Annotated in this window: 50 protein-coding genes and 1 pseudogene (1 of these 51 running past the window's edge); 44 read left to right on the top strand and 7 right to left on the bottom strand. The window is 36.9% G+C overall.

Annotated features, from left to right (window positions below; genetic code table 11):
* The 14 genes from ACHSBP_RS21085 to ACHSBP_RS21150 all read left to right on the top strand — a co-directional run.
* Positions 1 to 1,118 (top strand): polysaccharide pyruvyl transferase family protein (locus tag ACHSBP_RS21085; RefSeq protein WP_395390338.1); only part of this gene is annotated, 1,118 nt, incomplete at its 5' end.
* Positions 1,119 to 1,179: 61 nt separating this feature from the next.
* The gene (gspG, locus tag ACHSBP_RS21090) at positions 1,180 to 1,575 is read left to right on the top strand and encodes a type II secretion system major pseudopilin GspG (protein WP_010561155.1); all 396 of its coding nucleotides are present in this window, start codon (positions 1,180 to 1,182) and stop codon (positions 1,573 to 1,575) included.
* Positions 1,575 to 3,230: a GspE/PulE family protein gene (locus ACHSBP_RS21095; protein ID WP_395390416.1), complete on the top strand. Its 1,656-nt coding sequence runs from the start codon at positions 1,575 to 1,577 to the stop codon at positions 3,228 to 3,230. Before gspG ends, ACHSBP_RS21095 begins: the two co-directional genes overlap by 1 nt.
* Entirely contained in the window at positions 3,230 to 4,429 is a 1,200-nt protein-coding gene (locus tag ACHSBP_RS21100) for a type II secretion system F family protein (RefSeq protein ID WP_010561153.1), read from the top strand. The genes ACHSBP_RS21095 and ACHSBP_RS21100 overlap by 1 nt, the downstream gene beginning before the upstream one ends.
* Positions 4,416 to 4,826, top strand: a complete 411-nt coding sequence (locus ACHSBP_RS21105; protein WP_100912547.1) for a type II secretion system protein — start codon at positions 4,416 to 4,418, stop codon at positions 4,824 to 4,826. Before ACHSBP_RS21100 ends, ACHSBP_RS21105 begins: the two co-directional genes overlap by 14 nt.
* Positions 4,813 to 5,220, top strand: coding sequence for a prepilin-type N-terminal cleavage/methylation domain-containing protein (locus tag ACHSBP_RS21110; RefSeq protein WP_395390339.1), 408 nt, complete (start codon positions 4,813 to 4,815; stop codon positions 5,218 to 5,220). Before ACHSBP_RS21105 ends, ACHSBP_RS21110 begins: the two co-directional genes overlap by 14 nt.
* Positions 5,214 to 5,927: a PilW family protein gene (locus tag ACHSBP_RS21115; protein WP_010561150.1), complete on the top strand. Its 714-nt coding sequence runs from the start codon at positions 5,214 to 5,216 to the stop codon at positions 5,925 to 5,927. Before ACHSBP_RS21110 ends, ACHSBP_RS21115 begins: the two co-directional genes overlap by 7 nt.
* Entirely contained in the window at positions 5,927 to 6,817 is an 891-nt protein-coding gene (locus ACHSBP_RS21120) for a type II secretion system protein GspK (RefSeq protein ID WP_010561149.1), read from the top strand. The genes ACHSBP_RS21115 and ACHSBP_RS21120 overlap by 1 nt, the downstream gene beginning before the upstream one ends.
* Entirely contained in the window at positions 6,814 to 7,899 is a 1,086-nt protein-coding gene (locus ACHSBP_RS21125) for a hypothetical protein (RefSeq protein ID WP_010561148.1), read from the top strand. The genes ACHSBP_RS21120 and ACHSBP_RS21125 overlap by 4 nt, the downstream gene beginning before the upstream one ends.
* A gap of 1 nt (position 7,900) precedes the next feature.
* Complete coding sequence (locus tag ACHSBP_RS21130; RefSeq protein ID WP_010561147.1) at positions 7,901 to 8,458, top strand: hypothetical protein; 558 nt, start codon at positions 7,901 to 7,903, stop codon at positions 8,456 to 8,458.
* Positions 8,455 to 8,943, top strand: coding sequence for a hypothetical protein (locus ACHSBP_RS21135; protein WP_395390340.1), 489 nt, complete (start codon positions 8,455 to 8,457; stop codon positions 8,941 to 8,943). Before ACHSBP_RS21130 ends, ACHSBP_RS21135 begins: the two co-directional genes overlap by 4 nt.
* Entirely contained in the window at positions 8,940 to 11,003 is a 2,064-nt protein-coding gene (locus ACHSBP_RS21140) for a secretin N-terminal domain-containing protein (RefSeq protein WP_010561145.1), read from the top strand. Before ACHSBP_RS21135 ends, ACHSBP_RS21140 begins: the two co-directional genes overlap by 4 nt.
* A 384-nt stretch (positions 11,004 to 11,387) precedes the next feature.
* A complete protein-coding gene (locus ACHSBP_RS21145) occupies positions 11,388 to 12,896 on the top strand; it encodes a hypothetical protein (protein WP_395390341.1) in 1,509 nt (502 codons plus the stop codon).
* Between the two features lie 63 nt (positions 12,897 to 12,959).
* Positions 12,960 to 13,502: a hypothetical protein gene (locus ACHSBP_RS21150; RefSeq protein WP_010561143.1), complete on the top strand. Its 543-nt coding sequence runs from the start codon at positions 12,960 to 12,962 to the stop codon at positions 13,500 to 13,502.
* A 36-nt stretch (positions 13,503 to 13,538) separates the two neighbouring features.
* On the opposite strand, the gene ACHSBP_RS21155 is transcribed toward ACHSBP_RS21150, so the two are convergent.
* The 4 genes from ACHSBP_RS21155 to ACHSBP_RS21170 are packed head-to-tail and all read right to left on the bottom strand — an operon-like array spanning position 13,539 to position 18,583.
* On the bottom strand, positions 13,539 to 15,413 hold the full coding sequence (locus ACHSBP_RS21155) for a tetratricopeptide repeat protein (RefSeq protein ID WP_395390342.1): 1,875 nt from the start codon (positions 15,411 to 15,413) through the stop codon (positions 13,539 to 13,541).
* A gap of 2 nt (positions 15,414 to 15,415) precedes the next feature.
* Positions 15,416 to 16,300, bottom strand: a complete 885-nt coding sequence (locus tag ACHSBP_RS21160; protein WP_395390343.1) for a hypothetical protein — start codon at positions 16,298 to 16,300, stop codon at positions 15,416 to 15,418.
* The gene (locus tag ACHSBP_RS21165) at positions 16,293 to 17,612 is read right to left on the bottom strand and encodes a flippase (protein ID WP_395390344.1); all 1,320 of its coding nucleotides are present in this window, start codon (positions 17,610 to 17,612) and stop codon (positions 16,293 to 16,295) included. The genes ACHSBP_RS21160 and ACHSBP_RS21165 overlap by 8 nt, the downstream gene beginning before the upstream one ends.
* Positions 17,612 to 18,583: a hypothetical protein gene (locus tag ACHSBP_RS21170; protein ID WP_395390345.1), complete on the bottom strand. Its 972-nt coding sequence runs from the start codon at positions 18,581 to 18,583 to the stop codon at positions 17,612 to 17,614. The genes ACHSBP_RS21165 and ACHSBP_RS21170 overlap by 1 nt, the downstream gene beginning before the upstream one ends.
* Positions 18,584 to 18,783: 200 nt before the next feature.
* On the opposite strand from ACHSBP_RS21170, the gene ACHSBP_RS21175 reads away from it, so the two are divergent.
* Genes ACHSBP_RS21175 through ACHSBP_RS21235 form a run of 13 tightly spaced genes read left to right on the top strand, consistent with a single transcriptional unit; the run spans position 18,784 to position 35,562 of the window.
* Positions 18,784 to 19,815 carry a DUF354 domain-containing protein gene (locus ACHSBP_RS21175; protein WP_395390346.1) on the top strand — a complete coding sequence of 344 codons (1,032 nt, stop codon included), beginning with the start codon at positions 18,784 to 18,786 and terminating at the stop codon, positions 19,813 to 19,815.
* A 1-nt stretch (position 19,816) separates the two neighbouring features.
* Entirely contained in the window at positions 19,817 to 20,422 is a 606-nt protein-coding gene (locus ACHSBP_RS21180) for an acyltransferase (RefSeq protein WP_010561137.1), read from the top strand.
* 28 nt (positions 20,423 to 20,450) lie between these two features.
* On the top strand, positions 20,451 to 21,545 hold the full coding sequence (locus ACHSBP_RS21185; protein ID WP_395390347.1) for a DegT/DnrJ/EryC1/StrS family aminotransferase: 1,095 nt from the start codon (positions 20,451 to 20,453) through the stop codon (positions 21,543 to 21,545).
* Between the two features lie 4 nt (positions 21,546 to 21,549).
* A complete protein-coding gene (locus ACHSBP_RS21190) occupies positions 21,550 to 22,521 on the top strand; it encodes a Gfo/Idh/MocA family protein (protein ID WP_010561135.1) in 972 nt (323 codons plus the stop codon).
* The gene (locus ACHSBP_RS21195; RefSeq protein WP_010561134.1) at positions 22,509 to 23,099 is read left to right on the top strand and encodes a sugar transferase; all 591 of its coding nucleotides are present in this window, start codon (positions 22,509 to 22,511) and stop codon (positions 23,097 to 23,099) included. The genes ACHSBP_RS21190 and ACHSBP_RS21195 overlap by 13 nt, the downstream gene beginning before the upstream one ends.
* 2 nt (positions 23,100 to 23,101) lie before the next feature.
* Positions 23,102 to 24,139, top strand: a complete 1,038-nt coding sequence (locus ACHSBP_RS21200; protein ID WP_010561133.1) for a glycosyltransferase family 4 protein — start codon at positions 23,102 to 23,104, stop codon at positions 24,137 to 24,139.
* A complete protein-coding gene (locus ACHSBP_RS21205; protein WP_395390348.1) occupies positions 24,136 to 26,190 on the top strand; it encodes a glycosyltransferase in 2,055 nt (684 codons plus the stop codon). The genes ACHSBP_RS21200 and ACHSBP_RS21205 overlap by 4 nt, the downstream gene beginning before the upstream one ends.
* A 2-nt stretch (positions 26,191 to 26,192) precedes the next feature.
* The gene (locus ACHSBP_RS21210; RefSeq protein ID WP_010561131.1) at positions 26,193 to 27,476 is read left to right on the top strand and encodes an O-antigen ligase family protein; all 1,284 of its coding nucleotides are present in this window, start codon (positions 26,193 to 26,195) and stop codon (positions 27,474 to 27,476) included.
* Position 27,477: 1 nt separating this feature from the next.
* Positions 27,478 to 28,365 (top strand): lipopolysaccharide biosynthesis protein, encoded by an 888-nt coding sequence (locus ACHSBP_RS21215; protein ID WP_010561130.1) that lies wholly within the window; start codon positions 27,478 to 27,480, stop codon positions 28,363 to 28,365.
* Positions 28,362 to 29,054, top strand: a complete 693-nt coding sequence (locus ACHSBP_RS21220; protein WP_010561129.1) for a hypothetical protein — start codon at positions 28,362 to 28,364, stop codon at positions 29,052 to 29,054. Before ACHSBP_RS21215 ends, ACHSBP_RS21220 begins: the two co-directional genes overlap by 4 nt.
* A gap of 17 nt (positions 29,055 to 29,071) precedes the next feature.
* A complete protein-coding gene (locus ACHSBP_RS21225; RefSeq protein WP_395390349.1) occupies positions 29,072 to 31,462 on the top strand; it encodes a heparinase II/III family protein in 2,391 nt (796 codons plus the stop codon).
* A 17-nt stretch (positions 31,463 to 31,479) separates the two neighbouring features.
* Positions 31,480 to 33,408 carry an acyltransferase family protein gene (locus tag ACHSBP_RS21230; RefSeq protein WP_395390350.1) on the top strand — a complete coding sequence of 643 codons (1,929 nt, stop codon included), beginning with the start codon at positions 31,480 to 31,482 and terminating at the stop codon, positions 33,406 to 33,408.
* 36 nt (positions 33,409 to 33,444) lie between these two features.
* The gene (locus ACHSBP_RS21235) at positions 33,445 to 35,562 is read left to right on the top strand and encodes an Ig-like domain-containing protein (RefSeq protein WP_010561126.1); all 2,118 of its coding nucleotides are present in this window, start codon (positions 33,445 to 33,447) and stop codon (positions 35,560 to 35,562) included.
* Between the two features lie 70 nt (positions 35,563 to 35,632).
* On the opposite strand, the gene ACHSBP_RS21240 is transcribed toward ACHSBP_RS21235, so the two are convergent.
* Positions 35,633 to 38,095: a hypothetical protein gene (locus ACHSBP_RS21240; RefSeq protein ID WP_148665220.1), complete on the bottom strand. Its 2,463-nt coding sequence runs from the start codon at positions 38,093 to 38,095 to the stop codon at positions 35,633 to 35,635.
* A gap of 152 nt (positions 38,096 to 38,247) precedes the next feature.
* Between ACHSBP_RS21240 and wecC the strand changes: the two genes are divergently transcribed.
* The 3 genes from wecC to ACHSBP_RS21255 all read left to right on the top strand — a co-directional run bounded on the left by wecC (position 38,248) and on the right by ACHSBP_RS21255 (position 42,445).
* Positions 38,248 to 39,486 carry a UDP-N-acetyl-D-mannosamine dehydrogenase gene (gene wecC / locus ACHSBP_RS21245; protein WP_395390351.1) on the top strand — a complete coding sequence of 413 codons (1,239 nt, stop codon included), beginning with the start codon at positions 38,248 to 38,250 and terminating at the stop codon, positions 39,484 to 39,486.
* A 9-nt stretch (positions 39,487 to 39,495) separates the two neighbouring features.
* Positions 39,496 to 40,608 (top strand): non-hydrolyzing UDP-N-acetylglucosamine 2-epimerase, encoded by a 1,113-nt coding sequence (wecB, locus tag ACHSBP_RS21250; RefSeq protein ID WP_395390352.1) that lies wholly within the window; start codon positions 39,496 to 39,498, stop codon positions 40,606 to 40,608.
* Positions 40,609 to 40,714: 106 nt separating this feature from the next.
* Positions 40,715 to 42,445, top strand: coding sequence for a hypothetical protein (locus ACHSBP_RS21255; protein ID WP_395390353.1), 1,731 nt, complete (start codon positions 40,715 to 40,717; stop codon positions 42,443 to 42,445).
* 38 nt (positions 42,446 to 42,483) lie between these two features.
* Here ACHSBP_RS21255 and ACHSBP_RS21260 read toward each other — a convergent pair.
* Both ACHSBP_RS21260 and ACHSBP_RS21265 read right to left on the bottom strand, forming a co-directional pair.
* Positions 42,484 to 43,885: pseudogene (locus tag ACHSBP_RS21260) on the bottom strand (phosphomannomutase).
* Between the two features lies 1 nt (position 43,886).
* A complete protein-coding gene (locus tag ACHSBP_RS21265; RefSeq protein ID WP_395390417.1) occupies positions 43,887 to 45,305 on the bottom strand; it encodes a mannose-1-phosphate guanylyltransferase/mannose-6-phosphate isomerase in 1,419 nt (472 codons plus the stop codon).
* Positions 45,306 to 45,596: 291 nt separating this feature from the next.
* Between ACHSBP_RS21265 and rfbB the strand changes: the two genes are divergently transcribed.
* The 14 genes in view from rfbB to ACHSBP_RS21335 are tightly spaced (at most 27 nt apart) and all read left to right on the top strand, a layout consistent with a single transcriptional unit that may run on beyond the window.
* Positions 45,597 to 46,664, top strand: a complete 1,068-nt coding sequence (rfbB, locus tag ACHSBP_RS21270; protein WP_395390354.1) for a dTDP-glucose 4,6-dehydratase — start codon at positions 45,597 to 45,599, stop codon at positions 46,662 to 46,664.
* The gene (gene rfbA, locus ACHSBP_RS21275) at positions 46,654 to 47,538 is read left to right on the top strand and encodes a glucose-1-phosphate thymidylyltransferase RfbA (RefSeq protein ID WP_395390355.1); all 885 of its coding nucleotides are present in this window, start codon (positions 46,654 to 46,656) and stop codon (positions 47,536 to 47,538) included. The genes rfbB and rfbA overlap by 11 nt, the downstream gene beginning before the upstream one ends.
* 2 nt (positions 47,539 to 47,540) lie before the next feature.
* Positions 47,541 to 48,089, top strand: a complete 549-nt coding sequence (gene rfbC, locus ACHSBP_RS21280) for a dTDP-4-dehydrorhamnose 3,5-epimerase (protein WP_395390356.1) — start codon at positions 47,541 to 47,543, stop codon at positions 48,087 to 48,089.
* Positions 48,086 to 48,985 carry a dTDP-4-dehydrorhamnose reductase gene (rfbD, locus tag ACHSBP_RS21285; RefSeq protein ID WP_395390357.1) on the top strand — a complete coding sequence of 300 codons (900 nt, stop codon included), beginning with the start codon at positions 48,086 to 48,088 and terminating at the stop codon, positions 48,983 to 48,985. Before rfbC ends, rfbD begins: the two co-directional genes overlap by 4 nt.
* On the top strand, positions 48,960 to 50,090 hold the full coding sequence (locus ACHSBP_RS21290) for a DegT/DnrJ/EryC1/StrS family aminotransferase (RefSeq protein WP_395390358.1): 1,131 nt from the start codon (positions 48,960 to 48,962) through the stop codon (positions 50,088 to 50,090). The genes rfbD and ACHSBP_RS21290 overlap by 26 nt, the downstream gene beginning before the upstream one ends.
* Positions 50,083 to 50,883, top strand: coding sequence for an ABC transporter permease (locus ACHSBP_RS21295; protein WP_395390359.1), 801 nt, complete (start codon positions 50,083 to 50,085; stop codon positions 50,881 to 50,883). The genes ACHSBP_RS21290 and ACHSBP_RS21295 overlap by 8 nt, the downstream gene beginning before the upstream one ends.
* Positions 50,880 to 51,617: an ABC transporter ATP-binding protein gene (locus ACHSBP_RS21300; protein ID WP_395390360.1), complete on the top strand. Its 738-nt coding sequence runs from the start codon at positions 50,880 to 50,882 to the stop codon at positions 51,615 to 51,617. Before ACHSBP_RS21295 ends, ACHSBP_RS21300 begins: the two co-directional genes overlap by 4 nt.
* Before the next feature lie 27 nt (positions 51,618 to 51,644).
* Positions 51,645 to 53,381, top strand: coding sequence for a hypothetical protein (locus ACHSBP_RS21305; protein ID WP_395390361.1), 1,737 nt, complete (start codon positions 51,645 to 51,647; stop codon positions 53,379 to 53,381).
* Positions 53,382 to 53,404: 23 nt separating this feature from the next.
* Complete coding sequence (locus tag ACHSBP_RS21310; protein ID WP_395390362.1) at positions 53,405 to 54,484, top strand: beta-ketoacyl-ACP synthase 3; 1,080 nt, start codon at positions 53,405 to 53,407, stop codon at positions 54,482 to 54,484.
* A gap of 2 nt (positions 54,485 to 54,486) precedes the next feature.
* Positions 54,487 to 54,711 (top strand): hypothetical protein, encoded by a 225-nt coding sequence (locus ACHSBP_RS21315; RefSeq protein ID WP_395390363.1) that lies wholly within the window; start codon positions 54,487 to 54,489, stop codon positions 54,709 to 54,711.
* 7 nt (positions 54,712 to 54,718) lie between these two features.
* Complete coding sequence (locus tag ACHSBP_RS21320; RefSeq protein ID WP_395390364.1) at positions 54,719 to 55,462, top strand: SDR family NAD(P)-dependent oxidoreductase; 744 nt, start codon at positions 54,719 to 54,721, stop codon at positions 55,460 to 55,462.
* On the top strand, positions 55,459 to 55,746 hold the full coding sequence (locus ACHSBP_RS21325) for a hypothetical protein (protein WP_395390365.1): 288 nt from the start codon (positions 55,459 to 55,461) through the stop codon (positions 55,744 to 55,746). The genes ACHSBP_RS21320 and ACHSBP_RS21325 overlap by 4 nt, the downstream gene beginning before the upstream one ends.
* 10 nt (positions 55,747 to 55,756) lie before the next feature.
* Positions 55,757 to 56,461: an SDR family NAD(P)-dependent oxidoreductase gene (locus tag ACHSBP_RS21330; protein WP_395390366.1), complete on the top strand. Its 705-nt coding sequence runs from the start codon at positions 55,757 to 55,759 to the stop codon at positions 56,459 to 56,461.
* Positions 56,461 to 57,671 carry the 5' portion of a class I adenylate-forming enzyme family protein gene (locus tag ACHSBP_RS21335; RefSeq protein ID WP_395390367.1) on the top strand. It continues 157 nt past the right edge of the window, so 1,211 of the gene's 1,368 nt are visible here — the first part of the coding sequence; its start codon is at positions 56,461 to 56,463; its stop codon lies beyond the right edge, outside the window. Before ACHSBP_RS21330 ends, ACHSBP_RS21335 begins: the two co-directional genes overlap by 1 nt.

The raw sequence follows: 57,671 nt of genomic DNA on the forward strand, positions 1-57,671 counted from the left end.
CTAATAAAGGTGCTGAATTAATGTTAGAGGCAATATTACAGCAGCTCGATGTTCATCTTGGCGACTACCATCTAACACTTTCGCCAGGTCGTAATTTGCCGTACGTTAAACGAGCCAAGTTAGGGGCGTGGCAAAAGCTTAGCTTTCGACGTGGCAATTTAGATTTGACAGGTATTCTTGCAAAGTTACCAACAAAAATTCGTAATTTTCTGAAGCGCTATGGCATCGTAACAGAGGCCGATGTGGATGTTATTCTTAATGCCAGTGGTTTTGCCTATGGCGATCAGTGGCCAATGGCAGATCTGCGAAATACTGCTAAAGAAATTAAACGATTTAAAGCACTTGGCAAGCCTTATATTATATTACCTCAAGCATTAGGGCCTTTTCAGCGTGACGAGTTAAAAGAATTTGCTGAGGTGCTGATCAATGATACTGCCCTTACTTTTGCAAGAGACGATACTTCTTTTTCTGAATGTGAAAAATTAAATAAAAGCAATAAGTTGTTTCAAAGCCCTGACTTTACAGCACTACTTGAAGTGCAACAATTTAATACAACAGAGCAGAAGACCGTTTGTTTAATTCCTAACAATAAAGTGGTATCTAAATTTAATCATGCGAATGCCGAACAGCAAAAGAATGCGTATTATGATTTTTGGATTGATACCTCAAATTTTTTTATCGATAACGGTTTTTTTGTCAAAGTACTAAACCATGAAGGCAAAGAAGATAAAGATATTTGCAACGCAATATTAGAAGCTGTCAACAATGAACAAATAGCTTTGATAGACGGTTTAAACTCAACCGAAATTAAAGGCCTAATAGGAAGTTGTGATGCTGTCGTAAGTAGTCGGTTTCATGGCTGTGTAAGCGCTCTTTGTCAGGGTGTTCCATGCTTGGCTACTAGTTGGAGTCATAAATACGAAATGCTGTATGGGGAATATGGGCTATCTGAAAATGTCATTGACTTCGGACTTGAAAGACAAGAGTTAACAAATAAACTGAACCACTTTTTAAATGATTTGACTAATCAAACAAGTGTTTGTTTATTGCATGCAGAGCAAGTGAAAGAACAGAATAAAAAAATGTGGCAACAAGTTGTTGCAATCATCAAATCGTGATTTATCGACATAGGCTATGTGCCTTGATAAACTGCCAAGTCGAATTTATGGGAGTATTGAAATGAAAAAAATGCGTGGTTTTAGCTTGATGGAGCTAATGATTGTTTTGATTATTTTGGGTTTACTAGGCTCTTTAGTTGCTCCAAAGTTATTTTCTAAAGTGGGCTCATCAAAGAAGAAAGCAGCTGTAGCTCAGATGCAAATGTTTGAGGCCGCAATAGATACTTATCGTTTAGATGTCGGTTCAATTCCTGCAAATTTAGAAGAATTACGTGCAAGTGCAAAAAGAGGATGGGACGGCCCTTATTTACCTAAAGCAATCCCAATGGACCCTTGGGGTAATCCTTATGTATATGATGTACCAGGCTCAAATGGTAATCCCTATAGTATTAAAAGTTATGGTTTAGATGGGCAAGAAGGTGGAACTGACGAAAATGAGGATGTTATTCACCAATGATGAACTCAGTGGAAATTTTAATTGAGGATTTTTCAATTAGTTCGTCTGACATTGAAAAGGCGAAGTCCTTCCAAAAGCGTTATCCAGGAAGACTAGAGCAAATTCTTGTTAGTATGGGAAGTTTAACAGAAGATGATTTATGTCCTTTTTATGCAAAACTTCTAAACTATCAGAAATTTGACGAGACGATTTGGGGTGATTGGACAATTCCGGATATTGAATTTTCGATACATGAGAAATTAAAAGAGCTTGATTGTGTATTGTTGTCGACACTTGAGAATAACTGGACCGTTGCCTGTAAAGATCCACTATCTTTATCCCTAATTAGCTTATTAAATGATTCGGCGAAAGAGGTTGAACTATTTGTAGCAACCGAAGCGCAGTTACAAAGATTCTTTTTCGAAATTCAAAATGCGTCAAACATTTCGCAAGAAGAGGAAGAGCTTAGTGGTGATGAAGAAGCGCGTCTTAGGGAGCTTGCATCTGAAGCGCCTACCGTTAATTTACTAAATTCACTTATTACAAAAGCCCTTGCTCGAAATGCCTCAGATATGCATTTAGAGCCTCATAAAGGTCGCTTGAGAGTAAGATACCGTATAGATGGTGTATTGCATGAAGTTGAGTCACTGGCGCCAAAAATGCAACTACCGATCACGACACGTTTAAAAATCCTTTCGGGTATGGATATCGCGGAAAAGCGCCGTCCACAAGATGGTAAGATTGAGATGCGCGTTGCGAATCAAGAGCTTGATATACGCGTATCTGCTCTTCCTCTAAATGAAGGGGAAAGTGTTGTACTTCGTTTTCTACGTAAAGACTCTATTCGGTACGATATGTCAGTTTTAGGGTTGTCAGCGGACACGCAGAAGTTGATTGGACAAGATTTGAAAAAGACGACAGGTGTAATTTTACTTACCGGTCCTACAGGTTCAGGTAAAACCACAACCTTGTATACGTTTTTAAATGAACTTAACAATGAAGATGTTAAAATTATAACTTTAGAAGACCCTGTTGAATATCAACTCGAGGGGGTAAACCAAGTTCAGGTGAATAGCGAAATTGGTTTTGATTTTGCTGCAGGGTTGCGCTCAATTGTTCGTCAAGACCCTGACATAATAATGGTTGGTGAAATTCGAGATAAAGAGACTGCGCAAATAGCACTTCAATCAGCATTGACTGGTCACCTTGTTTTTAGCACTGTACATACTAATGATGCTGCAAGTGCGTACACGCGCTTATTAGACCTCGGAGTAGAAGAGTTTTTATTAAATGCAGCGCTTGTTTCAGTCGTTGCACAACGTCTGGCAAGACGACTGTGCCCGCATTGTGCTGCACCTGATGATAATCAAACAGAACTAATGGAAAATTACCCTTTAGCTCAAGTAGCCTCAAATGCTGGCATTACAGAGCTAAACATTAAAAAGGCGATTGGATGCGAGCATTGTAACAATACTGGATACAAAGGCCGTATTGCAATTAATGAATACCTTCGCTGTGATGATGAAATTAAAGCAATTTCGAAAGATGAGCAGTTTATACCTAAAGCACAGGCTCATAACTCTCACTTGAAACGTAGGAATTTGCTTGAAGATGGTTTTTACAAAGTAGTGACTGGTGTGACGACAATTGACGAAGTCTTAAGGGTTGCAGGTTAATGGAGTTTGATTACAGCGCGATAGATAAATCGGGAAGTCGTCACCAAGGTGTTATTAGTGCAACGTCAAAGTTAGAAGCTCAAAAAAAATTAGCAAAAGATGGCCTTACACCAATTTCTATCAAAGAGGTCTCTGAAGGCTTATCAATAGAGTCTCTTTTCGGTAACAAAGTATCTTTGGATCAACTTGAGTTTTTTACAAGTGAATTATCTTTGTTATTGGAAAGTGGTGTACGAGTGGACAAAGGGATCGATATTATACGTCAATCTAATGTTCACCCAGCGCTTACTCGGCTATTGAATCAAATTGCTACATCACTCAAAAAAGGTACTTCTTTAAGTGAAGCGTTTGCTCAGCATGAGGAATTGTTTGGTCCACTGTATGTTTCTTTAATTCGCATTGGTGAGTCATCAGGCAACTTGGCTCAGGTTTTAGCAAGACTATCAGCTGATTTAAAATTTCAAAAAGATCTTCGCTCTCAAATTGTGACTGCTCTCACGTATCCAAGCGTTATCTTCTTTGTCTGTATAATGGCTGTTTATTTTGTGCTGACGTTTATTGTTCCAAAAATGTCAGGGATTTTCACAGATCTTGAGCAGGCACCTTGGTATACCCAAATGATCATTAACGTTAGTAACTTTTTTATTGATTATCAGCTTTTTATCGTAGGCGGAGTTGTAGCAAGTTTGATTGCTCTTGTTTACGGACTAAAAAAACCAGAAGTGAAAGAGTGGTTTTATTTAACGGGTAGTAAAATTCCTGGAGTGAAAAGCATAATTCTAACATCCGAGCGAATTCGTTTTTCTCAGTCTATGGCTATGATGTTGGAAGCAGGACTTCAACTGGATGCTACATTATCTCTTTCGACTGGAACGCTTAAACATCCCGAATTAATTAGGGATGCACGGCTAGCGAGTAAGCAATTAAAATCAGGAAAACAGTTAAGCCAAGTGCTAGCTAAGACACGTATATTTTCAGACTTCTTTTTATCCATTATAAAAGTTGGTGAAGAAACGGGCAGGCTACCACGGGTTTTTTCAGAGGTCGCTAGTCGTTCACGTCAAGATTTGGAACAAGCCATTAAAAAGTTTACGACTTTGCTTGAGCCTTTGATGCTGATGTTCATGGGGGGCTTCGTTGGAGGGATAGTAATAACGATGTTAATGAGCATGGTATCAATAAACGATGTGGCATTTTAGTTTGCACAAAGGCTTCTCATTAATCGAGTTAATGGTGGTAATGGCAATTGTGGCAACACTATTGGCATTAACTGGCGGTCTGGTGGTTAAAAATGTAGATCAACAAGAGCGCTTAGTTGAAACTCAAAAAGTTAGACAAGTTTTTAAGTCGTTAAGCTATCAGGCGTACTATCGAGGCCAACCAATTACTATTCATGCATTGGACAAGCAATTGAAAATCTTAAGCAATGACAGCACAAAAGTGATCAATTTTGAGCAGCTTTCATTTGTGAAACAAAATTACCAAGTCAGTACAACGGCGATCATTACACCGAATAACGTTTTGCTAGAAGGTGAGCGTGGGAATATTTTATTAACATCTTTATTTGAGACGTTCAATACTGATGAAATGCGTTAAGGGTTTTACGCTCATAGAGGTACTGATAGCGGCAATTATACTATTTACTTCATTGGCGATAATTGCGGATATATTTAAAGGCTCAACATTACTTGCAAACAAAGCTTCTGAAACAGCTCGAATGTACCAAGTTCATCCTACTGCAATAAGTGCCATCAAGAGTCAGTTAAAAGATAAGGTTAAGGTAACTAAAGCTGCTGATGCAAATGGCCAAATTATTATTTTTGGGGTTGAGTACAACTGGCTAGCACAGCGAGTTGTATTTAATAGCCCGCCACCAGACTCTATTTCTGGCGTAGAATATCCAAATGTTTATGGGATATACGATGTAACAGTTGAAGCAAAGCTTGGGGATAAAATCCAAGACTTCACATTTAAGGCTGCAACATGGTGAAGCACAACAAAGGGTTTACATTAATTGAGTTAATGATAGCGAGTAGCTTACTGATGCTTGTTATGTACTCGGGGTATTTTGGTTATAGTTTGTATACTTCTAGTTGGCAAAAACGAACAGACTTATTTTGGCAGCAAACTCAAAAAGGCTTAGCATTTAATTCACTAGCACGTATGCTTGAGTCGATAAGTCCTTACGTGATCGAAAGCGACAATAATCAGCCTGCAATTTATTTTCACGCACAACGTGACTTTGCGATGTTTGTCACTGAATCTCCTATTTTTTCGGATACAAAATCGGTCGTAATGCTTTCATTTGAAACAATAAACGGGGTGCTCGCATTAACGTACAGAGAGAAAAATTTAGCTAACCAATTATTGTTAAAACAGTCCGATACTATGGATTGGCAACATAGGGTAATTCTTTTAGACAATTTAAAAAGTGGTCAATTTAAATACTTTGGTTTTGATTTACTTAGCAAAGCGGCAGGCTACTATGATGACCCACTAGCTGATGCAACAAATTTAGAAAACACAAAAGTATCACCCGAATGGTATGAATCTCACAAACTAGAAGTTGTTCGTACACTTCCTTTAAAGCTAGCAGTCATCATTGAACATGACGAAGGTGTACTTTCGAATTTTGAGATTGCTTTGCCTGAACACGCTCATCGTAAATTGTTTAGGTATTTGCGAGAGGATGCATGATGAGACGGAATTGCGGAATCGCGTTAGTTCAAGTGCTAATAATTTCAGTTATTTTAATTATGCTCAGCGTGTTTATTGGACAAACACTTAAGTCACAAATTAATGTTGCAAGAGATGTTCAAAAAGTACATCAGCTGAGACTAAAATTAGAGACGGCAGAAGCTTTGGTTTTTAACGCGTTGTTATCTAACTTTAACTATCAAAACAAGAAAAGTGACAATGACGTTGCAAGAATATGGAATTTTTATTTTGAGCCGTTTGAAGTTGAGGATATAACTATTCAAATTCAAGATTTAAGCGGTTTATATAGTCTAAATACATTTGACAGAAATCATTTAAAAAAACTATTTCAAGAGTTTGGAGTTGCTGAAAATAGAATAAATATATTTATTGACAGCCTGTTAGATTGGACAGATAAAGATGATAGCCTCAAGCCTTATGGCGCTGAAAAAGAATACTATCAAGGCTTATCAAAAGTAGGCCCTAGGAATGGTTACCTGCAATCAATTAATGAACTTCAGCATGTTAGAGAGAGTGATATTTTAACTGTTGAACAGTGGAATAAGTATTTTACCGTGGAACCAACGCCTTTTTTTAACCCAATGAATTCTCCCGAAGCCATTATTAAAGCGATTGCTTATGACGAAAGTGGAGCCAACCGAATTATTAAACAAAGGCGAGAAGGAAATTTAAGTAGGCGACAATTTGAGGAAATGTCTGGGATAGAGCAAGAGGGTTTTGTTTCATTCGCGAATGGATTTAAATTCAAAGTTGCGTTAACGGCAAGTGAAAATGGAATTATGTTACAAAAAAGCTTTATAATCGAACTCAAACGTCGTGATATTAATAACCCCGTAACGATTACCGATTTAGTGTGGAATAAGTTGTGAATATAGGTGCAGTGATTAAATCAGAGGCTATTAAAAAGCGCCTTGTTAAATCGATAGGTTACTATGCGGGTAGTATAGCGCCTTTATCTGATCAAGTTGATTTAAATAGTTTTAAACCAAAGCTGGTTATTGTTAGCAATAAGTACTGTGATGTTAAAACGATTACTTACCCAGCGATAGGTAAGAAAGAGTTGCTTGATATTTTAAAGTTAGATCGTGAAAGTTCCGCGCATGCAGTTACTCATGTCGTAATGAAAAACAGTGAGCAGGAAGGCTTTGATGTGCGCCGGACTGAGATTAGGGTAATTGACAGCGAAGTTCAAAACTCCGCATTGTGTTTAATTCCCGAATCTGAAATATTGGCAAACGCGGATACAAAAGGTTTGTTCAACTTAGCCACGCCTGTTGGTGAGATGTTTTTCTTGAATGTAGACCGTCCATTTTATTCTTATAAAACGAGATTAATGTCTACACCTGAATTATTTTGTTTGAGTGTTGGCGTAAATAATGAGGATGTACAAACAAACATTGCAGGTTGTGACTACTTAAAGTTCATATTTGATACATTACTTACAATACCATTCGATAAATTAGTAAAAGTATGTCACTTCGAAGTTAAAAAACATATACCCCTTACACAATTACATTCGTTGTATATAGCACCATTGGCAGCAGTTACGCTGTTGTATAGTGTAATTTACGGCTACACCCTGTTTAAAGTTGACCAGTTAGAGCAACACGTTAAAAGTTATGGTGACGATGTTTCTTCATTACTAAACCGAAAAGCAGTTATTGACTTTAACAGCGAATTTATTGATGTAGTCAACAAGCGCATTGTTTCTGCTCCGTTAGTTCATTCTGACTGGAATTTAGTGCATGAAGCAATTAATGCAGGAATGGATTTACAGCAATTTTCAAAGAGAGATGGCATTGTTACGCTGCGTGGTATGTCTGATAATGCTTCGAATGTATTAAAGCATGTGAGCAGTTTAGAGTATGTTGAAAGCGCAGAGTTTTTTGGTACTGTACGTAAGTCGCGTCAACGAGATTATAGTGTGATTCATGTTAGGTTAAAAAGCTAAAATGCAAGAAGTATTAAAAAAATATAAACATTATCTCATTATTTTGGTTGCGCTACTTGTTGCAAATGAAATTACAGTTCCATTGTATGAAGCGATAACAGTTGAGCAACAGAAATTATTTCTTACAACTAAGCGCGTAGCAAAAACAGAGGCTGTGATTGCTCAAACGAATGCAATCGAGATGAATGAAGTTAAGGTGATGGTAGCAAAGAAAAAGGCCGATTCGCTTTTCTTTAAAGCTGAATCAGAATCGCAATTAAAGCTGTTGGCACAGGAAAAAATTGAATCAATACTAGCGCAATCTGGATGTGAGTTTAGTGCCATTACCTGGAAAGGTAATCAACCACTGAATGAAGAGATTAGTGAATGGCGAATTGAAGTACGATACAACGCTAATCCGAGTTGTATCATTAGTGCTACCAGAAATATTGAAGCAGCTACACCTGTTATTCGTATTGGTGATTATATCTACGGCGGTAAAAAAATAAACTCGCGACCAAATGAACAGTTAAGAGGTACTCTAGAATTGAAACTGTGGCAGTCAAAGGTAGTTTTATGAAGATCTTTATTCTGATAGTGACTCTTGTATCTTGTTATATCGCAATTAATGATATTTTGCCTGAAGATGCTGCTAAAGAAGAAGTAAGGGAGGTGTCGATAGACACTGAACTTGCTAAGTTAGCATCTTTGCCAGAAGAGTTAGCGCTAGAAAGGTCTTGGAAAGAGGCTAAAAAAAAGTTCGATAAAGAGCTTGAAGAAAGAAGAAACCCCAAACCGCAAGCTAAACCAACAGTCAGTAAGCCTAAAACCAAGGTGCCGACTTTAAATATAAATGGTATTGAATATAGTTTACTTGCGGTGGTAAATGCAGGTATGACTCCTTATATACTACTAAAATCTCCGAGTCATCCACTTAAAAAGGTTGAAATTAATATGGATATTGCACCAAGTGTAAAATTAAAAGAAGTGCATAATGACCGTATTTTTGTTGCAGTGGGAGAGAGTGTGAAAGAATTTAAATTATTTGAGCGTAAAAAATCATGAATCCAGTTTCAGTCAAAAAAAGCTTAGTATCACTAGCTGTGTTATTTGCATTGTCAGGGTGTGCATTAACCAATCCTAATGCAGGGTTACAGCAGCAGAAAACAGAAATTGGAAAATCGTATCTAGCGTCAAACGATACTGAAAATACAGAAGCAGTCATTACAACAGAGCCTACTGAGCGAACAGGTGGTACTGAGGTGCTTTATAGACTAAGCGACAATGATAAAGATGTTACGCTTGGTGTTGATTTGGCAGCTCGGTTTGGCAATAAAAAACAATTTCATATTTCGGCAAATGCACTACCTGTGAACGACTTTATAAACTATGTTTTTGGCGAAACATTAAACGTCTCTTATTTAGTTGATCCACAGGTGAAAGTTCTAACTTCACCCGTCACATTAAATTTAAATGAACAAGTTACCGGTGCAAAACTGTTCTCCTTGGCACAGCAGGTGTTATCGCAAAATAAAATAGATGTTTCATTTAGTGATGGTATTTATTACTTACATATGTTGACCGATGGTGCGCAAAGTAGTATCGCTTTTGGTTTTGGTAGAACGCAAAGTAGTGTTCCTAATGTATCAGGCCAAGTCATGCAGTTAGCTAAGTTAGATTTTGATTTGAGCACGTCGTTACGAAGGGTGATTCAAGATTTGACAGGAGTTGAAGTGGGACATGACCGAGGTCAGTCACTGGTTACGTTAAAAGGTGATAAAGAGAAAGTACAGCGTGCGCTATCCTTGTTGGTTATGTTTGATAGTTCTATGATCTACAATAAGTCTTCGGCGTTATTGACATTTCAATACATTGACAGCAGAACGTTCATTGAACAAGCGAAAGCGATTTTATCTGAAGAAGGTATAGTTGTTGGTGAGGGGTTGCGAGCAAGCAAAAATGTAGCGTTTATCCCGATAGAGCATCTAGGCAAAGTTGCTGTATTTGCAAATTCTGACGAGATTATTGATAGAGTTGCTTATTGGAGAAATACCTTAGACAAACCCGCAACAGGAACTGATCAGAGCTTCTTTATCTATCATCCTAAGTTTGCGCGAGCGATGGATTTGGGTGCCAGTTTAGCCCCCTTAATCGGTGGCTCTGCACCGGCGGGCGCTGCAAGAGAGGAAAGGACATCTGCGAGCGACAGAAGTCAAGGTACCTCTTCAAACAAGGCAAAGGCAGCGAGTAAAACCACATCAATAGAAGGTGATAATATCCGCTTGGTAGTTGATGATAGAACGAATTCCTTAATTTTTTATGGTGAAGGCCGCTTTTATCAAGAGTTGCAACCAATCATCAAACAGCTAGATATCATGCCAAAGCAAGTAATGCTTGAAGTAATTATTGCTGAGGTAAAGTTAACAGGGAGCTTTTCAAAAGGCGTTGAGTATGCCATTAAAAATGGTTCTTCCGGTAATAAAACAAACACAGTTTCCTTTAGTGGAGAAAGCGGTTTTTCCTATTCAATAGTTGGCTTAAACGGTAACTTTTCTGTTAACCTCAATCAAAAAGATGGGTTAGTTAATGTTTTATCTCGTCCAACATTGTTAGTTCGTGACGGAGTATCAGCAAATATTAGTGTTGGTGACAATATTCCGACTATTGGCAGTACTACTAGTGACCCGATTAGTGGTGATAGAGAAACAACACAAATAGAATATAGAAAAACAGGTGTCGATTTAACGGTAGTACCAACGGTAAATGCGCAAGGTACGATTATTATGGAGATTCAGCAAGATATCTCGAATGAGTCACCTGATGGTTCAAGTATAAACGGAAGCCCTTCTATTTTTGAACGAACTATTTCAACAGAGGTTGTGGCTGGTGACGGTCAAACCGTGATACTTGGTGGCTTAATTAGCGAGAATAACTCCACGAATTCGAATTCAGTCCCTTTACTGGGTAGTATTCCTGTTTTAGGGCACTTATTTAGAACGGACTCAGACAATCAAGATAAAACAGAGTTGGTTGTTTTAGTTACACCTAAAATCGTGCATAACCTAGAAGATTGGAATCGCGTAAAGTCATCTTTCTTGAGTGGTTTAGAGAATGTTAGCTTTTAACAAAAAATCTACATAAATACTTGAAAAAGTATCAATCTCGGGTTAACTTTTGCTGGCTTACTAGTTTATTAAATTTTCGTGATTGTGCTTGGTTAACAAACTTGTCATAATCGCGGTATAAAATGGAATTAAAGTTGTAATAAGCTATTTTTCTAAAAATAACAAGATGTAAGTACAGTAAGTCGTTAGAAATGATGAGATGTTATTTATTTTGTGTAAAAATAATACGTTAAATCATTAAAATAATAACTCTATGACTTGACAATATGGGTTTGAGCCCTTAAATTGCAAGGATTCGGTAAACTCCTTGCCGAATCCTTAAAGTTCTTGGTTTAGAGCAACTCCGCTTTAGACCAGTTTCATGAAACTTGGAGAATGGAAATAATGAAATTTTACAAAAAGGCGTTACTAGCTACTGCTATCGCTACTTCATTCGGCGCTAGCGCTGCATCAATCAGCACTTCTAACGTGCTAAAACTTTCTAAAGAAGGTATTGCTGCTGGTGTTGATGCTGGTAACCAACAGTTATCTTTCGACGTTATCGTTGATAAAAACCACCCTGCGGCTTCACGTATTACGTTAACTTTTGATGACGCTGTACGTTTAGGTGATCTGTCAGCTTGTACTGGTGATGTTGTAACAGACCCAGCTTCAGGTAATGGTGTATGTGGTGCAGCAGCTCCGGCGACTTCTGTAGATGATGCGGTTGTTACTTTCGACTACGGTACAGGTTCATTTACGTTTGATAACGTATCTGTTACTAAGTATGATGAGAAAAAAGGCACTGTAGACTCTATCTCTTTCGACGTTAACTTAGGTAACCCGTTAATCGCTGACTCTGCATTCCGCGTTATCATCGGTTCAAACGACGACAAAACAACTCCTCCGTCAACTGGTAGCTCACTTGCTGTTGTTCTTGGCGAAACTTACGTAAACTACTCTTCAGTGCAAGCTGACCTTGAAACGCCAATCGAAACTGGTATGGGTAAAATTGCAGAAGAAACTACTCAGTTTGGTTTTGAAGTAAGCACTAAGTTCGACGGTATTATCGACCGTGATGACCTTACTACTTTCGTAGACGGTTCAACTGATAAGTCAGTATGGACGTTCACTAACGATGAAACTCTTGGTGCAGCTCTTCTTGTTACTGATGCAGATATCGTTTACTCAGGTAACTTTAAAACAGTTGTAAACTCTGAGCTAACAGCGTCTACTCTTAAAATTAATACTGGTACTCCTGCTTCTGCTCCTGCAACAGTTGTAATGAGCACAGGTACTACTCCAGTAGCTGTTGGCGTTAAGCACGACTTATTTGGTGCGCTTGTTGCCGGTAAAACATCTTACACAGGTACAATCGACTTTACACGTGTTGCTGCTTCTACAGACGCAATTCCTGTAACTACTCCAACTGAAGTTTCTGTTACTATCGATGCTTCTAACTACAAAGTTAAAGCAGCTGACTTCCAAGACGTTATCTTCTCAGAAGTTGCAGGTGGTGAGTGGAAGATTGATGCAACTATCATCAACGTTCCTTACTACGTAGTTAACCACGCGGATACTCAGTCAAACATCCACATGGCTAACGAAGCTGACGAAGTTGCAGATGTTATCATCTCAGCTATCGATGACATGGGTAACGAGTACGGTCCAGTTGACCTAGGTATCGACCTAGCTGGTAACACTGTAACTAAAGTTAAGCCTAAGCAAATCAAAGAAGCACTAGGTATCGACGACACTACAGTTCTTAAGTTAAGCGTTACTTTCAACATTGATGCATACGCTCAAGACGTTGCTGCATACGCGTTCTCGCAAAACAGCCAAGGTCGTTCTGAAGTTTCTAACTCTCAGTACAAAGTTGACGGTAAAATCGTTAAGACTAAATCAGCACTTTAATTTCTAATTAATATTGCTAATATAAACCCGGCCTAGTGCCGGGTTTATTTTTTAGGAGATAAAATGAAAAAAATACTAGCTACCACAATTGGTGCCTTATTTTCCTTTAATGTGTTAGCGAATGCATGTTTAGTTAATGTTGAGTTTGTTAATCCCCCCCAAGTTAAGCATGAGAACCATAAAGTAAACGAAAATGTGTCTCTTGATATGTCTCAGCAATTAGATATTCAAACGTTTGGTAATATAAATGTAGCAACTAATGTAACTTGCCAAAAACTTAATGGCGCACAGTATAGCGGCAGTGAACAAGAGTGGAATAACTTTATCGGCACAGCTAGAAAAGGGTTGTTAGCAACGGGGCATAAAGATTTAAAGATTACATTGTTTCCAAATGATAATGCCTTATTTAACGATAAGCACCAATCTCTGGAATATCGTTTTTCTGGTGAAAGGTCTGGAAATAAACAGATAATTTATAATTTGGCTGTACTAAATAAAACTCAAAATACCCTCTATGTTTTTGCTGTTAGCGGCCATGAAAACGCAAAAAAAGAAATAGAAGAAGAGTTTTTAAGATTAAAATCAACCATTCAATTTCCGCTATAAACAATGGGCAAGCAGCCCATTATTTATAGCCTGTTGTTATCGATAGCTTTCAAATAAACTAATGTGCATCTCTGTTAATGTTAGGAGCGCATCGAGTTGTATTTTTGGAAGTTGACTGTCGTTGAGTAAGTCTTTTACCTTTTTCCAATGGATTAGGTTAGCGGTACGCACTTGTGAAATAAGTTGATCCACCAGATCATTAACCTGCGTAGTATTAAATTCAACCCCTTCTATGTTTACGTGTTTTTGGAATATATGTGTTAATACTCGGATAAGTGAGTTTTTGTTTTTGTATTCAGGAAAAATTATGCGCGAGATGGCTAAGCTATTTTCATTTTTTTCAATGTATTCGGGATAAAGCGCTTTCAAATCTTTTATATTTTCATCTACTAGATTGTTGGACTTAACATTTGGAGCATTATCTATAAAAACAGCTAATCCGTTCGACAGCGTAGCATTGAGTGGTATAGATAAAGCTTTCATCGACGAACTATCTATGTACCCGTAAACAAAGTAGCTGGTAAGGGGATCGTTATGATTATATTTCACACATAGTTGATTGTTGTTATCTGTATAGCTGTTAACCTGAATTGCTTGTTCTTTATATGCTGGCTTATAACCGGGAGCGCTTGAGTGATGATTGAGTAAATCTATAATCCCCAGCAGTCCTCTAACATCTCCATTTGCCGGAATTTTGGCTTGTTTAAGGTGTTTTTGTTCATAATTAAACTTCCTTGAGTCTAAAAATGTTTTCAGGATGAGTTCATCACTTTCTAGCTCTATCAACTTGGTAAAAGAGTGGCTCTTACTAATAGAAAGTGTAAGTTGTTTTAACGCGGGATGACTTAAATCAAGGTTAGCTATTGGGTTAACCTTTCTCCAGAAACTTATTTTATTTGTTAGATTGTAAAGTGAAATGAAAAGTCGCATTAACTCATTCGCGCTAGGATTTACTTGTTGCTCTTTTGGCGATGCTAACAATGTATTCTTATCTAACGAAATATTATAGTCAGATAATAATGGAGCCGCTTTTAAGGGAACAGATATTGCGACCTCATCAGATGACGCTGCATCGGAGTTAGTTAACTTAACACTTAATTCACCATTTTTCTCAATAAGCGATACTCCCTCAATAAACTTACCACCTAAAGCAATCGTTTTTTTACATATCTCAGTTAACACATGGTGCACGTCGGATGATGAGGTCTCAATATGCGGAAAAGCATAGCCTGAAGAGGTGTTTTTCGTGATATTTTTTGGTTTCTTAAGCTTTTCTACCCAATCTTGACTCCCAAAAGCTTTTTCTATGATTGAAATGTGTTTTTCGTATGCACAGGGTGTTAATTTTTGTTCGACTAGCTGTGTGATTATTATGAGTTTTTCGATAGCGTATTGCGATATGTTTTGATGCATCCTTGTCAATGTTTCCAGTGCATCACTATTTTTCTCCAAGCAAAGTTGTGCGATTGCTACAAAGCAGTATGCGTCTGAGTCATATCCAGAGACCGTTTTTAGTTTATCAGCATGAGTCTGCAAATGCTCAAACTCTTTTAGATTATAATAACACTTTATTAGGTTAGCTCTAGCTTCAAACGAGTGTGTGTTGGAGCCCAATGCAACTATTTGCTCTAAGTACTTAGCTGCTAATTTCCACTCTTTTACCTTAAGGTATGTAGAGGCTAAATTATTAATTGCATTTGTTTTTTCCGTTTTGTTTGAAGCTAGTGATAAACTTTGTTCAAACTTAATTGCAGCAAGCTTAAACTGCTTTTGCTCAGCTAAGCATACAGCTTCCAACTCAAGTGATGTATAAGTGGGGTTTGAAGTGTTTATTTTTTTTAGTATTGATTGGCTTTTAGCAAACTTTTTATTCTGAAAAAGTTGTATCGCTTTTTGTAATTTATTATCCATATTTACTCTTTCACATAGTTGTAATTTTCCATTTCAAATTGACACAAACTATCAAGTTTATTTTCGACTTTTGAAGATGAGAAATAATCTTCAAGTCTCATCTTTATTGAGGATTGTTCTTTTGTCAGGTTTGAATCTGTTTGATTACGTTTTTTAATGTCAAGCTTGACATTATATTGTTCAAGACAAGCTTGTTTAAACTTGTATAACTCTTCCAGTATGCCCACAACTTTAAATTGGTCAATATTTTCCCTAAAAAGTACTTGCTGAGACGCTGCGTCGTGTTCATCTTTAGGAAAGTAACCGGTTATGTATGATGTCTGCATATTGGCCATTTGCCAGCCTCTACGTCCAAACACTATTTCATTTGCTTCAGTGATTACATCTTGCGTTGAATTAGCATATGGAGGCATTGCAGATAAATTATTAGTCATTTTGTTGAATATGTAATTAGATTTAAAGCGCGCTTTTGGGTTGCGCAGCACAGTTATAAAGTCATACTTTTTTGAATAGTGTTTTAACAATTTGCTATTCACTGCAAGGTGGCCACTCACATAATTCCAATCTTGATTTAAATGGTAAAGTAATGCATCTTGTAGTGTATCTATGTGCAACTCGCTAAAATCGCAAGCATCAGTTAAGTTAGAGATTGAACGTTCAAACTTATATAAGCTTGTTGCAATTAAAGGTGAGCGGATAATTTTTCTTTCACCAGATTGTGCGAATTGTGAACGCATAGCGTTGTCTATAGAGATACCTCCACACTTGGCAAGGTGAATAAATGCAATGCGATTTTGCTGCTGTGATTTAGTAATTCTACTTATTTTGAGTTCGTACCCAGCGCTGTGTGCGACTTTTAAAATGCTGCTTTTTAATAAATTACGCATAAGGTTTGTTTTTTATTGAGAGTAATGAAATGCAATTAGGCACGCAGTGTATCATTGCTGCTGTCATCAAGTAAGCAAATGGGCGTGTTTGCCTAAATATGAATAATGAAATGAATCCTGCAAACGTGTAGCTCGCAACACTTGCGATCGCCGCTCCGATACCACCAAAGATTGGGATAAGCAGCAGATTCAATAAGATGTTTATGGTTGCACCTAAAAAGTGTGTCCAGAGGCTATATTTATAATTATTGGATAAGATTAACCACTTACTAAATATTGCTCTTTGGAATACGAAAATACAAGCCCAGATATGAATCGTTAATATTGATGCGCTTTGTTTGTAACTTGCACCAAACAAAAACTCAATGAGTGGTTCCGCAACTAAAGCCGTGGTTGATGCGATGACAATAGCACTTAAAAATAGTGCTGAAAGCAGCAATTTGCAATGTTTGTCATAGGTAGCTCTTTGCTTTGTGTAGTTATTTGTCAGTAAAGGGTTAAATGCATTGGCAAGTAATACGGGGAAAATATACCAAAACTCAGACAGTTTAGCTGCAACTGCATATTGAGCTGTTTGCTCCATACCAATCATTTGACTGAGCATTACTTGGTCTATCTTTAAGTATAAGATCATTGCAAATGAACTTAAAAACAACCACTTTGATTTATGAAAAAATCGTTTGATTGTTGGCGTATACGTTGTTCTGAAGTTTTGTTCTTGGTCTATGTTGTTGTTTGTGTAAATGAGCCAGTATGCTAACGCTATAAGTAGGTATTCACTACCTAAAATAAAGATAAGTGATGTTAAACTGCACTTATAAATAAGCGCGATTAAAAACATAAACTTAATAGTTATCCTAATAGTCACTCGATATGGCATTGTTTTCCATACCTGCTGTTGTGACATGAATAAATATTCGACAAGGTTAAAGATGTTGAACATCTGGAAAAACAATAAAATTGAGACCAATTTAAGCTCATAGGATGCCCCATAGACAAAAAAGCCAAGCACGATACCAACAAGTGCTGCGAATATGGCACCAAAAAGCCGTATCCGTAATGCAGCACAAAAATAAAAGTGTTTAGAATTCGGGTACTTTATAAAGTATTTTGAAGCTAAATTGTTCAACCCTAACGTGGTGAAGGGTAATAAAAGGCTTGCGAAGGCAAGGACAGATGAATATGTACCTACCAGTTTTATATCTAAATAACGCGTTAACAAAATAACTGTTATAAAATTTAAGGCCAGTAAGAGCCACTTTTCACAAAAAAGCAATATTGTATTAGTTATACTTTTTTTGAGGTCACTCATTAATCAAACTCAACATATTTGTTGTTAGAATAAATAGCTTTCTTCTCCATACCTTTTAATGCTGAGCAATAACCTGCCATTGTTGAATTGTAACTGCTTAACACTTCGGGTGTTATTGATATTCTTTTTATACTTTCTATATTTCTAACGAGATCGAATTGACCTGCTTGGCTTTGTTCCTTTCCGGATATAGACGTCATTAGATTGAACTCTACTTCGTTGCTAAACTTCAGATCTAACGTGTCAAATATACGTTTAAACTGATTTAATGGAGATGCTAAAAGTTCTTCATATATAATAGCCTTCCCCAATGCTAATTCATGAAATTTTCTTTCTATGAACCCTTGTAAAAAACCAATTTGGTAGAAAAAATCCTGTTTGACTAAGTCGGGCTCTAGGGTTAACAAATTAGATATCTCATTATCGGTGAACCGGGTTTCGAATTGGTTTGGCTTATCCCAACCAAGTGCTTCATAACTTTTGGCAATTGAAAAAGGGTGTCGGGTAAGGTAGACAAGCTTAATATCGAGTTGAGCAAGTTCCTCGATGATCAAAGGGTTAACTTCTTTTATGATAATAGGGAGCTTTACATTATTATTTTTCCACTGGGTTGGTTCTGGTACAGCAGAGTTCAAAAACGTTAGTTCGGTTGAAGAAGCCTTTTTTAGTAAACTGTAATACAAAGGCCAGTCCTCACACTTATTTCTGCTAAACACGGAAGCGCTCATTGATTTATGATAATAAAACGCAGTTGTTATTGGTTCTCTAAGGTATCTAGTATATTTGCCATGCCCTATGATTGAACCTACCCAGCTGGAGCCTGAACGCGGAAATGAAAGTAAATAAATAGGGGAAGAACATTGGTATCGTTTTTTAACTCTTAGGCTCAATGAGGGGGATTTAATAAAAAGTTTAGTTACAGATAAACATTTTTTTATTCTTTTAGGGAGGTATTGATAAAATTGTTTCAATTTGTAACCCAGAATTGTGATTGGTTTAGAATTAAAATCAAATTTTAACCTTATTTTCTTATTACAGAAAGCTTTGATGTACCACAACCTTTCTGCATTAGCTTAATTCTTTAAAGACTATGTATTATTGCTTATATGTTGCATAAGCGTGTATACTTTGCGCCGATTTTAGAGTGTTTAAGCGTTATTTTAAGGTAAATATGAGAGTTTGGATCGATCTTGTAAACTCGCCACATGTTATTTTCTTTTTACCCATTATTAAAAGGTTAGAGCAAAGTGGTATTGAGGTTGAGATCACGTACAGGGATTTTGCTCAAACAGCACAACTTGTAAAACAGCATACCTTAGGCGCCACCTTAATAGATGGGCATGGTGGTAAAAATAAACTGGCTAAAGTATTTAACCTAATTGTCAGAACAGTTTCACTTGTTCGTTATGCTAAAAGCAAAAAGTTCGACGTTGCACTTTCTCATAACTCTTACTTTCAATTAGCAGCAGCCAAACTACTAGGCATACCCAGCTTAACAAGCATGGATTTTGAAGGCCAGCCAGCAAATCATATAGCGTTTCGACTTGCTAGCATTGTCAGTTTACCTACTGCGTTTCCACAGCAAAGTGCATTAAAGTTTGGTGCTAAGCAAATTCGTCGTTACAGCGGTCTAAAAGAAGATATTTGTTTAGCTGACTTTCAAAAAACAGCAAATTATTCTTCAGTGATTCAAGAGGCATTTGCTCTTTCAGAGAATGAAATGCGTAAGCCGCTTGTCGTTGTAAGGCCTCCACCAACTCTTGCGCTTTATCATAATAACGATGAATCATTTTTTGATTTATGTCTAACACGCTTATGTGAAATAGATGTGACAGTGTTGGTGTTACCTCGTGTAGAATCACAAAAAGTAGCTTTAGAAAGCAAATTCCCTAATTTTAAGTTTTCGCAACGCGTATTAGATGGTCTTCAATTGGTTAATTGTGCTGACGCTGTTATTAGTGGTGGTGGTAGCATGAACAGAGAAGCCGCTTGTTTAAATACGCCAGCCTACACTTTGTTTTCGGGTGAATTACCAAACGTTGACAAACAGCTTGAGAAACAAGGGCTGTTGATTGCGTTAAATAATGAATTACAGATTAAGAATTTAGATATAAAGAAAAAAGAAACCGTTAGAAACGCTGCAAATCAACAGGCAATTTCTGACTTTATGTCACATATCAATGAATTAAAACAGGCAGGATAAAATGACAACAGCTTTTATTCACCAAACTGCTGAGGTAAGTCCAAAAGCGCAGTTGGCAGACAATGTAAAGGTTTGGAACTTAGTGCAAGTTCGTGAAAACGCGCAAATAGGTGAAAACACGATTCTGTCTAAAAATGTTTATGTTGATTTTGATGTTTCGATAGGTGCAAACGTTAAAATTCAAAACAACGTTTCTGTTTATAATGGCGTTACTATTGAAGATGACGTATTTGTTGGCCCTTCTGCAATTTTCACCAATGATTTTCGACCGCGTGCAGTAAACCCAGATTGGAAAGTAACACCAACACTAATTAAAAAAGGTGCGTCGATTGGTGCAGGTGCGACCTTGGTATGCGGCATTGAAATTGGTGAGTACGCTATGATTGGCTCAGGTGCTGTGGTTAATAAAACGATTCCGGCACATGCCCTAGTTGTTGGCAATCCAGCAAAAGTAGTTGGCTTTGTTTATAAAAATGGCGAGCGAGTGTTATCAGGCCACATCTCTAACGTTGATAAAGAAAAACAGTGTATTGAGTTTACCGAACCATCAACGCAAGAAGTATTATCTCTTCCTTTAAGTGCTATTAAAGTTTTACCAGTTTTTTAAATTATTAAGTGAGTTTTTTATGATAAATATGGCTAAGCCTGAAATGGGCGAAGAAGAAATTAATGCCGTTGTTGATGTGATGAAGTCGGGGATGATTGCAACAGGTGCAGTAGTAGCTGATTTTGAAAAAAAATTTGCAGATTACATTGGTATGCCTTTGGGGGCTGCTTCATGTAATGGTACAACCGCCTTACATATTGCTCTTTTAGCACTTGGTATTGGTGAGGGTGATAAAGTTTTAACAACCCCATTTACCTTTATTGCATCAAGTAATTCAATTCTATTTAATCGTTCCGTTCCTGTTTTTGTAGATATTGATCCGCAAACTTTTACATTAGATTTAGATAAGCTAGAAGCTTATCTAGAGTCTAATTATGACGAGTCAATTAAAGCCATTATGGTTGTTCATATCTTTGGCCTAGCATGTGATATGAACCGCTTGCAACAAATTGCTAAGAAATATAATTTAAAAGTTATTGAAGATTGTGCGCAAAGCCACGGTGCTTTAGTTAATGAACAAAAAGCTGGCAGCTTTGGTGATGCATCATGTTTTAGTTTCTACCCAACAAAAAATATGACAACGTCTGAAGGTGGTATTACATTATTTAAAGATGAAGCAGTTGCCGCACTTGGGCGTAAGTATTTAAACCATGGACGTGTTGATCAGTATGAGCATGATGTTTTGGGTTACAACTATCGCATGACCAATATTGCAGCCGCCATTGGTTTGGAGCAGCTTAAAAAGCTAGACGGTATGAACGATGTGCGTCGTCGAAATGCGGCTATATATAATAAAGAGCTTGCAGGTAACCCGTTTATTAAAACACCATTAGAACCAAACGGATTTAAACATGTATATCATCAATATACAGTTGTAATTGAAGGTGTTGAACGAGCTGAAGTGCAGGCTTTATTGGCTGAAAATCAGATTGGTTCAGCTATTGTTTATCCATTTAGTATCACTGAGCAAGTCTTCTACAATGATAAAAGCGTTAATGTGGGTGATGAAAATGCTCGCGCTTTATCAAGAAAAGTCTTATCATTACCTGTTCACCCTGCACTTTCAGAAGAAGAAGTATTAAAAGTTTGTAGTGTATTAAATACCCTAGCAAAACAGGTATAAGAAAATGAATTCACCTAAAAAAACAGTTCGCATTGGTGTTGCTGGCGCAGGCTCAATGGGCCGCAACCACGTGCGAGTAGCAGTTGCTAACCCACTTGTTGAATGTATTGGTTTGTTTGATCCAAACGAACAACAAGGTAATAACGTTGCTAAAGAGTTTGGTTGTAAGTATTTTAACGATTTCCAAGCCTTTTTAGATCAAGTTGATGCTGTTGTTTTAGCTGCACCTACCACTTTACACTTTGAACTTGCCAAGCAAATTCTATTACAAGATAAGCATTGCCTGATTGAAAAGCCAATTACGGTAGAGATTTCTGAAGCGGAAGAATTAAAAGCGATAGCAGAAGAGCGCCATTTAACTTTGGCTGTTGGTCACGTAGAACGTTACAACCCTGTTTACCCTGAATTACAGAAAATTCTTGAAGACAAAGAGATTTTAGCTATCAAGGCGAATCGCTTATCTTATAACACTAGCCGTGCAAATGATGTTGACGTTGTTTTGGATTTAATGATTCATGACATTGATAATGTAAATTGCCTGGTGCCAGGTCAGTTAGAGCTAGTTGGTGCTGTTGGTGGTAACTTCTATACTAACAACTCAGACTATGTTACCGCAATTTTTAAAGGTGCAAATGGGGTTGTTTGTGATATTACGGCAAGTAAAGCATCACAGACAAAGCAGCGCACCATTTTAATTTCGTGTGAAAACTGCTTTATTAATGTCGATTTCTTACGAAAAGAAATTGAAGTGAATCGTTATGCTCAGGGTGCTTACGTGTCTTCAAATAGCGATATTAAATATAAGCAAGAAAGCTTAGTTGAACGTGTTTTTGTTCCTAATGTTGAGCCGCTAATGGCTGAGCATACTGATTTTGCAGAAGCGATTCTTTTTGGTAGAGCACCAAGAGTGACTGCACAAGATGGTATTGAGGCATTAAAAATTGCAATTGGAGTGCAAGCGCAATGCAAAAATTAGCAATTCGATTATGTGACATAATCTTTGCTTTTTTAGCTTTATCGTTGTTTTTCCCAGTATTGCTAGTGTTAGCAATACTGGTTGCGATTAAAATGGGGCGACCTGTTTTCTTTGCACAAAAAAGACTTGGTCTAGGTGGCAAGGTTATCACTATTTATAAGTTTCGCAGTATGCTAAACGAAGCCGTAGTCGATGACAGCGCCCTTGAAAAAGTTAATGAGTACACCATTAAGTATAAAAATGACCCAAGAATTACGCCTCTAGGTTTATTTTTACGAAAAACCAGCTTAGACGAGCTTCCACAACTGTGGAATGTGCTAGTTGGCGATATGTCGATTGTAGGCCCTCGTCCTTGGGTGCCTGAAGAATATGAAAAACTACCCAAGGAATGGTTTAAAAGATTAGATGCAAAACCAGGTATAACAGGACTGGCACAAATTAATGGTCGCAGTGATTTACCTATGGATGAAATTGTTGCCAATGATGTACTTTGGGTAAATAAACAGACTATTAAGCACTATATTTCACTTATTTTTAAAACCGTTACCTACACATTTAAAATGAAAAACGTTTATTAAATATGAATGTGTTAGTTGTATCAAATATGGGGCCAAAAAAGAGTGCCCCTGTTTTGGGTTTATTTGTTAATAATCAAGTAAAGCGTCTAAAGCATAAAATTAGTAATCTAGACTATTTTTATATGCGCTGGAATGGTGACTCGTTTTTTCACCGACTATTTAAATACCCGCTTTTTTTCTTTAGCTTTTTTATAGGGGTTGTTTTAAACCCTAAAAAAGTCGATTTAATTCATATTCATTATTATTACCCAACCATCTTATGTGCATGGCTGTATAAGTTATTACGCAATAAACACGTTAAGGTAGTCGTAACTTGTCATGGTGGTGATATTTATTGCTATGAAAACCCAAGTCAAACTTATAAAAAGCTGATAAGTATTGTTGATCATTGGATTTTCACCTCTAAGCGCTTACAGCAAAGTTTTTATGCTCAAAATATTACTTACTCTATTTTGAGCGCAGGTTTTGATGAATCGATTTATTTTCAACAACCAGAAATAGAGAAAAAATTTGATGCAGCTTTTGTTGGGTGCTTAGATCACAACAAAGGGACTGACCGCTTAGAAGCTTTAATTCAAGCATGTCCTGATAAGCAGTTTATTGTTATTGGTATGGGCCCGCATCTTGCGCACTTTTTAACACTTGCAAAAGCACACAATAACGTAACAGTAACAGGGGCGCTTGCCGCAAATGCCGTTGCTAATTATTTAAATCAAAGCCGAGTTTTAGTGAGTTTATCGCGTAATGAATCATTTGGCCTTGTTATGACAGAGGCGATGGCATGTGGCACGCCGGTTATTGCAACAAAAAATCATGGCTCAGAAGAGCAGTTAGCTGGTTCAGTATACTTAATTAATCAAGACAATGAATCTGAACTAGTTTCAACCTTTAGCAATGCACTTAATTCTGTTTTGTCTGCAGAGTCGAGTGAATATCAAAAGCTGTCTGAGAATGCTTTGGCTATTTCAAATAAATACAGATTAAAATCAGTCTGTATTGAAATAGAAGCGATTTATCGTGATTTGGTGGCTAAATCATGACTCATAAACAGTTAAGTGTGGGTATTTATATACCATCGAAAAACCGCCTAGAACTATTAAAAAAAGCGATAGACTCGGTGTTGTCGCAAAGCTATCAGAACTTTAAGATTTGTGTTGTTGATGATGGCTCAACAGACGGCACATTTGAGTATCTACGTAACTTAAATCACCCGAAAATCACTTTTATTCGAAATGATGAATCCATCGGTGCCTGTGCTTCACGTAATAAAGCAATTGCACACCTTGATACTGACTTAGTAACAGGTTTAGACGATGATGATGTGTTTTTACCAAGCCGTTTAGAAGACTTGTTGAAAGTATATGATGATAAATATGCTTTTGTTTGTAGTGGTTATTTTTGGGATTACGGCACTCACAAAAAGTCATTGTTTGCGAAGAATAAAGTCATATCACTATCTAATGCGTTAGATTTAAACCAGTGCTCTAATCAGATTCTAGTAAAAAGGGAACGTGTTTTAGCTGTTGATGGTTTTGATGCTAATTTACCAGCCCTGCAAGATCATGATTTATGGGTGCGTTTGATTGCAAAGTTTGGTGATGCATTTAGACTTGGTAAAGAGCTTTATATTGTAAATGATGATCGCGGTTTAGAGCGTATATCGTCCGTGCAAAATAAGTTGCGCGCGATTGATTTGTTTGAAAATAAACATAACTTGATAATGTCGAAACGAAATAGGGAGAACTTCTCTTTTTATCGCAAAAAAATAAAAGGCGATAAAATTTCGTTTTTAGAGCTCCTTACATCAAGTAAATACGGCTTATCTAATTTGAAAATGCGCCATGCATTTTCCCAATCATTAGAATCCCTTTCTAAACATCGATTGCAATATATGGCACATGGCAGAGTTGAAAGTGCCAAGCTAAACTGGCTTTTGACGATTTTTGCGCCGTTGTTAGCAACCGGTGGCCCAGGTGCTTCAAGGGTTATTTTACTTTCTTCGTGTATTTTCTTTTTAGGTGCAGGAAATACCGCCTCTTTTGGCAGTGACTTTTTTATTTTGATGTTACTAAACACGGCATTTAGTCAGAGCTTTGGTTTTTTTGTATTAAAGCAAGAGTATTTAGGTAGTTTTAAAAGTGTTGTTAAACAGTCCATGTTGGGGCTTTTAAGCTCAAGTGCTATTTTAGTCGGACTTTTTTTTGCTGGAATTATTGCAAATATTTACTTTACGTTAATGTTGCTTTGGATATTGCATTTTTACTATATCTACCGCTTTAAACGAATCGCCAATCATGGTTTTGTTATTTTGGCTATTTCAGAATGTTTAATTGCTCTAGCTTGCCTTGTTATGCCATTACTTATGAGCTTAAACGGTTTTGAACATCCAAATGCACCTTATTTTGTTTATGTTGTTGCTTGTTTGACCGGCTTAGTCACTGTTATGGTGCTAGACGATGCTTCAAGTAGTATGGAAATAAAACATATTCCATTAAAAAGCGTCGCAAATATTGCTGTTTCAACAACAGCTAGTATTTTTGCTGTTTTTTGCTTTCCATTTATCTCAAAAGAAATTTTTGAACCTGAAATTGCTTCTTATGTTGCTTTAGCTATTTCGTGTTTTTCGATTGCCATGTTAATTCCAAGAACCTATGCAAACAAATCAATGAAAATCATGGCAAATGATCAGCTAAATTGGGTGCAACTGGCAAAAATTAATAAAGCCTACAGCAAGATTATCTGGGTAAGTTGCATTGGTGGATTAGCCTTTACAGCCCTTTATTTGATTATTCTTGAAATTAGTTGGCAAATGGCTGTTTCGATTCCAGTGATGATCATGTTTGTATTTATCTGCTCGCAATATGGATTTGCAAATTTAACATCATTGAGTTTGCATGGAGAGGAGGCAACAGTTGCAAAATTAAACCTATTTGTATTAGCAATCTCTGTTGCAGTTCTATCATTACTTTCTCTTCATTTTATAAATGGTTCGAACTTATACTGGGTGTTACCAGTAATTTGCGGTGGCTTTATTTTGAGAAACTTTAGAGCCAAGATGGTTGCTCAAAGTAAATTTATGAAGCAGTTTTAACCGTGATTTATTTCCAACAAAACGACAGACTGGTCAAAAAGTGGGTCACTCCATATTTACCTTACTTATTAATTCTCGGTCCTTTATTTGCAGATATTTTGACGGGATTATTTGAAATTGTTCTTGGTTTGGGTTTACCTTTTGGTGCTTTTACAAGGTTTTCGTTAGTTGCTTTTGGTTTATTTATACTCTTTAAATCAAAGCAAGCGCTAACCAAGCTCGTCTTACTAATTATTTCGTTTTATTTGGTTTTATTTCTTTATTGGTTTGCTAGTCAAAATGGAATACCTATTTCTGCAAATCTGAAACCGTTATTATTTTTACTTTTACCTTTTTTTGTTTATCTCATTTTTATTGAAAAGGAAGATTCAAGTACCTTTGATAAAGTCACTCATGCTGTTTCTCTCTATGGGTTAATTGCTGCAAGTTCTATTATTGTTTGTTATTTTTTAGGTATAGGCTATGAGTCCTACGGTGAATACACTTTTGGTTTTAAAGGTGTTTTTATTTCAGGTAATGATATTGGTATTTGTATTCTGTTAGCTTCTGCTGTCGCATGGTATAGAGCGATAATCTCTTTTAAGCTAATCGAACTATTCACCTGTTTTATCTGCTTTATTTCGTTAGTTTTTATTGCAAGTAGAACGAGTTTGCTCGTTGGTTCCCTTATTTTAATGGCAGGTGTTTTTGTTTTTCTGTTCCATAGTAAGTCTAAAAGCTTATTGAATTTGCTAATTAAGATTATTATTTCGACGGTGACTGTTTTAGTTATTTCTGCAGTTGTGTCTTTAGCAATTAAGTATGCTGATGATATAGCCTATCACTCTGCACGTATTATAGAACTTCTTGAAGGAGTAAGCCCAAGAGCGCATTTAGAATTAGCCGCAGAACTCGCGAAAGAATCGCGGTCAACGTTAGACTTTTTATTTGGTCAAGGTTATCAGTATTATTATGCTGTAGGGGAAGAGCATCATTTACGCGTTAAGCTGGGTTATAATAAGCCATATGAAAAAAATGTAGAAAAAGATTTTCATGATCTACTAGGTTTGTGTGGCATTGTATTCACTATTTTTTATTCACTTATTATTACTTATGTTTGGATTAAAATAGCGAAAAACTTAATAAACTATAAGTCACTTTTAACCGCCATAACACTATTATTGGTTTCATTTTTAATATTACATGCATTTATTGCAGGTCATGTATTGTTAGGTTCACAGGTACCTATCGTTATGGCTGCAATAGTATATCTCGGCCTTCGTGCTGAAAGAGTAGAGGGAAATTAGTTTGTTTAAAAAGCTTAGTAACTTCATTGGTCTTAAAGAGTTTCTTACTATTTCAATTATTTATATTTTGATTGTGGTGGGCATGGTTTTTGTTTTGCTTTCAATACCAAATAAATATCAAGCAAAGGGAACATATGCACCTGCTGAAGATATGCAAAGTTCATCTCTAGGCTCTCTAGGAGGCTCTCTCGGTGGGCTTGCGAGTATGGCTGGTTTAAACCTTGGTGGCGGAAAGCGAGATAATCTTCAGCTCGCTTTAGAGGTTATTAAATCAAAAACATTTATTTATAAAATTATTGATAAACATGAACTAGATGTTGAAGTTTTTGCTGCGAAATCTTGGGATCCTATTTCGTTAAAACTTGAGATAGATAGTGAAATTTATGATGTTCAAAATAAAAAGTGGGTTAGAAAAGTAAAAGCGCCTAAAACTCTTATTCCAAGTGATTTTGAGTTATATGAAGAGTTTCGCTCTAACTTAAGTGTTAGCTGGGATGAGAAAACGAATATTGTGAAAATTGGTTATATTCATGTTTCTCCATATGTGGCACAAAAAGTCGTAAATATTGTCATCAATGAAATAAATGACATGCTACAGAATAAGGAAATCAAAGAAGCGAATGTGTCAATTGATTTGCTTAGAGAGGCGATAACGAAAACTAACTATGCAGAAATGAGAGGGTTATTGTATGAGTTGGTTCAAGAGCAAACAAAAAGACTTCTTCTAGCAAAAACAAAAGAGCATTATGTGTTTGAACCAATTGACTTACCAATTATTGCGGAAAATAAGCACTCGCCAAAGCGCGCCTTGATTCTAATTATATTTACTTTTGTCTATGGTCTTTTAGCATTGCTCTACTTGGTAATTAGGCCTAAGTTAACGAAATGATGTTTTTTAAGTTAACTGGCTATTTATTAGTAGTCTGTATAACGGTATTTACTACAGAGTATTTTGACGTATTTAAAAAGGATGCGACAGAAACGTATCTGCTTTATGAGCCAAATATAAGTGTCGACTACGAGATCTTAAAAGATATTGGTCGAGACAAAGGTGTTAAATTATCAGGGGCTTTATCGAAGAAAGAAGATAGAGAGTACAAAGCACTTTCAAGACTGAATAATAATAACTTTCTTTCTTCAATAGCTCATTCATGTGGAATTGAAATCGAAGATGAGTCTGTTCCGTTAGCAAAATATTCAGGAGTAAGACGACATATAATTTATAAGTTTTCTGTTATTACATTCAGTGGACCGTTTGCCGGAAAAGGTGAGTGTTTACTGGATGCTTTTAACAAAACACTCGACGTTACTTATAAGCAGGATATTGCAAAGCAGCTTGATAATATCTCTAAGCTTGACATAGATGCATATGGACAAGAAATAAAACTATTTATCAGTGATAAAAAAGAATACCTTGAAGTGTTATCTAAATTACATTCAACAGACGCGCGTAATTATACCTTTTGGCAAATAAATCAATCTAATTCCTATGCATCAACGCTAGCAGACTCTATTTCTTTTTCAGCTATCCTTATGATATTGTGGTTTTTTATTGTTCGTTTATTTAAAACTGCTTAGGTTGAGTGTTGAAGGCTATGAAGCATTATTTTTTATTTTTTATTTGTTTTTTCATTCTGTCCTGTTCTGATGAGGATAGAGTGGAGAGCGACTTAATTTTAACTGATGATAATTTCCAGATTAAAATTAATACTGCCGTGCAACTTCCCATATTTTCAAATGATACGGGCATTACTCCAAACTCTCAGCTTAGCCTTGCTACAAACCTTACCGAGAAAGGAGGAGAAATTAGCCTAACTAGCAATAAAGTTCTCTATAAGCCAGCACAAAACTTTATTGGTATAGATACTTTTAGGTATCAAATTGTTGAATTTGGAATAATACATTCAGCAACAGTTAATATTGAAGTCCAAAAAGCAGGTGTAGAATCGAGCTTTTTAAGCAGCAAGCACTTTGTTGCTGGTGAAGATTTATCATTAGATATCACATTTGACTCAATTGTTTATGATTTATCTGAAGAAAATGTTAAGTTTTATTTGGATCACGAAATAATGTCATCGCTGCTAGATATTACCCATGGTGAAAATAAAACTACTTTAAAGTTAACTTTTAAATTCCCTGAAAATCATGATTTTATTAGGAAGCAATCGGGTGAGGTTAACGTTAATTTCCCTGTATATATAGAGTCTAAAGTAACAGAAAACTACCTGTATTATTCACGCCCCAGAATGGCTCAATTAAACTGGCCGCAAAGAAGCCTTTTTAAAAATGAAAAGTCATTAGATGCAGCATCAAGAAATAGTATTGACTTTTATTGGTTAAATCTTGGTGAGTGGCATGTGCCTGAGCAATTAAATTGGCAAGAAAACCCATTTAATAACATTAGTTGGGTGATGTTCTTTAATAGCTTAGGTTGGTTAACTTCATACGGAGAACTATATTTACAAACTACTGAGCAACATTATTTAGATCTAATCGAAAAACATATAATTAGTTATAACAAACGTTTTTCAGCTGAACATGATTTGACGAATGAGCTCTCTTACCGTGAAGATGCGGTGTCGTTGAGGGTTAACCATTTGCTATATATCTATTTGAACCTTAGACAACACCTATCACAACCAGCGATAACAGCTCTTGAAGAGTTAATCTCGAAAGATATTCGAATGCTGTCTGTCTATGTTGCAGATCCTCAGTATGATGATGATAACCATGGATTAATACAGGCAAAATCAGCGCTTAACCTATATGCGGTTTTTCCTTATAAACCAGAGCTTGAACACGTTTTAGAAAAGGCAGCGTTACGAGTTGAAAAAGCATCAGGTTACATGTTTGATAGCATAAGTGGTCAAAATATTGAGCAATCACCAGAGTATCATTATGTTGGTGTTTCTATGTTGCTTGAGGCTATGGCTCAATTTAAAAGCTTAGATATTGAGGTTCCTGCCGTATTAGAAAAAACACTAATCAATGCTGTAACTCACGGCATGTACTTTTTATATAATAATGGAGAAATACCGGCTATCGGCGATTCGTACTCGGATAAGTATTGGGAGTACTTTGTTAAACGATATTATGAAATTTTAAATGTTCCGATTGATGAGTTTGAACAGTTTTTAGTTTATGGTCAAAAGGCGCTAAGCGATTTAAGGGTTTCTCCACAAGAGAGGCTTGTTATTGCAAAGTCAGATAGCTCTAATGAGAAGTTTACGAAAGTATTTTTTGATGCAGGCCCAAAACGTGTAGTACATGGTCATTTTGATAATATGAACTTAGTAGGTATGTTAGATGGTCATAAATTATTAGTAGACTCCGGTGGGCCCTATAACTATACCGGTAAAGGGCGACAATACTTCTGGAATGCATCAGCTCACAATATTGTTACTATCAATGGCTTTGAGCAAAATGAGGTGGATGCAGAGCTTCATTTTTATGAAGATAAAAATGAATTTCTTCAGTTCTCAGGAACCCAACCTTCGCGTAATTCTGCTTTACACACTAGAGCTGTATTGCTTCCGAAGGAAAGTGAAAATGCCATTATTGTTGTAGATTTAGCAAGTGCCAATAGTTCATCTAACTTGTTTAAGGAATATTGGCATTTTCCAGCAAGTTCCAAATTGAGATTATTAAATCAAGATACCTCTGAGATAGTGCTAGACAACGGCAAAAAATATCTTAATTTGAGCTATGGCAATAATGAACTGTGTGAGGTTGTTGAGGGGCAATATGACCGTAATGGTATTCCTAAATTAGGATGGGTAACAAGAAAATACAATGACGCAACGGCTGCGCCTGTTAAAGTGTGTGAGTCTACATCAAACACCTACTTTAAATTAAATATTTTTATTAGTGAAGATGCTTTCCAAAGCTTTCAAGTATTAGAAAAAAATGCTGATTATTTGGCTTTCGAGCTTAACAGTAAAAAATATAACTTCTCTAAACAACAAGCTCGATTCAACGTGCTTTAAAGGTTCATTTCTAAACTATGAAACATTACCGTGCTGATATAGATGGCCTAAGAGCTATTGCTGTATTACTTGTTTTATTTTTCCATATTGACTGGTTGTTGTTTCAAGCTGGCTTTATTGGTGTAGACGTTTTTTTTACGATTTCTGGTTTTCTTATTACGTCTATTTTATTGAAGGACATCAATAGAGAAAGCTTTACCTTTTTAGGTTTCTATAAAAAACGCGCATTTCGTCTGTTACCGGCATACTTATTTATGCTCATTATCGCATTATGTGTTTTTTACTTTATTTTAGGACCTTTGGCATATCAGGACTTACTCGCAAGTGGCTTTGCATCCACTATTTTTGCCTCTAATTTCTACTTCTTTTTTCATCATGGTGGGTATTTTTCAACACTGGTTACTGAATTGCCACTGTTACATACTTGGTCTCTTGCGGTAGAGGAGCAATTTTATTTACTGATGCCTGTATTTTTATTGCTTTGGGTAAGAGTATTTAAACAAAAAGCAGCTATGTTTGTTTTTGGTTGTTTTTTCTTGCTGAGTGTTTTTGTTAGTTACTATTTAACAAACTTAAATCAAAGTGCTGCATATTTTCTATTATTTGCGCGAATTCATGAGCTTTTATTGGGTGCTATGCTGGCTGTCTTTTTATTTAAAAAGCCCGAACATAAGCCAGCCTTATGGTTTGCCAATACGCTTTTTGTAATAAGCATTATTGCGATAATTGCTGTGGCTTTGTTGTTGGAGTCAAAGCAAGTTTTCCCTGGTCTTATTGCGCTTATTCCTTGCTTGGCATGTGTTGCTATTTTGTATGCCGGAACTAATACAAAATGTCTTTCTCACAGCGTTTTAGGCTTGCCAGTATTTGTTAAAATCGGTTTGATTTCCTATTCACTTTACCTTTGGCATTGGCCAATTGTGGCAGGCTTAAAGTATATAGGAATAGAGTTTACCCTATTAGTGCAGCTGGCAATTATCGCCTCTTCATTCTTAATGGCTTTCATTAGCTACAGATTTGTAGAAACAAAAGTTAGGTATAGTAAGCTCGCGAATAGTAACAAAGCCATGCTTGCAATTTACATCTTGCCTGTAGCGCTACTGCTAGGGCTGTATTATGTAGCTCCTTCAATAAGTAATAATGCAAATCCTCAATTTGTTGAAGCTGAAAAGGCGCACCGATCTAAACCAAATGAATTGCGTGGTAAGTGCCACTCTGCACATATTCAAAGTGAGCAAGAGTGTGTTTTAGGCGACAACAATGCTACAAAGTTAAATGCAATTTTATGGGGAGACTCTCATGCAAATCATTTTGCACCTTTTGTTGACGAAGTGCTGCTAAGTAATAAACAAAAAGGTATGGACATTACTATGGGTAGTTGTCCGCCTGTGCTTTATTTTGAGCATACGCCAAAGTTTATAAGTGAAGCGTGCATTTTAAAAAACCAAGGAGCTATAGAGCTTATTGAGTCATCAGATGCGCCAGTTATTTACTTAGCGGGATCTTGGTATGGTTATTCGTTGGCAGGCAGTAAAAAAGCGTTTTCTAAAGAGCGCCTTGAGTTAGTACTTAAAGGATTAACCAATACATTGGATAAGTTATCAAACACCAACAAGCAAGTTGTTGTGTTTGATACATTGGCGCGCTTACCACAAGATATAAGTGCTTGTTCATTAAAAGCGTTAAAGTTTGGTAAAGATGTTGAAAATCCAGAGTGTGTATTTCAGCCCAATGTAGAACAGTTTGAAGTTTCCAAATCTGTAAATGAGCTATTAAGCCGTTACTCAAATGTTAAAGTGATAGATATCAATAGATTGATTTGTGAGCAAGGAAGCTGTAAAACAGTAATATCCGGTATACCTGTTTATCGCGACTCAAACCACTTAAATGTTGTTTCAGCAAAGAAACTCGCAGCTTTATATCTGCTGGATAAAAATACCAACTAAAAATAATACCAAGGAAGGAAAATGCGAATACTCTTTATGTTTTTATTGCTGTCGCTTGTGGCTGCATGTTCGAGCGACAAAGACAGAAAACTTGATGAAGTAAACTTAGCACCTGTTATTACCATGCCTAGCTCAATGTCGGCAGAAGAGGCAACCAGTGTTACGTTATCAGCTACAGTTGATGACCCTGAAAAGGACACTTTAAGCTATTTGTGGGTATTGCTTGAAGGGCAAGTAAGCTTTTCAGGAGAAACAACAAACTCGCCAACGGTTGAACTACCTTACCTGAATGAGACTGCGTCCACGCGTTTTCTATTTGAATTAACTGTAACAGATAGTGCCGGTAATAGTGCATCACAACGTTTAGAGCTGTTAGTGATTCCTAATAGTCAGAACTTATACGCGATGGATTTTTTAGATGCTAACTTCAAATCTTGCGTAATGAAAAATGCTGAAGTGAATAATTGGTATTATGCTTTTGAAATAACTAACCTTGATTGCAGTAATAAAAGGCACGATGGTGAGCCTCGCATAAAGCTTACCGATGAGCTTAATGAGTTTACTAATTTAAAGGCGCTTAATCTTGATGAAAACGCCCTTTCTAGTATTAACTTGAGCGCACTTTCTAAACTAGAAACGCTTTCACTAAATGAAAATACCATAAGTGATATCACTTTCCCCACAGAATCCAAATTAAAGCGATTGAGCATTGGTAATAACTGGTATTTAAGACAGCTTGATTTATCTGGCGTGAGTTCATTAAAAGAGTTGATTTTAGAAAACTCTATGGTGACTGATTTTATTTTTGCAAGTGATAGTGCGCTGGAATATATAGAGTTTACTCGTAATTGGTATAATGAAAATAAGCACCCAGAGATCTCAAATTTACCCCAATTAAAAACTTTAATTCTCTCAGCAACTTTACACGACCTAAGTGTCAATTTACATAACTTAGATTCACTTGAAACATTACATTTTTTAGGCAGTGGTTTTGATTACATAACGTCTTTGGACTTAACAGGGTTGCTTGCTTTAAAAAACGTGGAAATATCTGTAACAAATATTGAAAAAGTGACCTTTGATACAAATGCGCAGATGAATTCATTAGAGTTGGTTAACACTAAAAACAGAAGTAAAGATATTGAAATTTATTTGCCGCAAATACACCTTCTGAAATCACTTGCCTTGTCAGGACTAGGTATTAAAGATTTGGATTTTTCGCAATTAACTATGCTGAACAAGTTATCAATTAACCCTGGTTATTATTTGGTACACGGTATGTATTTTGAGACTGAGGCTGAATTTGAGGAATTTGATCTTTCGAATTTGAAGTCGTTGACAAATTTATCTCTAGAAATGTCTAAACTGACATATATTGACCTTTCAGAGTTAAAGCTTTTAACTGAACTGAAACTATTTGCTCCAATTCAAGAGCTTAATTTGGTTAATCAAAAGCACTTAACTAGCTTATCAGTTGTTTCGAGTAGACTTGCTTCAATTGGTTTAACACATCAAAAGAACTTAAATGAGCTTACTTTAGGGGGAAGCTTGTTAACCGACCTCGATTTTAGCAATCAAACGAATCTGAACAGTTTAGAATTACGCCAAGGAATAAATTTAGATGCTAACGAAGTTAATCAGTTGGTTGCATTAAATGAATTAGAAGCATTGAGCTTGGATAGCGTTACAGGGGTAAGTGATATCGACTTTAATCTGTTTGAGCAATTGAAAGAGTTAACTTTAGAGAGTAATTCCATCTCCAGTTTAGATGTTGGTGGTATTAATACATTGAATAAACTTAAAATTGCAAAAAACAGTATAAATGACCTTGTTTTACCAGAAAGTAGTGATTTTAAACTACTTGCTATTAGAGAAAACCAGATTGAATTAGGGTTTAATGTTCAACAAGTTATTGGGAATCAACAAGAGCTAGAGGTGTTGGATTTAAGTAGCTCAGGTATCTCAGAATTAATCAATTTTAACTTGCCTTCTTTAAGTCGGTTACACCTCCGATCTAATGAAATCCAAGAGATCAACATTGATGGTTTACCTGCGTTAGAGTATTTATCTATTTCAGCGAACCCGCTAGAGGAACAAACGAGAGCTTATTTAAAAGCAAAAGCTGAAGAGGTGGGGTTCAGCTTGTATTTGTAGGCGTTGGTTTTAAATAAAAGCTTGCTGAGTATTACTTTGGTATATTCAGCAAGCCATTTATTGTTAATTGCTATTTGAACTTTAGATTTTGTTGGCGAGTTAGAGTAAGCAGCAACAAAACAAACAAGAATATTAACATAGAGCCCGATGAGCTTTTTTCAGCATTATTTTGCGGCTCGTCCTGCCATTTTGTCACATCTAACGGGAAAGCATCATTATCATCGGTAACACTGTCGTTATCATCATCAGTATCGGCATTATTACCAATACCATCGTTGTCGGTATCGGTATGTTCTGATGCATCTAGTGGGAAAGCATCATTATCATCGGTAACACCGTCATTATCATCATCAGTATCGGCATTATTACCAATGCCATCGTTGTCGGTATCGGTATGTTCTGATGCATCTAGTGGGAAAGCATCACGAATATCAATAAAGCGATCATTATCATCATCAAGGTCTTCTCTATTTGTTAGACCGTCAGCATCATTGTCATCAGCTTCCGATAGTTTAAATACTTGTAACGATGATGAATCATCAATGCCAAATAGGGTATCTTCAGCACTCATTATATCCAATACAGATGTACTAAAGGTAATCTCTTTTACTTTATCAAATCCACTATCGATCTTTTTATGAATTGAAAATCCTTTGTATCCAGAAATGATTATGTAATCTTTCCATGTTGTTGTACTGAGGGCAGATGTACTTTGTTCGTTAAACGTTTTGCCTGATAAATAGCCTTCATATTTAAAGTTATCCGTTAGCGAGAAAATTAAAACATTGCCATGTCCATTATCAGTTAGCAGTAACTTTTTGTCATAAATATCAATATCATTAAGAACGAAAAAGTCGTTAGTTGCTGCGTGATAGCCAGATAGGTCTAATTCATTATACGCTTGCCAGCGGTCTGAACCTCTAGTTAAAACAAAAACGGTTCCTCGACGAGATGCCGCAACTAAATATTCCCCGCTAAATGCAAGTAATGTAATTTGCTCACTAGGCAGGAAAATAAGCTTGCTAGCTGAATAAGTTGTTTCTTTACTTAAATCAAATTGTGAAAGTTCGAAAAAAGTCACTCGACTTCGCCAATCAACAACCACAAGAAAATCATCTGTAATTAAGCATGTATTATGATTTTGATGTCCGAATTGTACAGCGTCAGTGAAGAGAAAGGGGTAGCTTGCGGAATTCGAAAGGTTATTGATGCTTGTAACATTAATACTTTGACTTTCAATTGAATAGTAGTGCTTGTCATCCATTGCAACACAGCTATTTGATTGATATTGCGGTGTTAGACCTTCAAGAGTATCTTTTTGTGACTCATTCAAATTTGTGAGTTCACTTAAATTAACAACGAGCGAATTGTTTTCGGATGGTGACACTTTATTCAAAAACACATGGTTTCCGGCAATGTTAATATTTCTAAATGTGGTACTCGGAAAATCAATGGTTTCAATTGGGCCCGTTTCGAGTGAGTCTGGTGTGTAGACACTAAAACCCTGTTTCATTTCAGCTGCGTAAATTCGGTCATCATCAAATGATATGTTGCTAAATTTACTTTCAGGTGTTTTGTAAACGGTAGTCGATAGTGGTGAATGAATATCGCTAAAATCAATGTGAATTAGTGCGTTGTAATAAACCGCAAGAAAGTCACTATTGTATAAGTGAGTGAAACCAATAAAGTCATTTTGATTAGGGTTATTGAATTGAGGGTTGTCATTACGTAACAGTTCAGGGGTGTTTGCCTTTAAATCAATATAAAAATAGCCTGATTGGTTATAATTTTTTATTCTTGATGCCAAAACTAAGTTTTCTGTAGCAGTAATTTTGTGGGCTTGCTCATCGTCATTTAGCGCAAAGAACTGCTTTTGCGAAACTTGATTATCTATAAAGGTAAGCTCAACAAGAGCATTATCAGCGGCAAGCCATACATTGTTGTTAACAACGGCTAAGTTAGAAACAAAACCGTATTCAATTGGAATTTTCCAATCAAGCACTGCTGAAATGTTGAGGGTGTTTGGAACTATCGAAAAAATGTAGAGTTTATCAATTAAGGTGCCACGCATTGATAGCAAATAGATATGACTTTGTGTAATACGAAAGTCAGCGACAGATATTGGTGAGTTAGCGTTGTCAGAAATCAGAGTGCTTAGGTTAAATTGCTCAGTTTTTAATTGATTATTACCATCGTAAGAAAAGGTGTGAAAGATTCCATTTCGCGCGATTATACCCACTTTATCATTAGTGAATTTTTGTAATTTTGCAGCCTCATAGTAGTCAAAAAGTCCTGGTATTTGTTCTTTGACTTGCCATTGGTTGTTATTTCTGTGGACAAGAAAAAGAGAAGATGTAGCGATGTTATGAGCTATCACTAAATTGTTTTTTAGCGCAATTACGTCATCAAAACCAGCGATACCTTTAGCAATAGAACCATCATCAATAATTGAAGCTGTGTGCTCAATATTGATAGATGAGTTTGCAAAGGTATTGAGGCAATAGAAAAGAAGTATCAATAACCAAGCTTTCATAAACCATCCTTGATTTAGTTTATTATTTAAGTCGTTTTTATTCTTCCATAAAAACTTTTTTTCAACAAATCCAATATCACTTGCTACCACTGTTTTATTCGCTACGAAGAATCGTGTAAACTCTCCTCATTATTTTTACAGGATTAGTTATAGTGGAATTTAAAACAATATCGGTGGTTGGTTTAGGTTATATTGGTTTGCCAACTGCAGCAGTCATTGCTTCGCGTGGTTTACAAGTTATCGGTTTAGATGTGAGCGAACATGCTGTTAAAACAATTAACGAAGGTAATGTTCATATCGTTGAGCCTGACTTAGATATTGTTGTACGTTCTGTTGTAAATAGCGGTAATTTAAAAGCCACTTTAACCGCCGAAAAAGCGGATGCATTTATGGTGGCAGTACCAACGCCTTTTAAAGATGATTATAAAGCGGATCTTTCGTATATTGAATCAGCCGCTAAAACCATTGCGCCAGTATTAGAAAAGGGTAATTTAGTTATTCTTGAATCAACTTCACCAGTTGGTGCGACTGAAGAAATGGCTAAATGGTTGGCTGAAGCACGTCCTGATTTGTCTTTCCCGCAGCAAAACGCAAGTAACCCTGATATTAACATTGCCCATTGTCCTGAGCGTGTTTTACCGGGTCATGTACTTCGCGAGCTCGTTGAGAATGATCGTGTAATTGGTGGTATGTCGCCCGCGTGTTCTGAAAGAGCAGTTGCTCTTTATAAAACATTTGTCAAAGGTGAGTGTTTAATCACTAATGCACGCACTGCTGAAATGGCAAAACTAACTGAAAACTCATTCCGTGATGTCAATATTGCATTTGCAAACGAGCTTTCGCTTATTTGTGACAAGTTAGATATTAATGTGTGGGAATTAATCAAGCTTGCTAATCGTCACCCGCGTGTAAATATTTTAAATCCAGGCCCTGGTGTAGGCGGTCACTGTATTGCAGTTGATCCTTGGTTTATTGTGAGTTCTGCGCCAGAAGAAGCGAAGCTAATCAAGCAGGCACGTTTAGTAAACGATGCTAAGCCTGAATACGTTTTTAATCAAATTATTAAAGAAGCAGATGAATTTAAACGCCCTGTGGTAGCTTGTTTTGGTTTGGCGTTTAAGGCTGATATTGATGACTTGCGTGAAAGCCCAGCACTTGATATTGCCCTTAAGTTGGCTAAGCAAGATGGCCTTGAAGTGTTAGTAGTAGAGCCGAATATTGACGCTTTACCAAAAGCGTTTGAAGGAACTACAGCTAAGCTCGTTTCAGTAGAGCAAGCTTTTGAAGAAGCAAAGGTTATGGCTATCTTAGTTGATCACTCAGAATTTAAAGGTGTAGATGCTGAAAAGTGGGCCGCGAAAGTGGTTATTGATAGTCGTGGTATTGTGTAAGTTATTTTTATGAAAGTATTAACCGTATTTGGTACACGCCCTGAAGCGATAAAAATGGCGCCATTAGTTAAAGCTCTTGAAAACGAACCGAAAATTGAAAGCAAAGTGTGTGTAACAGCGCAACACCGTGAAATGCTTGATCAAGTGCTTGAGCTGTTTAAAATTACGCCTGATTATGATTTAAATATTATGAAGCCGGGGCAAGACCTTACTGATATTACCAGTAAGATATTACTTGGTTTAAAACCTGTTATTTCTGAATTTAAACCGGACTGGGTATTAGTTCATGGTGATACGACAACGACTTTGGCAACATCGTTAGCTGCGTTTTATCAACAAACAAAAGTAGGTCACGTAGAAGCGGGTTTACGCACAGGTAACTTGTATAGCCCTTGGCCTGAAGAGGCAAATCGCACAATTACAGGGGTTATTGCAGAAAAGCACTTTGCACCAACTGAGGGGTCTGCAAATAACTTACTTCGTGAACATGTTAAACCTGAAAGTATTGTCGTGACAGGTAACACGGTAATTGATGCATTATTGCAAATTAAAAATGATGTGCTTACAGATGAGAATATCAAAGCCGAATTTGATGCCAAATTCTCCGCTTTTAACTCTAAACCTTATGTGTTAATCACGGGTCATCGCCGTGAAAGTTTCGGCGGTGGTTTTGAACGTATTTGCCAAGCGATAGCAACACTTGCGGACAAATACCCTGAGCACAACTTTGTATACCCAGTGCATTTAAATCCGAATGTACAAGAACCGGTAAATCGTTTTTTAGCAGAACATACAAATGTAATGTTAATTGAGCCGCAAGAATACTTACCGTTTGTTTATCTTATGGATAACGCACATATTATTTTAACTGACTCAGGTGGTATTCAAGAAGAAGCGCCATCGCTAGGCAAGCCAGTGTTAGTTATGCGCGAAACCACTGAGCGCCCAGAAGCGGTTGAAGCAGGTACTGTAAAGCTTGTTGGCACAGATGTAGAACTTATCGTGAATTCAGTTTCAGAGTTGATAGATTCTAAAGATGCATATAACCAAATGAGCTTTGCCCATAACCCCTATGGTGATGGAAAAGGGTGTGAACGAATTATAACTGCGTTATTAAAGTAATTATCCAAAGGCTTTTCAAATAGATGGGAAGCCTTTTTTATCTAATTATTTCTAGCTACTATTATACAGTCTTATTTCGTAACTAAATTAGTCCAAAAGGAAGCTTGTGACGTTATTGCAAAATAAAAAACTATTAGCTCTATTCTTAATCTCATTTCTAACTGTCGTTTTATACGGCAATACCCTTGATGTACCATTTTACTTTGATGATGAAACATCGATTGTTGAAAGTAGCGTCATTCATACAGGCGCGCTAAGCGATATTTATCAAGCTTACAAACTACGTTTTGTGGGATATTGGACGTTTGCTTTAAATTATCAGTATGGTGGGGGAGATGTTACAAGTTTTCATATTACAAATATTGTTATCCACTTTATAAATGGTTTATTAGTCTATTGGATTTGCGCATTATTATTTAAGTTCCGCCCTGAAAGAGGAGGTGTGCTTGATATCTCGGAAAAATGGCTACCGTTGCTAGCAGCTCTTGTCTTTATTTCTCACCCCTTACATACCCAAGCAGTTACTTATATCGTGCAACGCTCGGCATCGCTTACCGCGTTATTTTATCTTGTTTCAGTTATCGCATATGTTCACTGTAGAATTGTAAAATCTAAAGTTAGATTGGTAGTGTGGTTTTGTACTTTAGTTATTTCGGCTTTGTTGGCAATATTTACGAAACAAAATGCGTTTACATTACCAATAGTGCTGTTTTTAACTGAGGTTGTTCTTTTTAGGAAATTGTCGAACAATCAAATTGTTTCAATATTGTTAGCGCCATTTCTTATCCTTGCTGGTACCTATTTACTCACTCCTGAAACTTTGAGTGTGTTAGATGACTTAACAACTGAGACAAAATCGTACTCTCGTATAGAGTATTTTTTCGCGCAAGCGAATGTTTTATGGATTTATATTGCTAAATTTTTCTACCCAGTACCACTCAGGCTAGAGTATTTGTACGATCAGCATTCATTTAGCAATACGCAATCTTATATCGCATTATTGGCACATTTAATAGTTATTAGCAGCGCATTGCTATTTTCGAAACGCTATTCTTTGATATGTTTTGGAGTACTCTTTTATTATTCTACGATGCTTGTTGAATCTAGCATCATTCCTATACAGGATATGGCAGTTGAGCATAGAACTTATTTACCTAATGTTGGCTTGATTATAGCTTTGATGGGGCTTAGTTCTTTACTGTTAGAGCATTGTAGTTCTGACAAGCGTAAAATTTACCTGTTTTTTGTTTGCTCGGTATTTGTTGTCGGAGCTTTTTCATTACTTACATACCAACGCAATGAGCAGTGGAGAGACCCGATTACGTTTTATAAGCATGAATTAAAATATGGTCCTGATAACCCCAGAGTTTTAAATAATTTAGCGGATGCCTATTTTGAGATTGAAGAAATTGATAAAGCGCTTCCGCTTTTAAAACACAGTTTATCGATTGATGCCGAAAATCTAACTAATACTCAAGCCGTAAATATGTTAGCAATGTTGATTGGCTATAAAAAATATGAAGAGGCAGAAGAGTTAGGAGAGTCACTGATCAATAAAATAAAACGTCCATTTTTAAAACGTGGTGTTTTAGTTAATTTAGGTATTATGCATCTAGAGCAGAACCAGCTTGAAAAGTCTGAAGTGGCGTTTAAAAGAGCGTTGAATTTTAAGCCAATTACTGCAAAGGTTATGCTTGGTCTTGCGGTTTCTTTGGCCAAGCAAGGTAAGTTTGATGAAGCTGAGTTTTATACGACTCAGGTAATAAAAGTTGAACCGAATAACGCAGGGGCAAAAAAACTCTTTAATCAAATACGACAAGCACGGCAAAATGAATAGGAAAAAGAGTTACTGAAAACTCAATAACCCTTAAAACTTTATAAGTTCTGAATGGCCGATAACGTTGCTTTTACAAGCTGTTCTGCTTTGATTTGGCTATTACTTTCAGCATAGCATCGTAATTCAGGCGCGTTACCAGATGGACGAAGGTGCACAACCTCGCCATCTGTGAACGTCATTCTAAAGCCGTCAGTGTCATTTACTTTTGCAAGTTTAAAAGGCAAATCTAACTTTAGTAACCAAGCTTCAGGCTCTTTATTAATGTTAGCAATTAGTGATAGGCTTTTATCTCGTGCAAAGTCTTTAATTCGATCACTCGCTGTATAGCGTTGTGGTAATAACTTAACTTGTTCAGAAATTGATTGCTGATTTAATTGGCTTAATAAGGTAATCGCGGGCAATATCGCATCTCGTGTAGGTAATGGTTGAATTATTTTACCATTTAGCTTTATTTTGCTGGCTAATAAATATCCGCCGTTTGCTTCAAAGCCTGCAACAGAGTTAACTGTACGAAGTAAGCCGTCGAATTCTGAAATAACGTATGGTGATCCAATCTTTGTACGTTCAATGTGTTTAAAAAGGTTGCTCTGTTCGATTGCAGTATTACAGCTCACCGGAGTAGATAATGCTTCGATGCCTAAAATTTTTGAACATAATAAACCTAATATATCGCCTCTCAGCCACTCGCCAAATTCATCAGAAAGAAGAGGCCTATCGCCATCGGTGGAAAATAGCGCATCTAATTTGTATTCTTTCACCCAAGCGCGCGCTTTTGCTTTGTCTTCCTCTGCGACCGCTTCGGTATCAATCGGAACAAACGCATCACTGCGACCGAGGGAGATAACCTCGGCGCCAAGTTGCGTAAAAATGCTTGCGTAAAGGTCGCGGCCAGCACTTGAATGCTCGTAAATGCCAATGCGCTTGCCAACTAACGCATCTTGTTTGCCAATTTCAGTGTTGCGACGAATGTACGCGTCTTTAGCATCTGGCAAAACATTCAATTCGGGCAAGGTAGTGATTGCTGATAGCGGGAAGTTGGCGGCTAAAATTGCCACTTCATCGGCTTTAGTAATTTCCACTTGCGCCTTGTAAAACTTTAGCCCGTTACGAGCAAATGGAATATGGCTGCCGGTGACCATAATGCATGGCATATTGTGCTGTATTGCGTGATATGCCAAAGCGGGTGTTGGGATCACCCCTTAAAATTTGGTGGCGATATTTATTTGAGCAAGTCCAGCGCTAATCGTTTGTGCCATTTGATAACTACTTGGGCGGTTATCAATCGCTAATGCCATTGTGGTTATCTCGCCTTCTTGCTGCACAAAAGGCCAGCGCGAATGCAGCGCATACATCAGGTGTAAAATCGCTTACTAATCCGCGTGCTCCAGAGGTGCCAAACTCTATGTCTGAGCGTGTAATAATTGAAGATGAAAAAGCCAAGTTATTTGCCTTCTACTCTGCCGTATCTGTCTTCAAAGCGAATAATATCGTCTTCACCAAGGTAAGAGCCTGACTGAACTTCGATCAGTTCTAAATTTACTTTACCGGGGTTTTCCAGCGCATGTACAGTTGCAATTGGAATATAAACTGATTCATTTTCAGTGACCAATTGAGTGTTATCACCGATTTGCACTTTTGCTTTACCCGACACAATTATCCAATGCTCAGCACGATGATGGTGCATTTGCACCGACAGTTTCGCGCCGGGCTTTACCGTGATCCGCTTTACTTGAAAGCGCTCTCCGGCGTCAATTGCGTCATATTTCCCCCAAGGTCGATAAACTTCACGGTGAACATTTGTTTCACTGCGTTGCTCTGCGGCTAGTTGGTTAACAATATCTTTTACTTTTTGCGATTTATCTTTGTGGGCTACTAACACTGCATCTTTGGTGTTTACCACCACTAAATCGCGAACGCCTATCGTTGTTACTAACTTGCTGTCACTAAAAATTAGCGAGTTCTCAGTTTCAACCGTTTTAATATCACCATTGCATGCATTGCCATTGTGATCTTTCTCTAATTCTTCCCATAATGCAGAAAAGCCGCCGACATCGTTCCAGCCCGCATTTAAAGGGACAACTGCAGCGTCTTGTGTTTTTTCCATGACCGCATAATCAATAGACTCATCAGGGCAAGACTCAAATGCCGCTTTATCAACGCGAATAAAGTCCAAATCGTTGTTTTGATTTTGCATAGCGTGAGCACAGGCTTGGTAAATATCAGGGCGATGGCTTTTTAGCTCAGTTAAATAGCGACTGGCTTTAAACATAAACATGCCGCTGTTCCAATAATATTGCTCCGATGCAATATACTCTTGCGCCGTGGCTAAATCAGGTTTTTCAACAAATTTGTTTATTTTATAGGCGGTGTGATTGCTTAACTGCTCACCGCGATTAATATAGCCATAACCAGTATGTGGCTGATCGCCAACAATCCCAAAAGTGACCAGCTTATCGTTACTTGCTAACTCTGCGGCTAAATTCACACTTTGTTGAAATGCAGCAACGTCATTAATTACATGATCTGCGGCTAACACCAGTAGAACAGGATCTTGATTGTTTTCAATTGCTTTCAAAGCGGCAATCGCAATTGCTGGTGCGGTATTTCTGCCAACAGGTTCTAAAAATATTCCATTGTGATTAATACCTAATTGGCGAATTTGTTCTGCTGCAATAAATCGATGCTCTTCATTACATATAATCAAAGAAGGCTGGTGCTTTAACCCTTCAAGGCGCCTCAAAGTTTGCTGAAACATTGTTAACTCCTCCGTTAATTTGTGAAATTGTTTAGGGAAGTTTTGCCTTGAAATTGGCCATAATCGAGAACCCGAACCGCCAGCAAGAATAACCGGTAATAGCATAAAATAAGTAATTAGTAATAAATTACTAACATTATATCTCACATATAAAATATCCAGATATACAAATATTGAACCTTTTCCGAAAAATGCTAACTTAAGATATTATTTAGATACAATAAAACAATCCTTTTCTGGCATGAATGCATGTTGGTTCCGCTAGTTGAAACGAAATGCTATATACACTGAATTGCCAAGTTTCAAGCCTTGCAGTATAGATAAGTTCATGTAAAATCTTGTTTGAATTTTAGTTAATGGATATTACAGCTAATACTCCTTAGCAAAAGGAATATAATGAAAACTTTTCTTGTAACTGGTGGAGCAGGATTTATCGGCTCAGCAGTGGTGCGCTTCTTAATAAATCATACTAATCACAAAGTTATTAACTTAGATAAACTTACCTATGCGGGAAACTTAGATTCGTTAGAGACTGTTGCTGATAATGAAAGATATGTGTTTGAACACGCAAATATTTGTGATTCGAGTGCTGTTTCTAGGATATTAAGTGAGTATCGGCCCGATTTTATAATGCATCTAGCAGCGGAAAGCCATGTTGATAGATCAATTGATGGCCCGTCAGAGTTTATTCAAACAAATATAGTGGGTACATATAATCTACTAGAATGTGTCAAAAGGTATTGGGCTGAACTTGAACCTTGCAGAAAAGAAAAGTTTCGATTCCACCATATTTCAACTGATGAGGTTTACGGCGATTTAGAGGGAACAAATGATTTATTCACAGAAGAAACCTCATATTCACCAAGTAGTCCTTATTCTGCAAGTAAAGCTTCAAGTGATCACCTAGTCAGAGCTTGGCAAAGAACCTTTGGTTTGCCGACGATCGTAACAAATTGCTCTAATAATTACGGCCCATACCATTTCCCAGAAAAGCTAATACCACTTATGATTTTGAATGCCTTAGATGGAAAACCATTGCCAATATATGGGGATGGGCAGCAAATTAGAGATTGGCTGTATGTAGAAGACCATGCAAAGGCACTAGTACAGGTTGTTACAGAAGGTAAAACTGGTGAAACATATAATATTGGCGGACATAATGAAAAGGCCAATATTGATGTAGTAACTACTATATGTAGTATTTTAGAAGAGTTGGTACCTAATAAACCTGCAGGCGTAGAGAGTTATATAGATCTCGTTACATACGTAAAAGATAGGCCAGGCCATGATGTTCGATATGCTATAGATGCATCTAAAATAGAAAAAGAACTTAACTGGTTACCTGAGGAGACATTTGAGTCAGGTATAAGAAAGACAGTCTTATGGTATTTAGAAAATAAGGAGTGGTGGCAATCAGTCCTTGATGGAAGTTATAAAATGGAGAGGCTTGGTCATGGCGAATAGAAAAGGGATTATACTAGCTGGTGGTTCTGGTACACGCCTTTACCCCCTTACAAAAGTGGTTAGTAAACAGCTAATGCCAGTATATGATAAACCAATGATTTATTACCCACTTGCAACGTTGATGCAAGCTGGCATTAAAGAAATTTTACTTATTACTACCCCAGAAGAAGTACATCGTTTCAAAGATTTATTAGGCAATGGTAGTAACTTCGGTGTTGATATTTCTTATGCAATGCAACCAAGTCCAGATGGTTTAGCGCAAGCCTTTATTATTGCTGAAGACTTTTTAGCTGGCAGTGCAGCTGCATTGATTTTGGGCGACAATCTGTTTTATGGTCATGATCTCACAGGCACCTTACAAGGTGCAGCGAGCCAAGAACGAGGAGGTACTGTTTTTGGTTATCACGTTTCTAACCCCTGCGCGTATGGTGTTGTAGACTTTGATGCCCAAGGTGTTGTGACCTCTATCGAAGAAAAGCCGAAAAAGCCAAAGTCGAATTATGCTGTGCCCGGTCTTTACTTCTTCGATAATAGAGTTGTTGAATTTGCTAAAAATGTTAAACCTTCAGAGCGCGGTGAGTTAGAAATAACAGATGTAATTGAACAATACCTTCAACGTGATGAACTTAAAGTGCAAATCATGGGTAGAGGTACAGCATGGCTTGACACAGGAACACATGATGACTTGCTGGCAGCTGCACAATTTATTGCAACAGTTGAGAAACGTCAGGGACTTAAAGTTAACTGCCCTGAAGAAATAGCATTTCGCAATCAGTGGATATCATCGGAACAACTTAGAGGTATTGCTCAACCTTTGAGAAAAAGTGGCTATGGTGAATATCTATTGGGTTTATTGACTGAAAAAGTATTTTAATTATGAAGTTTATTGATACAAAAATACCAGATGTAAAAATAATCGAGCCTAAAGTATTTGGTGATGAGCGTGGCTTTTTTATGGAGACGTTTCGTCAAGAGACTTTTAACCGCGAGTGTTGTGAGCGTGTTTTTATCCAAGATAATCACAGTAAATCAACGCGCGGAATTTTACGTGGTCTACATTATCAGACAGAAAATACACAAGGTAAGCTCGTTCGCGTAACTCAAGGAGAAGTTTTTGATGTTGCGGTTGATATGCGACAACACTCCGTTACTTTTGGTCAGTGGGTTGGTGTTTACTTGTCTGCTGAAAATAAGCGACAACTTTGGGTGCCTGAGGGGTTTGCTCATGGATTTTTAGTCACAAGTGATGAAGCTGAATTTGTTTATAAATGTACTGATGAATACAACCCAAGCGCTGAAGTTTCATTGCATTGGAATGACCCAATACTTGCGATTGAATGGCCTTTAGCTGAAAGTGGTTCTCCAAAGCTTTCGGACAAAGATAGCAATGGTTTAGATTTTGACTCAGCGCCAAAATTTAAATGAATAGAATATTAGTTATCGGAAAAAGTGGGCAACTCGCTCGCTCACTACAAGTATCTAGCTCTGGAAATCCATCATTGGTATTCATGTCAAAAGAAGAGTTAGATATATCTGATAAAGAATCGGTTAGGGCCAGATTTTTGTCACTAAAACCTGATGTTGTGATTAACTGTGCGGGTTACACAAATGTAGAGTTGGCTGAAGAACAAGTAGAAGACGCTGAAAAAGTTAACTTTGTGGGTATAAAAAACATTGTTGACACATGCAATTTATTCAAAACTAAGCTGTACCATATTTCCACCGACTACGTTTTTAATGGTGAGAAGACTAAGCCGTATATTGAAACTGATGACTGCTGCCCATTAAACATGTATGGCAAAACAAAGGCAAAAGGCGACGAATACGTACGACAAAATTGTGAAAAATACATAATAATTCGCACAGCTTGGTTATATTCACCGTTTGGGAATAACTTTTTAAAAGCTATTTTAAACAAGCTAGAGCAAGAGAATGAATTATATGTTGTTGCCGATCAAATAGGATCGCCAACGAGTGCCGTATCATTAGCTGAGTTTGTTTTATGGGCGATTGATAAAGAGTTCCTCAAGAATCTGGTGATTAATTTTACTGATATTGGATCAGGCACATGGTTTGATATGGCTAAAGAAATTAGTGAACAGTTAACACAGTTTACGAATAAAACATACAAAGTAAACAAAATTGATACTTCAAGTTTAAAGCTCAAAGCTAGCAGACCTAAATATTCAGTGCTTAGTACAGATTATTTAGAGTCGATTAATTATTCGCAGCGCTACCGTTGGCAGGAGACGTTGCGTCAGCATGTAAAAGATATATTAAATTCAAGGAATAAAAATGGCTATTCAAGTACTTCAACCTAAATTTCGCATTGACGAGACTCTAGAGCAAATCAGAGAGTGTCTAGAAAAAGGCTGGACAGGTATGGGGTTTAAAACTCAGGTTATGGAAGAAGAGTGGGCTAAATATACTGGGTTTGAATATAATCACTTTTTAGCGTCTGCAACCGCTGGCCTTCACTTAGCTCTCGAAGTTTTTAAACGAGAAGATAATTGGGGCGAAGAAGCTGAAGTTATTACAACTCCATTAACTTTTGTTTCGTCAAATCATGCAATTTTATACGCTGGATTGAATCCAGTGTTTGCCGATGTGGACGAAAACATTTGTTTATCTCCAGAGGCTATTGAGGCGCAAATTACCGACAAAACAGTAGCGGTAATGTATGTTGCAATTGGTGGTAATGCGGGCCGTTACGATGAAGTTGTTGAACTGTGTAAAAAGCATCAAATAAGATTGATACTAGATGCGGCTCACGCAGCTGGTAGTAAACTTCGAGGAATGCAATTAGGTCAAGAAGCTGATTGCGTAGTATTTAGTTATCAAGCAGTAAAAAATCTACCAACTGCAGATTCAGGCATGATTTGCTTTCATGAGAAAAAATTCGATGAATTGGTGCGTCGACTAACTTGGTTGGGTATAAATAAAGATACCTTTGCCCGCACAGCAGCTCAAGGAGCATATAAATGGCGTTATGATGTACAAGAGCTTGGCTATAAAGCGCATGGTAATTCAATAATGGCGTCAATGGCATTGGTTTCGTTGAAATATTTAGAAGAGGATAATGCTTATAGACGTCAAGTCGCCTCTTGGTACGAAGAAGAGTTGGCTAATGTATCAGGCATCTCTATCGTTAAGCATACCAATGCAGAGGAATCTTCAAGGCATTTATTCCAAATAAGATTGCAAGGGCGTGACGAATTATTAGTTTTCTTAAATGAAAATGATATTTATCCGGGGGTCCACTATGTAGATAATTCTGAGTACCAACTATATAGTGAGCAAGCTGGTAAATGTCCAATCTCAGCAAAAGCAAGTGATGAACTTGTTACTCTTCCTATTCACTTAAATATTACGAGAGAACATGTAAGTTTGGTTTGCCAAAAAATTAAGGATTTCTTGAATGCTTAAAGATAGTACTGCTGATGTTTTAAAGGATTTTAAAGACTCTTTGGGGCATTGGCGCATATGGTATTTTTGGGGAAAGCAAGATATTAAAGGGCGCTATAGACGCTCTTTTTTTGGCGGTAGCTGGGTAATCATACATTTGCTTGTGTGGTCAGCTAGTGCGGCCATTATCTACGGTAAGTTTTTCAATCAAAATGTTGTCGACTTTATGCCATACGTCATGGTTGGGTTTTCACTTTGGGGTTTTTTTAATAATACACTTGCTGAGGGGGGAAATGCGTTCCTTGCCGCGGAAGGTTATATAAAGCAAATTCCATTTCCATCAAATGTTTATTTGCTGAGAAACTTTACTGGTAATGTAATAAACTTTCTGGCCTTAATACCTGTGATGGTTGTTACTTATATCGCATTAGATCGAGGCTTCTCTATCAATATGCTTTGGGCAATCCCCGGTTTACTGGTGATTTTCCTAATCTCTTTTTTGCATATTGTAATCGTAGCTCATTTGACTCTTATTATTAAAGACTTACCGCATGCGATAGGTAGTTTAATGCAGCCATTGTTTTTTATCACTCCATTGATTTACGTTAAAGAGGCAATACCGGCTGCTCATTCATGGGTGTATGAGTACAATATTCTTTTTTATATGTTAGAAGTAGTTAGAAGACCATTGGTGAGCTACGAGGCAGTGCCTTTTCATTACTACGTTATCCTAGGTGGATATACTTTACTTCTTCTTGCCGGTGCAATATACGTCTCTCGATGTTTGCGCCCACAAATAAGTTATAAACTATGACCAAAAAGTCCCTTATTCTCGAAAATGTTTCTGTGGAGTTTGAAACAACATCAAAGGAAGCGACGGCTTCTAAGCAGCGATTTAATTTTTTCAATAGGCCAAAAAAACAAGTTGTGAAGGCCTTGAACAATATCTCGATCGAGATAAATGAAGGCGAAAGAGTTGGCATTTTAGGATTAAATGGTGCTGGGAAAAGCACTCTTTTACGAGTGATGGCCGGTATTTATCGACCACATAAAGGAAAAATCCAGATCAATGGGCACGTTAACCCAATGTTTGAACTTGCGACTGGTGTTGAATTTGAAATGACTGGTTGGGAAAATATTGCATTGAGGGCTCAGTTACTTGGAATAAATCATGAGAAAATACCGGAGATAGTACCTGTGATTGGAGAATTTACCGAGTTAGGTGAATTTTTAAATTATCCGGTTAAAACCTATTCTTCAGGTATGTTTGCCCGCCTTGCATTTGCTGTATCAACGGCTATCGACCCTGAAATCTTGTTGCTTGACGAAATCGTGGGAGCTGGTGACTTGCAGTTTGAGGACAAAGCTGCAAAAAGGATGAACGAATTAATTGAAAAAGGAAGTATTATTGTATTTACATCACATAATATGCATTTGCTTGAAAAATACTGCGAAAGGACGATTTGGTTGAAAAAAGGTGAAATTGTAATGGATGGTGACACTCCCAATGTAACTAAAGCTTATATAAGTTCGAAAGCCACTGTCTAAGTTGCTAAAAATAAAAAGATTTATGTTATGGAAAATAAAAAAATAAAGGTCTTGGCAATTGTCCCTGGATATATTCCTTCTGTAATATTAGGAGTGTTATACCCCTTACTAGAACTTAAAAAGAGAGGTCGCATTACTTTCGATGCTGTCAATACTGGTCGAGTGATGGCAGGGGGGATTGATTTTTCTAGGTACGATGTAGCGGTTTTTTGTCGTCATACTGAGTTAGATGATTTACGAATTGTTAATCAACTTAAACTATTTAATATTCCATACGTTTATGAATTTGATGATAACTTTTACCGAATTCCAACAGGTTCTCCGATAGGTGAATACCACCGTTGTCCAAAACGCCTATATGCGCTGCGTTACCTACAAAAAAATGCAAGTGCTGTTAGGTGTTATAGCAAAAAAATAGCGAGTGACCTAAATAAAATAGGCGTTCCACATATCAGTTTGAACCGCCCTTACTTTGATTTTGAATTACTCGATAAGATCAAAAAAACAGCTAGACGGAAAAATAGTGATAACAACGTAGTTCATATTGCATTTGCAACAAGCCGCAGTGATGATGAAATCGTTAATAAATATGTTGTACCTGCATTAATTCAGATACTTAATAAATATCCAGAAAAAATTAAAGTTACTTTATTTGGTAATATTAGGCTTCCAACCTTAACAAAGGTAGGAGGTAAACGAGTTGAAACTATTAAATTTAATAAAAGTTATCGTGAGTTTTTAGCGAGTTTTATAAAACAAAAAATTGATATTGGTCTAGCACCCCTTTCAAATGGCGATTTTGAAAATTCTAAAACGGATAATAAGTTTAGGGAATATAGTGGATGTCGCGCTGCGGGTATTTATTCTGATGTTGAGTTATATAAAAATAGTGTTGAACATAACCACACAGGTGTTTTGGTTGAAAACTCGATTGATGCTTGGTTTAAGGGGATCGAAGAATTAGTTCTAAATTCCGAATTAAGAGGTTCAATTATTGACAGAGCCGAAGTTGTCTCGCGAAGGCGCTACCAAAAAGACAACTATATCGATGAGTGGGAAAGTAACCTTAAAGCAGTTCTTGAAAAAAGTTACGCCAAGCAAGCGTTATTTGAACAAGAACCACGGAAAGGCAAGATAGTTCACTTATTTGCAAACCACAAAAGCTCGTTGCAACTAGCTGTAAGTCAAAAACTAGATCTGATTTTACGTGACAATGAATTGCTTAATTACAAAGGGTACGTTGATATTGCGAAAATAAATGAACTGCACTCTTGTAAAGGTACATTTGCGGTTATGCTGTGTACTTCTGAAAAGGAAATAGACAAACTCTTGTTTTTGTCTAAAAAAAGTTCAATTGAGAAGGCGTTGGTAATTGCGCCTAATAGTTTTAAAAATCGTTTTAAAAATATATTAAATGATATTTCATTTATAGGATTCGATGATTCGATCATCGCCGTAGAAAAAACAAATAGAAAAAACAAAACTGTATTTAATATAGATAGTGCTGAAACTATGTCTGAGCTTGATTATTTATTAAATATGGAAAGAGAAATATTTGACAACAATTTTTATATCGCGTTTTTGGATAAGTTAAAAGCGCATAATGTGCTTGGTTTCCCTGCACTCGAAAGTAGAGTGAAACAACCATTTTTGTTAAGTAAATTTACTTTTATCTCGAGACTATTCAACTTTGTAACTTCAGTTATCAGTGTCGTAGAAGCAAAGATTATCGAATTCAAATTAAATAGATTAGGTCGACTCTAATTTATTAAATAAAAGGTTCTAAAATGGCAAAAACTCAATTTAATAGTGTAAAAATATCAGGCATTGTCACAGCAGTCCCTGAGACAGTTAACTGTATTGATGATGAAATAGAGAAATATGGTGGTAATGAAAAGCAAATAGCGCGTATTAAGCGGGCAATTGGTTTAGATAAAAGACATGTTGCCGATCAGTCAACAACAACACTTGATCTCTGTGTGTTTGCGGCGGAAAAATTAATATCGGGTTTAGATATTGACAGACAAGAAGTTGATGGCGTTATATTTGTCACTCAAACACCAGACCACTTCCAACCTTCCAATGCTGCAATTGCGCATGGTAAGCTAAATTTAGATAAAAATGTGGCTGCATTCGATGTTTCTCTAGGCTGCTCAGGTTATGTTTATGGAATGTGGATGGCGCATATGATGATCGCATCCCAGACCTGCAAGAAAGTATTATTGTTAGCCGGTGATACGCTGAGTAAATGCGTTAATAAACGGGATCGTTCGACAGCTCCACTTTTTGGTGATGCAGGTACGGCGACTTTGGTGGAGGTAAGTGCTGAAAATACACAAAGCTACTTCTCTTTACATACAGACGGCAAAGGTGCTAAGCATATTATGCAACCTGCTGGTTGTTTTAGGGTACCGAAGTCTGAAGAAACTGCAATTGAAAATGTTGATGAGGAAGGTAACTATCGTAGTGACAATGATATTGCAATGAACGGTGGTGAGGTATTTAACTTCTCAATTAAAACCGAGCCTCCTGCAATTACTGAAATTCTGGAGTTTTCCGGTACTACGATTGATGATATTGACTTTGTGGTGTTCCATCAGGCTAATAAGTATATTATTGGCAACATTGCAAAACGCCTTAAACTTTCGTTAGACAAAGTGCCATGTGATACAGTTAGTAAATATGGCAATCAAAGCAGTGCCTCAATACCTTGCACTATAAATGATGCCTTAAGTGATAAGGTTGAAAATCAAAAACAGCGAATTATTTTATCAGGTTTTGGTGTTGGCTTATCTTGGGCTAGCGCATTACTTGATATCGAAAAAATTTATTGTCCACCAGTATATATCTACACCAATAAGGAATAAAAATGAACAAGCAAGATTTTTTAACAGAATTAGCAGATGTTATGCAACTGGAAGATGTGATTGATGAGACTGCTCAACTATCTGATTATGTTGAGTGGGATTCTATGGCGTATTTAGGGGTTATTTCTATGTTTGATATTGAATTTTCAAAGAGCATAACAGTAGAAGAACTAAAACAGATGGAAAGTGTCGCGGATTTAATTGAATTAGCTGGTCTAAGCGCATAATTTCTTTATGAGTAATCTCTATTTAGTGACAGGTGTAAGTTCAGGCATTGGGTTTGCTATAGCTGAATTATTATTACACCAAGGCCACAAAATTGTTGGCGTTTCGCGTTCTTGTTCAGATAATGTCAAAGTACTGAAGAAGAATTTTGCTGATAGCTTTGTTCATGAATCTAGGGACTTAAGTGAAGATATAGATAGCTTACCTAAGTGGGTTATAGGACTGAGTAAAATTCATGGTCGATTTAGTGGATTTGTACATGCAGCAGGTGTACTTCAGGTATTGCCATTGCGCTTTAATTCACAGCAAAAAATGCTTGATATTTTTACCCTAAATGTATTTTCAGCATTGCAAATTGCTAAAGGTATTGCGGATAAACGAGTAAAACATGAAGACGGCGCATCTATCATCTTTATTGCGTCGATTGCCGCTAATAGTGGTGCAACGGGCACAATTAACTATAGTGCTTCGAAAGGTGCACTAATTAGCGCAATGAAATCGATGGCAAAAGAGCTTTCACCCGATGGCATTCGAGTGAATAGTATTTCACCGGGGCTTGTTAAAACAGATATGACACTGAATCTTAATAGTGAATCTTTCTTCGCCCGTATGGAACAACAGTATCCGCTGGGGCTAGGTGGCGTTGAAGATATCGCTGAAGCAGCTAGTTATCTTATTTCCTGCCAATCCAAGTGGATTACAGGAACTGATTTAATCGTAGATGGTGGCATAACTTTAGGAATAAATGAATGAATAATGTAATAAAATTAGTTTTAGACGTAGTAAAAGAAGTCGGCGAAGACCAGGAGAATGCTGAATTAATCGACGCAACAGAAGATACGCGCTTATTTGGCGCTAATTTAGATAGCATGGGAATAGTGTTTTTAGTGACAGACCTAGAAGCTGCAATATCGGATGAATATGATGTTGATTTAACGCTTGCTGATGAACGTGCAATGAGCCAAAAAACTTCTCCGTTTCGCAGCGTAAAAACTTTATCTAAATATGTAGATCAACTTATTAGCGAAAAACAGTAAGGTAATCAAGATGAACACCCTTAGTTATATAATTACTGGTACTCGAAAAGGTCTCGGAAAGGAACTTGCAGAATACTACTTATCAAAAGGCCATAAAGTAGCTGGGTGCAGTCGAGGCAAAGCGAGTATTCAACATGAAAATTATATGCACTTTGAGTTAGATGTGTCTGACGAGTCTGCGATAATGAAAATGGTCAGAACTGTAAATAAAGCATTTGGTGGTATTGATATTTTGTTAAATAACGCCGGAATCGCAGCAATGAACCACTTGCTTACATCTCCTTACAATAACGCAAAAAGTGTATTTGCGACAAATTTTTTTGGCACTTTCTTGCTAACGAGAGAAGTGTCAAAAGTTATGATGAAAGCCAAAAAAGGCTCGATAGTAAACTATACAACGGTTGCTGTACCGCTAGATCTGGCTGGTGAGGCGGTTTATGCTGCCAGCAAATCAGCTGTTGAGAGTTTTACTCGCACATCGGCTAGAGAACTTGGTGAATTTGGTATTCGTGTAAATGCAGTAGGACCTACACCTGTTTATACTGATTTAGTAAGAAATATTCCAAGCAACAAGCTAGATGATCTTTTAGAGCAGCAGATAATTCAGCGATTTGGTGAAGCCGAAGACGTGAGAAATGTAATTGACTTTTTCAACAGAGAAGAAAGTAATTTTATTACCGGACAAATTATCTATCTCGGTGGAGTAATGAAGTAATGACTTGGCTCAGTGAACATTTTGGAAGTTTGAGTGAGAAACCAGCAATTGTTGATGTAAATGGCGAGTTTTCTTACGCAGAATTAGTAGAAAAAATAGATGAGTATAGCAGTGAAATCTCAGATTGCATTGCGCCAGGTGATATTGTTGTTATTCTGGCAGACTATAACTTTTACTCTATTGCACTACTACTCGCCCTCCATAAAAAGCAGGTAATTATTGTGCCGATTGTCTCTCAGAATAACGAGGAAGTTAACAGTCGTATTAAAGTTGCCAATGCTGATTGGATTTTACGTCTAGAAAGTGGTGTTGTAGACGCTGAAAAGTTAAATAACAATGAAGCAAAGCACGCACTTGTTAAGGATTTAGTTAAAAAAGGTCATGCAGGACTAATTTTATTTAGTAGCGGCAGTACGGGTGTGCCAAAGGCCATGATTCATGATCTAGACAACTTGATCAATAGTTTTAAAGGTAAAAACACAAAGAACCTTAATATGCTGGTGTTTTTGATGTTTGACCATATTGGTGGTTTAAATACATTACTAAATACATTAGCTATGGGAGCTAGAATAATTCTGCCGACAAATCGAAATGCCGAACATATTGGTCAGCTGATAGAAAACTATAAGGTCAATGTGTTGCCCGCGACACCAACATTTTTAAATATGTTATTGATGGCTAAAGCACATGAGAATTATAATCTTAGAAGCTTAAAAATGATTACATATGGTACGGAAACTATGCCAGAAAGCTTATTAACTAAGCTTAAAGACGCATTCCCGCGAGCTAGGCTTTTACAAACATTCGGCACTAGTGAAACAGGCATAGCTCAAACTAGTAGTAAATCTTCCGATAGCTTGGAAATGAAACTAGATGATCCAAATACTGAATATAAGATTGTCAACAATGAACTTTGGTTACGTAGTAAAACACAAGTTCTAGGCTATCTCAATGCAGATATGAGTAGCTTTACAGATGATGGTTGGTTCCAAACCGGAGATCTCGTTGAACAATCTGAAGATGGTTATATTAAAATAATTGGTCGCAGCAAAGAAGTGATCAACGTAGGTGGAGAAAAAGTCTTACCTAACGAAGTTGAGTCAGTATTACTTGAGCTGGATATTATCGAAGATTGTATGGTTTATGGAGAGAAAAATGCCATAACCGGTCAAATGGTCGCTGTACAATTAGTTTTGAAGGATGGGGCTAT

It is taken from the genome of Pseudoalteromonas sp. XMcav1-K, assembly GCF_044005875.1.
Lineage (GTDB): Bacteria > Pseudomonadota > Gammaproteobacteria > Enterobacterales > Alteromonadaceae > Pseudoalteromonas > Pseudoalteromonas spongiae.

What these genes read in the sequence shown, in the direction of transcription:
- ACHSBP_RS21220 (WP_010561129.1), top strand. Translation starts at nt 28,362, where the DNA reads ATGATGTTTTTTAAGTTAACTGGCTATTTATTAGTAGTCTGTATAACG.
- ACHSBP_RS21200 (WP_010561133.1), top strand. Translation starts at nt 23,102, where the DNA reads ATGAATGTGTTAGTTGTATCAAATATGGGGCCAAAAAAGAGTGCCCCT.
- ACHSBP_RS21265 (WP_395390417.1), bottom strand. Translation starts at nt 45,305, where the DNA reads ATGCTATTACCGGTTATTCTTGCTGGCGGTTCGGGTTCTCGATTATGG.
- ACHSBP_RS21225 (WP_395390349.1), top strand. Translation starts at nt 29,072, where the DNA reads ATGAAGCATTATTTTTTATTTTTTATTTGTTTTTTCATTCTGTCCTGT.
- ACHSBP_RS21105 (WP_100912547.1), top strand. Translation starts at nt 4,416, where the DNA reads ATGTGGCATTTTAGTTTGCACAAAGGCTTCTCATTAATCGAGTTAATG.
- ACHSBP_RS21235 (WP_010561126.1), top strand. Translation starts at nt 33,445, where the DNA reads ATGTTTTTATTGCTGTCGCTTGTGGCTGCATGTTCGAGCGACAAAGAC.
- ACHSBP_RS21115 (WP_010561150.1), top strand. Translation starts at nt 5,214, where the DNA reads ATGGTGAAGCACAACAAAGGGTTTACATTAATTGAGTTAATGATAGCG.
- ACHSBP_RS21305 (WP_395390361.1), top strand. Translation starts at nt 51,645, where the DNA reads ATGGAAAATAAAAAAATAAAGGTCTTGGCAATTGTCCCTGGATATATT.
- ACHSBP_RS21145 (WP_395390341.1), top strand. Translation starts at nt 11,388, where the DNA reads ATGAAATTTTACAAAAAGGCGTTACTAGCTACTGCTATCGCTACTTCA.
- ACHSBP_RS21190 (WP_010561135.1), top strand. Translation starts at nt 21,550, where the DNA reads ATGAATTCACCTAAAAAAACAGTTCGCATTGGTGTTGCTGGCGCAGGC.
- ACHSBP_RS21150 (WP_010561143.1), top strand. Translation starts at nt 12,960, where the DNA reads ATGAAAAAAATACTAGCTACCACAATTGGTGCCTTATTTTCCTTTAAT.
- ACHSBP_RS21320 (WP_395390364.1), top strand. Translation starts at nt 54,719, where the DNA reads ATGAGTAATCTCTATTTAGTGACAGGTGTAAGTTCAGGCATTGGGTTT.
- ACHSBP_RS21325 (WP_395390365.1), top strand. Translation starts at nt 55,459, where the DNA reads ATGAATAATGTAATAAAATTAGTTTTAGACGTAGTAAAAGAAGTCGGC.
- ACHSBP_RS21110 (WP_395390339.1), top strand. Translation starts at nt 4,813, where the DNA reads ATGAAATGCGTTAAGGGTTTTACGCTCATAGAGGTACTGATAGCGGCA.
- ACHSBP_RS21290 (WP_395390358.1), top strand. Translation starts at nt 48,960, where the DNA reads ATGGCTATTCAAGTACTTCAACCTAAATTTCGCATTGACGAGACTCTA.
- ACHSBP_RS21230 (WP_395390350.1), top strand. Translation starts at nt 31,480, where the DNA reads ATGAAACATTACCGTGCTGATATAGATGGCCTAAGAGCTATTGCTGTA.
- ACHSBP_RS21315 (WP_395390363.1), top strand. Translation starts at nt 54,487, where the DNA reads ATGAACAAGCAAGATTTTTTAACAGAATTAGCAGATGTTATGCAACTG.
- gspG (WP_010561155.1), top strand. Translation starts at nt 1,180, where the DNA reads ATGAAAAAAATGCGTGGTTTTAGCTTGATGGAGCTAATGATTGTTTTG.
- rfbC (WP_395390356.1), top strand. Translation starts at nt 47,541, where the DNA reads ATGAAGTTTATTGATACAAAAATACCAGATGTAAAAATAATCGAGCCT.
- ACHSBP_RS21175 (WP_395390346.1), top strand. Translation starts at nt 18,784, where the DNA reads ATGAGAGTTTGGATCGATCTTGTAAACTCGCCACATGTTATTTTCTTT.
- ACHSBP_RS21135 (WP_395390340.1), top strand. Translation starts at nt 8,455, where the DNA reads ATGAAGATCTTTATTCTGATAGTGACTCTTGTATCTTGTTATATCGCA.
- ACHSBP_RS21155 (WP_395390342.1), bottom strand. Translation starts at nt 15,413, where the DNA reads ATGGATAATAAATTACAAAAAGCGATACAACTTTTTCAGAATAAAAAG.
- ACHSBP_RS21100 (WP_010561153.1), top strand. Translation starts at nt 3,230, where the DNA reads ATGGAGTTTGATTACAGCGCGATAGATAAATCGGGAAGTCGTCACCAA.
- ACHSBP_RS21185 (WP_395390347.1), top strand. Translation starts at nt 20,451, where the DNA reads ATGGCTAAGCCTGAAATGGGCGAAGAAGAAATTAATGCCGTTGTTGAT.
- ACHSBP_RS21120 (WP_010561149.1), top strand. Translation starts at nt 5,927, where the DNA reads ATGAGACGGAATTGCGGAATCGCGTTAGTTCAAGTGCTAATAATTTCA.
- ACHSBP_RS21310 (WP_395390362.1), top strand. Translation starts at nt 53,405, where the DNA reads ATGGCAAAAACTCAATTTAATAGTGTAAAAATATCAGGCATTGTCACA.
- ACHSBP_RS21180 (WP_010561137.1), top strand. Translation starts at nt 19,817, where the DNA reads ATGACAACAGCTTTTATTCACCAAACTGCTGAGGTAAGTCCAAAAGCG.
- ACHSBP_RS21165 (WP_395390344.1), bottom strand. Translation starts at nt 17,612, where the DNA reads ATGAGTGACCTCAAAAAAAGTATAACTAATACAATATTGCTTTTTTGT.
- rfbA (WP_395390355.1), top strand. Translation starts at nt 46,654, where the DNA reads ATGGCGAATAGAAAAGGGATTATACTAGCTGGTGGTTCTGGTACACGC.
- rfbB (WP_395390354.1), top strand. Translation starts at nt 45,597, where the DNA reads ATGAAAACTTTTCTTGTAACTGGTGGAGCAGGATTTATCGGCTCAGCA.
- ACHSBP_RS21140 (WP_010561145.1), top strand. Translation starts at nt 8,940, where the DNA reads ATGAATCCAGTTTCAGTCAAAAAAAGCTTAGTATCACTAGCTGTGTTA.
- ACHSBP_RS21160 (WP_395390343.1), bottom strand. Translation starts at nt 16,300, where the DNA reads ATGCGTAATTTATTAAAAAGCAGCATTTTAAAAGTCGCACACAGCGCT.
- ACHSBP_RS21195 (WP_010561134.1), top strand. Translation starts at nt 22,509, where the DNA reads ATGCAAAAATTAGCAATTCGATTATGTGACATAATCTTTGCTTTTTTA.
- ACHSBP_RS21295 (WP_395390359.1), top strand. Translation starts at nt 50,083, where the DNA reads ATGCTTAAAGATAGTACTGCTGATGTTTTAAAGGATTTTAAAGACTCT.
- ACHSBP_RS21240 (WP_148665220.1), bottom strand. Translation starts at nt 38,095, where the DNA reads ATGAAAGCTTGGTTATTGATACTTCTTTTCTATTGCCTCAATACCTTT.
- ACHSBP_RS21130 (WP_010561147.1), top strand. Translation starts at nt 7,901, where the DNA reads ATGCAAGAAGTATTAAAAAAATATAAACATTATCTCATTATTTTGGTT.
- ACHSBP_RS21330 (WP_395390366.1), top strand. Translation starts at nt 55,757, where the DNA reads ATGAACACCCTTAGTTATATAATTACTGGTACTCGAAAAGGTCTCGGA.
- rfbD (WP_395390357.1), top strand. Translation starts at nt 48,086, where the DNA reads ATGAATAGAATATTAGTTATCGGAAAAAGTGGGCAACTCGCTCGCTCA.
- wecB (WP_395390352.1), top strand. Translation starts at nt 39,496, where the DNA reads ATGAAAGTATTAACCGTATTTGGTACACGCCCTGAAGCGATAAAAATG.
- ACHSBP_RS21095 (WP_395390416.1), top strand. Translation starts at nt 1,575, where the DNA reads ATGAACTCAGTGGAAATTTTAATTGAGGATTTTTCAATTAGTTCGTCT.
- ACHSBP_RS21205 (WP_395390348.1), top strand. Translation starts at nt 24,136, where the DNA reads ATGACTCATAAACAGTTAAGTGTGGGTATTTATATACCATCGAAAAAC.
- ACHSBP_RS21300 (WP_395390360.1), top strand. Translation starts at nt 50,880, where the DNA reads ATGACCAAAAAGTCCCTTATTCTCGAAAATGTTTCTGTGGAGTTTGAA.